Source organism: Variovorax palleresanus (assembly GCF_051144945.1).
GTDB classification, from domain to species: Bacteria; Pseudomonadota; Gammaproteobacteria; order Burkholderiales; family Burkholderiaceae_C; genus Variovorax; species Variovorax paradoxus_S.
Genome location: NZ_JBJNVP010000002.1, coordinates 613,074 through 670,230, shown reverse-complemented (window position 1 = coordinate 670,230; position 57,157 = coordinate 613,074). Strand labels below are relative to the sequence as shown.

Annotated in this window: 51 protein-coding genes (2 of these 51 only partly in view); 46 read left to right on the top strand and 5 right to left on the bottom strand. The window is 65.9% G+C overall.

The features are described from left to right. Positions 1–769 carry the 5' portion of an AAA family ATPase gene (locus ACJ7Z0_RS06885; protein WP_434789236.1) on the bottom strand. 152 nt of this gene lie to the left of the window's left edge, so only the first 769 of its 921 coding nucleotides appear in the window; its start codon is at positions 767–769; the stop codon falls past the left edge of the window. A gap of 86 nt (positions 770–855) precedes the next feature. On the opposite strand from ACJ7Z0_RS06885, the gene ACJ7Z0_RS06880 reads away from it, so the two are divergent. The 7 genes from ACJ7Z0_RS06880 (at position 856) to ACJ7Z0_RS06850 (ending at position 9,045) form a co-directional block, all read left to right on the top strand. After that, positions 856–1,809, top strand: coding sequence for a histone deacetylase family protein (locus ACJ7Z0_RS06880; RefSeq protein WP_434789235.1), 954 nt, complete (start codon positions 856–858; stop codon positions 1,807–1,809). Between the two features lie 50 nt (positions 1,810–1,859). Further along, entirely contained in the window at positions 1,860–3,140 is a 1,281-nt protein-coding gene (locus ACJ7Z0_RS06875; protein ID WP_434792624.1) for a mechanosensitive ion channel family protein, read from the top strand. Positions 3,141–3,279: 139 nt separating this feature from the next. Further along, positions 3,280–4,029 carry an electron transfer flavoprotein subunit beta/FixA family protein gene (locus tag ACJ7Z0_RS06870; protein WP_434789234.1) on the top strand — a complete coding sequence of 250 codons (750 nt, stop codon included), beginning with the start codon at positions 3,280–3,282 and terminating at the stop codon, positions 4,027–4,029. A gap of 13 nt (positions 4,030–4,042) precedes the next feature. Beyond that, positions 4,043–4,975 (top strand): electron transfer flavoprotein subunit alpha/FixB family protein, encoded by a 933-nt coding sequence (locus ACJ7Z0_RS06865; RefSeq protein ID WP_434789233.1) that lies wholly within the window; start codon positions 4,043–4,045, stop codon positions 4,973–4,975. A 74-nt stretch (positions 4,976–5,049) separates the two neighbouring features. Next, positions 5,050–6,840 carry an acyl-CoA dehydrogenase gene (locus ACJ7Z0_RS06860; RefSeq protein ID WP_434789232.1) on the top strand — a complete coding sequence of 597 codons (1,791 nt, stop codon included), beginning with the start codon at positions 5,050–5,052 and terminating at the stop codon, positions 6,838–6,840. Positions 6,841–6,922: 82 nt separating this feature from the next. Beyond that, entirely contained in the window at positions 6,923–7,885 is a 963-nt protein-coding gene (locus ACJ7Z0_RS06855; protein WP_434789231.1) for an NAD(P)H-dependent flavin oxidoreductase, read from the top strand. 53 nt (positions 7,886–7,938) lie between these two features. Beyond that, on the top strand, positions 7,939–9,045 hold the full coding sequence (locus ACJ7Z0_RS06850) for an acyltransferase family protein (protein WP_434792623.1): 1,107 nt from the start codon (positions 7,939–7,941) through the stop codon (positions 9,043–9,045). Between the two features lie 22 nt (positions 9,046–9,067). On the opposite strand, the gene ACJ7Z0_RS06845 is transcribed toward ACJ7Z0_RS06850, so the two are convergent. Continuing rightward, positions 9,068–9,490 (bottom strand): cupin domain-containing protein, encoded by a 423-nt coding sequence (locus ACJ7Z0_RS06845; RefSeq protein WP_434789230.1) that lies wholly within the window; start codon positions 9,488–9,490, stop codon positions 9,068–9,070. 92 nt (positions 9,491–9,582) lie between these two features. On the opposite strand from ACJ7Z0_RS06845, the gene ACJ7Z0_RS06840 reads away from it, so the two are divergent. The 20 genes from ACJ7Z0_RS06840 to ACJ7Z0_RS06745 all read left to right on the top strand — a co-directional run bounded on the left by ACJ7Z0_RS06840 (position 9,583) and on the right by ACJ7Z0_RS06745 (position 35,648). Beyond that, entirely contained in the window at positions 9,583–10,029 is a 447-nt protein-coding gene (locus tag ACJ7Z0_RS06840) for an ArsR/SmtB family transcription factor (protein WP_434789229.1), read from the top strand. Further along, on the top strand, positions 9,918–10,382 hold the full coding sequence (locus tag ACJ7Z0_RS06835; RefSeq protein WP_434789228.1) for an SRPBCC family protein: 465 nt from the start codon (positions 9,918–9,920) through the stop codon (positions 10,380–10,382). Before ACJ7Z0_RS06840 ends, ACJ7Z0_RS06835 begins: the two co-directional genes overlap by 112 nt. Next, a complete protein-coding gene (locus ACJ7Z0_RS06830; RefSeq protein WP_434789227.1) occupies positions 10,379–11,962 on the top strand; it encodes an MFS transporter in 1,584 nt (527 codons plus the stop codon). Before ACJ7Z0_RS06835 ends, ACJ7Z0_RS06830 begins: the two co-directional genes overlap by 4 nt. Before the next feature lie 50 nt (positions 11,963–12,012). Further along, a complete protein-coding gene (locus ACJ7Z0_RS06825) occupies positions 12,013–12,198 on the top strand; it encodes a hypothetical protein (RefSeq protein WP_126749054.1) in 186 nt (61 codons plus the stop codon). A 32-nt stretch (positions 12,199–12,230) separates the two neighbouring features. Continuing rightward, entirely contained in the window at positions 12,231–13,355 is a 1,125-nt protein-coding gene (aroC, locus tag ACJ7Z0_RS06820; RefSeq protein WP_055805472.1) for a chorismate synthase, read from the top strand. Between the two features lie 17 nt (positions 13,356–13,372). Then, positions 13,373–14,557, top strand: a complete 1,185-nt coding sequence (locus ACJ7Z0_RS06815) for an MFS transporter (RefSeq protein ID WP_434789226.1) — start codon at positions 13,373–13,375, stop codon at positions 14,555–14,557. A gap of 347 nt (positions 14,558–14,904) precedes the next feature. Then, a complete protein-coding gene (locus ACJ7Z0_RS06810; RefSeq protein WP_434789225.1) occupies positions 14,905–17,919 on the top strand; it encodes a type VI secretion system Vgr family protein in 3,015 nt (1,004 codons plus the stop codon). 123 nt (positions 17,920–18,042) lie between these two features. Further along, positions 18,043–22,707 (top strand): DUF8616 domain-containing protein, encoded by a 4,665-nt coding sequence (locus ACJ7Z0_RS06805; protein WP_434789224.1) that lies wholly within the window; start codon positions 18,043–18,045, stop codon positions 22,705–22,707. Continuing rightward, positions 22,704–23,174 (top strand): SEL1-like repeat protein, encoded by a 471-nt coding sequence (locus ACJ7Z0_RS06800; protein ID WP_434789223.1) that lies wholly within the window; start codon positions 22,704–22,706, stop codon positions 23,172–23,174. Before ACJ7Z0_RS06805 ends, ACJ7Z0_RS06800 begins: the two co-directional genes overlap by 4 nt. Before the next feature lie 36 nt (positions 23,175–23,210). Further along, positions 23,211–23,771 carry a hypothetical protein gene (locus tag ACJ7Z0_RS06795; RefSeq protein WP_434789222.1) on the top strand — a complete coding sequence of 187 codons (561 nt, stop codon included), beginning with the start codon at positions 23,211–23,213 and terminating at the stop codon, positions 23,769–23,771. Positions 23,772–23,798: 27 nt separating this feature from the next. After that, entirely contained in the window at positions 23,799–24,185 is a 387-nt protein-coding gene (locus tag ACJ7Z0_RS06790; protein WP_431130232.1) for an SEL1-like repeat protein, read from the top strand. Continuing rightward, positions 24,182–24,676, top strand: coding sequence for a pentapeptide repeat-containing protein (locus ACJ7Z0_RS06785; protein ID WP_434789221.1), 495 nt, complete (start codon positions 24,182–24,184; stop codon positions 24,674–24,676). Before ACJ7Z0_RS06790 ends, ACJ7Z0_RS06785 begins: the two co-directional genes overlap by 4 nt. 16 nt (positions 24,677–24,692) lie before the next feature. Further along, on the top strand, positions 24,693–29,396 hold the full coding sequence (locus tag ACJ7Z0_RS06780) for an RHS repeat-associated core domain-containing protein (RefSeq protein WP_434789220.1): 4,704 nt from the start codon (positions 24,693–24,695) through the stop codon (positions 29,394–29,396). Then, complete coding sequence (locus ACJ7Z0_RS06775; RefSeq protein ID WP_431130240.1) at positions 29,393–30,073, top strand: hypothetical protein; 681 nt, start codon at positions 29,393–29,395, stop codon at positions 30,071–30,073. Before ACJ7Z0_RS06780 ends, ACJ7Z0_RS06775 begins: the two co-directional genes overlap by 4 nt. A gap of 356 nt (positions 30,074–30,429) precedes the next feature. Next, on the top strand, positions 30,430–30,591 hold the full coding sequence (locus ACJ7Z0_RS06770; RefSeq protein ID WP_434789219.1) for a hypothetical protein: 162 nt from the start codon (positions 30,430–30,432) through the stop codon (positions 30,589–30,591). A 353-nt stretch (positions 30,592–30,944) separates the two neighbouring features. Beyond that, positions 30,945–31,364 (top strand): hypothetical protein, encoded by a 420-nt coding sequence (locus ACJ7Z0_RS06765; RefSeq protein WP_434789218.1) that lies wholly within the window; start codon positions 30,945–30,947, stop codon positions 31,362–31,364. A 283-nt stretch (positions 31,365–31,647) separates the two neighbouring features. After that, entirely contained in the window at positions 31,648–32,652 is a 1,005-nt protein-coding gene (locus tag ACJ7Z0_RS06760; protein WP_431130248.1) for a sugar ABC transporter substrate-binding protein, read from the top strand. A 20-nt stretch (positions 32,653–32,672) separates the two neighbouring features. Next, positions 32,673–33,632 carry an ABC transporter permease gene (locus ACJ7Z0_RS06755; RefSeq protein WP_434789217.1) on the top strand — a complete coding sequence of 320 codons (960 nt, stop codon included), beginning with the start codon at positions 32,673–32,675 and terminating at the stop codon, positions 33,630–33,632. Continuing rightward, a complete protein-coding gene (locus ACJ7Z0_RS06750) occupies positions 33,632–34,429 on the top strand; it encodes an ATP-binding cassette domain-containing protein (protein WP_431130253.1) in 798 nt (265 codons plus the stop codon). Before ACJ7Z0_RS06755 ends, ACJ7Z0_RS06750 begins: the two co-directional genes overlap by 1 nt. After that, entirely contained in the window at positions 34,422–35,648 is a 1,227-nt protein-coding gene (locus tag ACJ7Z0_RS06745; protein WP_431130256.1) for an ROK family transcriptional regulator, read from the top strand. Before ACJ7Z0_RS06750 ends, ACJ7Z0_RS06745 begins: the two co-directional genes overlap by 8 nt. A gap of 5 nt (positions 35,649–35,653) precedes the next feature. Here the strand turns inward: ACJ7Z0_RS06745 and ACJ7Z0_RS06740 are convergent, their stop codons facing one another. Next, a complete protein-coding gene (locus ACJ7Z0_RS06740) occupies positions 35,654–36,124 on the bottom strand; it encodes a hypothetical protein (protein WP_434789216.1) in 471 nt (156 codons plus the stop codon). 231 nt (positions 36,125–36,355) lie between these two features. Between ACJ7Z0_RS06740 and ACJ7Z0_RS06735 the strand changes: the two genes are divergently transcribed. Then, positions 36,356–36,949 (top strand): hypothetical protein, encoded by a 594-nt coding sequence (locus ACJ7Z0_RS06735; RefSeq protein ID WP_434789215.1) that lies wholly within the window; start codon positions 36,356–36,358, stop codon positions 36,947–36,949. Between the two features lie 16 nt (positions 36,950–36,965). Here ACJ7Z0_RS06735 and ACJ7Z0_RS06730 read toward each other — a convergent pair whose 3' ends face one another. Further along, a complete protein-coding gene (locus ACJ7Z0_RS06730; protein WP_434789214.1) occupies positions 36,966–37,973 on the bottom strand; it encodes a Bug family tripartite tricarboxylate transporter substrate binding protein in 1,008 nt (335 codons plus the stop codon). 73 nt (positions 37,974–38,046) lie between these two features. Then, entirely contained in the window at positions 38,047–38,841 is a 795-nt protein-coding gene (locus tag ACJ7Z0_RS06725) for an IclR family transcriptional regulator domain-containing protein (protein WP_434789213.1), read from the bottom strand. Positions 38,842–39,041: 200 nt separating this feature from the next. Here ACJ7Z0_RS06725 and ACJ7Z0_RS06720 point away from each other — a divergent pair, with 200 nt between their 5' ends. From ACJ7Z0_RS06720 to ACJ7Z0_RS06635, 18 genes are all read left to right on the top strand, one after another. After that, positions 39,042–39,965: a shikimate dehydrogenase family protein gene (locus tag ACJ7Z0_RS06720; protein WP_434789212.1), complete on the top strand. Its 924-nt coding sequence runs from the start codon at positions 39,042–39,044 to the stop codon at positions 39,963–39,965. A gap of 51 nt (positions 39,966–40,016) precedes the next feature. Then, complete coding sequence (locus ACJ7Z0_RS06715; protein WP_434789211.1) at positions 40,017–40,619, top strand: TRAP transporter small permease; 603 nt, start codon at positions 40,017–40,019, stop codon at positions 40,617–40,619. Position 40,620: 1 nt separating this feature from the next. Then, the gene (locus ACJ7Z0_RS06710; RefSeq protein WP_431130282.1) at positions 40,621–41,901 is read left to right on the top strand and encodes a TRAP transporter large permease subunit; all 1,281 of its coding nucleotides are present in this window, start codon (positions 40,621–40,623) and stop codon (positions 41,899–41,901) included. 47 nt (positions 41,902–41,948) lie between these two features. After that, the gene (locus ACJ7Z0_RS06705) at positions 41,949–42,953 is read left to right on the top strand and encodes a TRAP transporter substrate-binding protein (protein WP_434789210.1); all 1,005 of its coding nucleotides are present in this window, start codon (positions 41,949–41,951) and stop codon (positions 42,951–42,953) included. A 25-nt stretch (positions 42,954–42,978) separates the two neighbouring features. Continuing rightward, positions 42,979–43,812, top strand: coding sequence for a shikimate dehydrogenase family protein (locus tag ACJ7Z0_RS06700; protein ID WP_434789209.1), 834 nt, complete (start codon positions 42,979–42,981; stop codon positions 43,810–43,812). A gap of 10 nt (positions 43,813–43,822) precedes the next feature. Then, complete coding sequence (pcaB, locus tag ACJ7Z0_RS06695; protein WP_434789208.1) at positions 43,823–45,034, top strand: 3-carboxy-cis,cis-muconate cycloisomerase; 1,212 nt, start codon at positions 43,823–43,825, stop codon at positions 45,032–45,034. Further along, positions 45,031–45,459 (top strand): carboxymuconolactone decarboxylase family protein, encoded by a 429-nt coding sequence (locus ACJ7Z0_RS06690; RefSeq protein WP_055805537.1) that lies wholly within the window; start codon positions 45,031–45,033, stop codon positions 45,457–45,459. The genes pcaB and ACJ7Z0_RS06690 overlap by 4 nt, the downstream gene beginning before the upstream one ends. Beyond that, entirely contained in the window at positions 45,456–46,676 is a 1,221-nt protein-coding gene (locus tag ACJ7Z0_RS06685) for a multidrug effflux MFS transporter (RefSeq protein WP_434789207.1), read from the top strand. Before ACJ7Z0_RS06690 ends, ACJ7Z0_RS06685 begins: the two co-directional genes overlap by 4 nt. Beyond that, a complete protein-coding gene (locus tag ACJ7Z0_RS06680; RefSeq protein WP_434789206.1) occupies positions 46,673–47,437 on the top strand; it encodes an alpha/beta fold hydrolase in 765 nt (254 codons plus the stop codon). Before ACJ7Z0_RS06685 ends, ACJ7Z0_RS06680 begins: the two co-directional genes overlap by 4 nt. 141 nt (positions 47,438–47,578) lie before the next feature. After that, the gene (locus ACJ7Z0_RS06675) at positions 47,579–49,471 is read left to right on the top strand and encodes a bifunctional sugar phosphate isomerase/epimerase/4-hydroxyphenylpyruvate dioxygenase family protein (RefSeq protein WP_434789205.1); all 1,893 of its coding nucleotides are present in this window, start codon (positions 47,579–47,581) and stop codon (positions 49,469–49,471) included. Positions 49,472–49,500: 29 nt separating this feature from the next. Then, on the top strand, positions 49,501–50,910 hold the full coding sequence (locus ACJ7Z0_RS06670; protein WP_434789204.1) for an MFS transporter: 1,410 nt from the start codon (positions 49,501–49,503) through the stop codon (positions 50,908–50,910). 38 nt (positions 50,911–50,948) lie between these two features. Continuing rightward, complete coding sequence (locus tag ACJ7Z0_RS06665) at positions 50,949–51,632, top strand: DsbA family oxidoreductase (RefSeq protein WP_434789203.1); 684 nt, start codon at positions 50,949–50,951, stop codon at positions 51,630–51,632. Positions 51,633–51,753: 121 nt separating this feature from the next. Further along, the gene (locus tag ACJ7Z0_RS06660; RefSeq protein ID WP_434789202.1) at positions 51,754–52,224 is read left to right on the top strand and encodes a hypothetical protein; all 471 of its coding nucleotides are present in this window, start codon (positions 51,754–51,756) and stop codon (positions 52,222–52,224) included. A gap of 35 nt (positions 52,225–52,259) precedes the next feature. Further along, the gene (locus ACJ7Z0_RS06655) at positions 52,260–53,828 is read left to right on the top strand and encodes a DUF1800 family protein (RefSeq protein WP_434792622.1); all 1,569 of its coding nucleotides are present in this window, start codon (positions 52,260–52,262) and stop codon (positions 53,826–53,828) included. A 150-nt stretch (positions 53,829–53,978) separates the two neighbouring features. After that, complete coding sequence (locus ACJ7Z0_RS06650) at positions 53,979–55,190, top strand: DUF1501 domain-containing protein (RefSeq protein WP_434789201.1); 1,212 nt, start codon at positions 53,979–53,981, stop codon at positions 55,188–55,190. A gap of 52 nt (positions 55,191–55,242) precedes the next feature. Continuing rightward, positions 55,243–56,013: a tRNA-uridine aminocarboxypropyltransferase gene (locus ACJ7Z0_RS06645; protein ID WP_434789200.1), complete on the top strand. Its 771-nt coding sequence runs from the start codon at positions 55,243–55,245 to the stop codon at positions 56,011–56,013. A gap of 53 nt (positions 56,014–56,066) precedes the next feature. Next, positions 56,067–57,119 (top strand): NAD(P)H-dependent flavin oxidoreductase, encoded by a 1,053-nt coding sequence (locus ACJ7Z0_RS06640; protein ID WP_434789199.1) that lies wholly within the window; start codon positions 56,067–56,069, stop codon positions 57,117–57,119. A 7-nt stretch (positions 57,120–57,126) separates the two neighbouring features. Beyond that, a protein-coding gene (locus tag ACJ7Z0_RS06635) for an alpha/beta hydrolase (protein ID WP_434789198.1) crosses the window boundary here: on the top strand, positions 57,127–57,157 show its 5' portion. 641 nt of this gene lie beyond the right edge of the window; 31 of the gene's 672 nt are visible here — the first part of the coding sequence; its start codon is at positions 57,127–57,129; its stop codon lies beyond the right edge, outside the window.

Genomic DNA, 57,157 nt, shown 5'->3' with positions numbered 1-57,157 from the left:
CCTGCGCCTTGGCGGCGCGCAGCACGGCAATGCCGGCCCGCGGCGAGAGGCCCTGCAAAAACCACCGGCCGGAACGCGTGGCGGCGATCAGGTCCTGCACGTAGTTCAGCAGCGGATCGGCGGCATGCACCTGCTGCACGCGCTGCTGCAGCGCCGTCAGCTCGCCGGCGGTCAGCATGGCGGGCAGGGTGGCCAGCATTTCGCGGCGGTCGGCGCCCGCGAGCAACTCGCGCTCCGCGGCGCGGTCGGGATAGCCGAGCGAAATGCGCATGAGGAAGCGGTCGAGCTGCGACTCCGGCAGGGCAAAGGTGCCGAGCTGGTCCTGCGGGTTCTGGGTGGCAATCACGAAGAACGGCGTGGGCAGCGGCCGCGTTTCACCCTCGATGGTGACCTGCTTCTCTTCCATCGCCTCGAGCAGCGCGCTCTGCGTCTTGGGGCTGGCGCGATTGATTTCGTCCGCCAGCAGCACCTGCGCGAAGATCGGGCCGGGGTGGAACACGAAGGCCTGCTGGCCCCGGTCGTAGATGGCCACGCCCGACAGGTCGCCCGGCATCAGGTCGGCCGTGAACTGCACGCGCGAGAACTGGAGGCCGAAGGTGTGCGACAGCGCATGGGCGAGGGTGGTCTTGCCGACCCCCGGCACATCCTCGATCAAGAGGTGCCCGCCCGCCAACAGGCATGCCACGCAGTCGCGCACCTGGGGCTCCTTGCCTACGATCACCGTGTTAAGCTGACTCAGCAAAGTGGCAAGCTTCGCAGCGACGTCCATATTTGTATCCATATGCAAACGATACCGTAAGACCGCCCGGCCCCATGCTGTGTGAGGTCTAGATACGACAGAGACACGGCAAAGACATGGGCAAGACCGGGTACTTCACACATCGCGACTGCTGGAAGCACGACATGGGCCGGGGCCACCCCGAATGTCCCGAACGGCTCGATGCCATCGAAGACAGGCTGCTGCTCACCGGCGTGGGCGATGCCCTCGAACACCGGGACGTGCCGCTGGCCACACTGTCGCAGATCACGCGGGCGCACAGCGAGGCGCACCTCGAATATCTCGAAGAGCTTCACCAGCGCCTGGTGGCCGACGAGCCGGCGGGCGGCCCCACCCATGCGCAGCTCGATCCCGACACCATCCTGACTCGCTTCACACTGCTGGCCGCGCGCCGCGCCGCCGGCGCCGCCATTGCCGCGACCGACGCGGTCGTGGCGGGCGAGATCGAGAACGCGTTCTGTTCGGTGCGCCCGCCCGGGCACCACGCCTGCCGCGAGCAGGCCATGGGCTTTTGCTTTCTCAACAACGTGGCCATCGCGGCGCGGCATGCGCTCGAGGTGCACGGCCTGGAGCGCGTGGCCATTGTCGATTTCGACGTGCACCACGGCAACGGCACCGAGAACATCCTGTCGAACGATCCGCGCGTGCTGATGGTGGGTTTCTTCCAGCATCCGTTCTACCCGTACAGCGGCACCGAGCGCCCGGCTTCGAACATGCTGAACCTGCCGATCCCGGCCTATACCCGGGGCATGGACGTGCGCGAGCTGATCGAGGCCAGCTGGATGCCCCGGCTCGAGGAATTCGCGCCGGAGATGATCTTCGTGAGTGCCGGCTTCGACGCCCATCGCGAGGACGACCTGGGCCAGCTCGGCCTCACCGAGAACGACTTTGCCTGGATCACCAGCCGCATCCAGGACGTTGCGAGGCGCCATGCGCGCGGCCGCATCGTCTCGATGCTCGAGGGCGGTTACAACCTCGATGCGCTGGCCCGCAGCGTGGAAGCGCACATCCGCGTCCTTGCCGATCTGTAGAGCCGCAGGCGCAAATACGGCGCCATGACGGCGCCATGTTTTCCCAAGAGATGAACTTCAACGATTTCACACAACGCCTGGGCCAGGTCGACGCGCGCGGCCTGGGCATCGAGTTGGCCGCGCTGGTGGCTTGCGTGGCCCTGGCCTGGGTGGCAAGCCGCTGGTTCGGGCGCGACCAGCCCAAGGATTCGATCTGGTTCGGCGAGCGCACCTTCGACGGCGTGCTGTTTCCGCTGCTGGCGCTGGTTTTCACCGAGCTCGCCCGCCGCGCGGTGAACGGCTTCCAGCCGGTGCTGGTGCTGCGCATCGCGGTGTCGGTTTTCCTGTCGCTCTTGGTCATCCGCCTGTTCGCGCGCGTGATGAGGGCGGTGTTTCCCACCTCCAACCTGGTGCGGCTGCTGGAGCGCACGATCTCGTGGCTGGCCTGGATTGCCGCCATTCTCTGGATCGTCGGGCTGCTGCCGCCGGTGCTGGCCGAACTCGACAACATCACCCTGTCGTTCGGCAAGACGCGCGTCAGCCTGCAAACCATCGTCCAGGGCGCGCTGTCGGCCGGGCTGGTGCTGGTGATCGCGCTGTGGATTGCCGCCACCATCGAGAAGCGCATCCTGTTCGAGGCCGTGTCCGATCTTTCGATGCGCAAGGTCGCCTCGAATGCGGTGCGCGCCATCCTGCTGCTGGTCGGGCTGCTGTTCGCGCTGTCGGCGGTGGGGGTCGACCTCACGGCGCTCTCGGTGCTGGGCGGCGCGCTTGGCGTGGGCCTGGGTTTCGGGCTGCAGAAGCTGGCGGCCAACTACGTGAGCGGCTTCGTCATCCTGCTCGAACGCTCCATCCGCATTGGCGACAACGTCAAGGTCGACACCTTCGAAGGCCGCATCACCGACATCAAGACCCGCTACACGCTCATCCGCGCGGGCAACGGCCGCGAGGCCATCGTGCCGAACGAATCGCTTATCACCAGCCGCGTCGAGAACCTCTCGATGGCGGACCGCAAGTTCAACATCACGACCAGCGTCGTGGTGGGCTACGACAGCGACGTGGCGCAGGTCCAGTCCATTCTTTGCAGCGCCGCCAAGTCGCAAGAGCGAGTGATGACGGACCCTGAGCCGGTGACCTTTCTCGCCAACTTTGCCCCCGACGGACTCGAGTTCGTTCTGAACTTCTGGGTTGCTGACCCCGACAAGGGCAAGGACAACGTGCGCTCGGCCATCAACATCGCCATTCTCGAAGGCCTGCGCAGCGCGGGCGTGGACATTCCGTATCCCCAGCGCGTGCTGCGCGTGGAGTCTCTGCCACCGGGCGTTTCCGGACCGCGCGACGCTGCCGTATAATCTCGAAAAAGCACGACCGTTCTTTTTTTGTTGCCCCACGGTACAAACCGATACGAACGCAGAGGCGGCGAAGGTCGGACTCTAAAATGACCGGTTGCCCTCGAAGCCCCCTTTTTGCAATCCCAATGGAGTCAAGTCAATGAAGGTTCTAGTGCCTGTCAAACGGGTCGTCGATTACAACGTCAAGGTGCGCGTGAAGAGCGACGGCACCGGGGTGGACATTGCCAACGTCAAGATGAGCATGAACCCGTTCGACGAGATCGCCGTGGAAGAAGCGGTTCGCCTGAAAGAAAAGGGCGTCGTGACCGAAGTCATCGCCGTCTCCTGCGGTGATGCCAAGTGCCAGGAAACCCTGCGCACCGCCATGGCCATTGGCGCCGACCGCGGCATCCTGGTCGAGACCACCGAAGAGCTGCAACCCCTGGCCGTGGCCAAGCTGCTCAAGGCGCTGGTCGACAAGGAACAGCCCCAGCTCGTCATCCTGGGCAAGCAGGCCATCGACGACGACGCCAACCAGACTGGCCAGATGCTCGCCGCGCTGGCCGACCTGCCGCAAGCCACCTTCGCCTCCAAGGTCGAAGTGGCTGACGGCAAGGCCACCGTGACGCGCGAAGTCGACGGCGGCCTGGAGACCATCTCCCTCAGCCTGCCGGCCGTCATCACGACCGACCTGCGCCTGAACGAGCCGCGCTACGTCACCCTGCCCAACATCATGAAGGCCAAGAAGAAGACGCTCGACGTCTTCAAGCCTGAAGACCTGGGCGTGGACGTCAAGCCCCGCCTGAAGACCCTCAAGGTCAGCGAGCCGCCCAAGCGCGGCGCCGGTATCAAGGTGCCCGACGTCGCCACCCTGGTGGACAAGCTCAAGAACGAAGCCAAAGTGATCTGAGGAAGACAACGACATGACCGCACTAGTTATTGCCGAACACGACCACGCGACCGTCAAGCCCGCGACCCTCAACACCGTGACCGCAGCCCTGGCCTGCGGCGGCGACGTGCACGTGCTCGTCGCCGGTGCCAATGCCGCCGAAGCCGGCAAGGCCGCCGCCCAGATCGTGGGCGTGGCCAAGGTCATCGTGGCCGACAGCCCGAGCCTGGCCGAGAACCTGGCCGAGAACGTCGCCGCCCAGGTGCTGGCCATCGCGGCCAACTACAGCCACATCCTGTTCCCCTCGACCGCCAACGGCAAGAACGTCGCCCCGCGCGTGGCCGCCAAGCTGGACGTGGCGCAGATCTCCGACATCACTTTGGTTGTGAGCCCCGACACCTTCGAGCGCCCGATCTACGCCGGCAACGCCATCGCCACCGTGCAGAGCACCGACGCCACCAAGGTGATCACCGTGCGCACCACCGGCTTCGACGCCGCAGCCGCCACCGGTGGCAGCGCAGCTGTTGAAACCGCCGAAGGCGTGGCCGACAGCGGCAAGTCCAGCTTCGTGGGCCGCGAAGTCACCAAGAGCGACCGCCCCGAACTCACCGCCGCCAAGATCATCGTCTCGGGCGGCCGGGCTCTGGGCAGCGCCGAGAAGTTCACCGAGGTGATGACGCCGCTGGCGGACAAGCTCAACGCGGGCCTGGGCGCCAGCCGCGCCGCGGTGGATGCGGGCTACGCACCCAACGACTGGCAAGTGGGCCAGACCGGCAAGATCGTGGCGCCGCAGCTGTACATCGCCTGCGGCATCTCGGGCGCCATCCAGCATCTGGCCGGCATGAAGGACTCCAAGGTGATCGTGGCGATCAACAAGGATGAAGAAGCGCCGATCTTCTCGGTGGCCGACTACGGTCTCGTGGCCGACCTGTTCACGGCCGTGCCGGAACTCGTCAAGGCGCTCTGATCGCATCGCTGCACTGAGCCAGAGGGCATCGTTCGCGATGCCCTTTTCGTATCCGCTGTATCTGGAGACATGAGATGAGTTACACCGCCCCCCTCAAGGACATGCTGTTCGACATCGAGCACCTGGCCAACATCGGCGAGATCGCCAAGCTGCCCGGCTTTGAAGACGCGGGCCTCGAAACCGCGCAGGCCGTGCTCGAGGAATGCGCGCGCTTCAACCAGGACGTGGTCGCGCCGCTGAACGTGGCGGGCGACCGCAACCCGTCGTCCTTCAAGGACGGCGAGGTCGCAACCACGCCGGGCTTCAAGGAGGCCTTTGCGCAGTACGTGTCGGGCGGCTGGCAGGGTCTGCAGCATCCGGCGGACTTCGGCGGCCAGGGCCTGCCCAAGACCATCGGCGCGGCCTGCGGCGAGATGCTCAACTCGGCCAACATGAGCTTCGCGCTGTGCCCGCTGCTGAGCGATGGCGCCATCGAGGCGCTGCTCACGGCCGGCTCCGACGAACTCAAGGCGGTGTACCTGGAGAAGCTGGTGAGCGGCCAGTGGACCGGCACCATGAACCTCACCGAGCCGCAGGCCGGCAGCGACCTTGCCATGGTGCGCAGCCGCGCCGAGCCGCAGCCCGACGGCACCTACAAGGTGTTCGGCACCAAGATCTTCATCACCTACGGTGAGCACGACATGGCCGAGAACATCGTGCACCTGGTGCTGGCCCGCGTGACCGGCGCGCCCGAAGGCGTGAAGGGCATCAGCCTGTTCGTGGTGCCCAAGTTCCTCGTCGGCAAGGACGGATCGCTGGGGGAACGCAACGACGTGCACTGCGTGAGCATCGAACACAAGATGGGCATCAAGGCCTCGCCCACCGCCGTGCTGCAGTACGGCGACCACGGCGGTGCCGTCGGCTACATCGTGGGCCAGGAGAACCGCGGCCTGGAGTACATGTTCATCATGATGAACTCGGCCCGCTATGCCGTGGGCATGCAGGGCATCGCGATTGCCGAGCGCGCCTACCAGCACGCCGTGGCCTACGCGAAGGACCGCGTGCAGAGCCGGCCGGTCGATGGCTCCATCAACGCCAGCGCCCCCATCATTCACCACCCCGATGTCAAGCGCATGCTGATGACGATGCGCGCTTACACCGAGGGCTGCCGCGCCATGGCGGCCGTGGCCGCTGCGGCCTACGACGCCGCGCACCACCATCCCGATGCGGATGCGCGCAAGCAGAACCAGGCGTTCTACGAATTCATGGTGCCGCTGGTCAAGGGCTACAGCACCGAGATGAGCCTTGAAGTGGCCTCGCTCGGCGTGCAGGTGCACGGCGGCATGGGCTTCATCGAAGAGACCGGCGCGGCGCAGTACTACCGCGACGCGAAGATCCTGACGATCTACGAAGGCACCACCGCCATCCAGGCCAACGACCTCGTGGGCCGCAAGACCGCGCGCGACGGCGGCCAGACCGCAAAGGCCATTGCGGTGCAGATCGAGAAGACCGAGGCTGAACTCGCGAAGAGCGACAGCGCCGCAGCGGCGGCCGTGCTGAAGCGCCTGAAGGCCGCGCGCCTGGCGTTCGTCGACGTGGTCGATTTCGTCGCGGGCCAGACCAAGGCATCGCCCAATGCGGTGTTCGCGGGCAGCGTGCCCTACCTGATGCTGGCGGGCAACCTCGTGGCGGGCTGGCAGCTGGCGCGCTCGCTGCTCATTGCAGAAGACCTGGCGTCCCGCAGCGTCGATACCGCTTTCATGCAGGCCAAGGTGGCCACGGCGCGCTTCTACGCCGAGCACATCCTCAACAAGGTGCCGGGCATCCGCGACAGCATCGTCGAAGGCGCCGAGAGCGTGACGGCACTGGCGCTCGACGCGTTCTGACCCACGGCCCGCCGTGTCGCCCACCTGACGGGCGATACGGCCTTCCTCTTATATAAAACCGAAACCTTATCCCGGAGACGACATGTCCAAGCTGCCCCCCGTGCTCGCCAACCTGCCGCTGCCGATCATCGGCTCGCCGCTTTTCATCATCAGCAACCCGAAGCTTGTGATCGCCCAATGCAAGGCGGGGGTGGTCGGTTCGATGCCGGCCCTCAATGCGCGGCCCGCGGCGCAGCTCGAAGACTGGCTGGCCGAAATCACCGAGGAACTCGCGGCCTACAACAAGGCCAACCCGGACAAGCCCGCCGCGCCGTTCGCCATCAACCAGATCGTGCACAAGAGCAACGACCGCCTCGAGCACGACATGGAAATGGTCGTCAAGTACAAGGTGCCTATCGTCATCACCTCGCTGGGCGCGCGCACCGACGTGAACGACGCGGTACACAGCTACGGCGGCGTCACGCTGCACGACATCATCAACAACAAGTTCGCGCAGAAGGCGATCGAGAAGGGCGCCGACGGCATCATTGCGGTGGCGGCCGGTGCCGGCGGCCATGCGGGCACGAAGAGCCCCTTTGCGCTGGTGCAGGAAATCCGCCAGTGGTTCGACGGCCCCATCGCGCTGTCGGGGTCCATCGCCACGGGCGGCGCGGTGCTGGCTGCGCAAGCCATGGGCGCCGACTTCGCCTACATCGGCACCGCCTTCATCGCCACCGAGGAAGCACGCGCCAGCGAAGACTACAAGCAGGCCATCGTCGACGGCACCTCCGACGACATCGTCTATTCCAGCCTCTTCACCGGCGTGCACGGCAACTACCTGGCGCCCAGCATTGTCAAGGCCGGCATGGACCCGGCCAACCTGCCCGAAGGCGACGTCAAGACCATGAACTTCGGCGGCGGCGACGGCAGCAAGGCCAAGGCCTGGAAAGACATCTGGGGCTCGGGCCAGGGCATCGGCGCCGTGACCGAAGTGGCCAGCGCGGCTGCGTTCATCGAAAAGCTCAAGCGCGAATACTTCGAAGCAAGGCAGCGGCTCGCACTTTGAGCGGCGCTGGCAACATGGCGGCTGCCGCCCAGCAGCCTGCGCAACGCGGGCGGATGCCGCTGCTCGACATCGCAAAAGGAATCGCCTGCGCGGTCATCGTCGGGCATCACCTGTCGCGCTACGGCTCGATGCCGGTGGGGGCCTTTCCGCTGGCGCCGGATTTCCTGGGCTGGCTGGCCGATGACGGCCGTCTTGCCGTCCAGGTCTTCCTGGTGATCGCGGGCTTTCTGGCGGCGGCCAGCCTCGCACCCGACGGCGTGTTGCGCGTCGATCGTCCCCTGGCGCGCATCTTTCAGCGCTACGGGCGCCTGGTCATGCCTTACCTGGCCGCGCTCACCGTGTGCGTGCTGGTGGCCGCCATCGTGCGCCCCTGGATGAGTGGCGACGACGTGCCGGCCTCGCCCAGCATCGGCCAGTTGCTCGCGCATGGATTGCTGATGCAGGACCTGCTCGGATACGAGTCGCTGTCCACCGGGGTCTGGTACGTGGCCATCGACTTCCAGCTCTTTGTGCTGGCGCTGACGCTCATGGGGTTGCCGGCCTTGTGGCGGCGGACGCCGGCCGCACCGGCCTCGCGCGAACGCTGGATATCCGTGGCGCTGGTGCTGGGGGTTGTGCTGGCCTCGCTGGTGCTTTTCAACCGCAACGCCGATCTCGACGCCACGGCGCTCTACTTCTTCGGCGCCTACGGGCTCGGCATGCTGGTGTTCTGGATCGGGCGCGCGACCCGCGCCAGCACCTGGCAGGGCGCCATCGTGCTGCTGGCGCTGGCCGGCGCCGGCGCACTCGCCATCGACTGGCGCAGCCGCATTGCCACGGCGCTCGTGAGCGCGTTGCTGATTGCCATCGCGCAGCGGCAAGAATGGCTGTCGATGGCACGCTGGCCGGACGCAGCCATGCCGCTGCAGCGGCTGGGCCGCATCTCGTACTCGCTGTTCCTGATCCACTTTCCGGTGCTTCTGGCCACCAATGCCGCGGTCGGCCAGATGAGGCCGCATGCGGCCTGGATCGATGCGCTGGGCATGGCCGCCACCTTCGGTCTTTCGGTGGCGGCTGCGCTGCTGCTGTACCGCTGGGTCGAAGTGCGCCCCGCATCGTGGCGCGCGGTGACCGCCCTGTTCGCGGCGCTGCTGGTCAGCGGGATGCTGGTCTCGGCCTGACCCTGCAGGCCCTGCGCCATGGTCAGGGCCAGGGCGTGGGCGGCGGAATCTCGCACACCGGATCGACGTCGATGCTCTTGAAGTCGGCCGGTGAGACGATCTCCAGGTATTCCATGTCCGGCGAGTAGTCAAAAAGAAAATGCCGGATGCCGGGCCGCTGGTGCACCACGTCGCCGGCCTCGACCAGCGTTTCCTTGTCTTCGTACATAAAGCGGGCCCAACCCTTGAGCATCAGCACGATCTGGAAGTCGGCCTCGTGACGGTGCCAGCCCGTGCCCGTTTCCGGTGCCATGTTGGCCTTGACGAGGTGCGCAATGACCTTGCCGTTGGTGGCCTCTGCAATGCCCAGGTCGCGGTAGAGAAAGAAATCGCGCAGGCCGCCCGAGACGTACTCGGTGTCGCCGGGTTTGACGTGGGAGAACTGGGTGGCGGTTCGGTCCAGCATGGGGCGCTCCTTCGCAGGTTTTGAGGGTGGTGCTGCGCTGCAGCACGCATAAAGCGTTCCCAAACGGCGCCGGGTGCGAGATACTCAACCACATGGTTCACCCAGATGCTGCCACGCTCGACGCCGTGTTCGCCGCGCTTTCAGACCCGACGCGCCGCACCGTGCTCGAAACGCTGGGCGAGCGCAGCCTCAGCGTGACCGAGCTCGCCGAGCCGCATGGGATGTCGCTGACCGGCTTCATGAAGCATCTGCGGGTGCTGGAGGATGCCGGCCTCATCTCGCGCACGAAAGAGGGCCGGATCGTGCGCTGCGAACTCTCGCCGCGGCCCATGCAGGAGGCTGCCGTGTGGTTGTCGCGGTATGAGAAATTCTGGACCGGGCGCCTCGATGCGCTGGCGCGCTATCTCTATCATCAAGAGGAGACCGAATGGCAAAACCTGCCGCCCCCGCCAAAGAGCGCCCCTCGCTCACCCTCCGCAGGCACTACCCCGTCGCCCCCGAAAAGGTCTGGCGCGCGTGGACCGACCCGCAAGCGCTGAAAGCCTGGTTCGGCCCTGAGGAGATCGTTTCCGTCCCCGTGGCCGAAGTCGACCTGCGCGTGGGCGGGCGCTTTCGCGTGGCCATGCTTGCGGCCGACGGCGAGACGCACGACGTGAGCGGCGTCTACCAGGAGCTCGTGCCCAACCGCAAGCTGGTCTTCAGCTGGGCCTGGCGCAGCACGCCGGAGCGTGAGTCGCGCGTGACCGTGCTGATCGAGCCCGACGGCAACGGCTGCGAACTGGTCCTGCGGCACGAGCAGTTCTTCGACGAAGCCGCGCGCGACGGACACAACTACGGCTGGACCGGCGCCATGCTCAAGCTCGAGCGATGGTTGGCGAAAGCGGCTGAATGACCGGCCGGCGCGACGAGCCTGCCGGCAGACCGACGCCGGCCCGCGCAACGGCGCGCGAGTGGACGGGGCTGGCCGTCATCGCGCTGCCGTGCATGCTGTATTCGATGGATCTCACGGTGCTGAACCTTGCGATTCCCTCGATCAGCGAAGACCTCAAGCCCACCGCCTCGCAGTTGCTGTGGATTGTCGATATCTACGGCTTCTTCGTCGCCGGGCTGCTGGTCACCATGGGCACGCTGGGCGACCGCATCGGCCGGCGGCGGCTGCTGCTCATTGGCGCGGCGGCCTTCGGCATCGCCTCGGTGCTGGCCGCGTTTTCCACCAGCGCCAACATGCTCATAGCCACCCGGGCGCTGCTTGGCGTGGCGGGCGCGACGCTCGCACCGTCGACGCTCTCGCTCATCCGCAACATGTTTCTCGATCCGGGGCAGCGCACGGTGGCCATCGGCGTCTGGATTTCCAGCTACTCGGCCGGCGCGGTCATCGGCCCGGTGCTGGGTGGCGTGCTGCTGCAGTTCTTTCCGTGGGGCTCGGTGTTCCTGATCGGCGTGCCGGTGATGGTGTTGCTGCTGGTGCTCGGCCCCATCCTGCTGCCCGAATACCGCGACCCGGAAGCGGGACGGCTCGACCTGGCCAGCGTGGCGCTTTCGCTCGGCGCGGTGCTGGCAGCCATCTACGGCATCAAGCAGGTGGCGGAGCACGGGCCGGATGCCGTGTCGGCACTGGCCATCGCGGCGGGCGTGGCGCTTGGGTGGGCATTCGCGCGCAGGCAGCGGCGGCTCGTCGACCCGATGATCGACCTGCGCCTGTTCCGGTTGCCTGCCTTCAGCGTCTCGCTGGCGGCCTACATGCTGGCCTGCTTCGTGATGTTCGGCATCTTTCTCTACAACGCGCAATACCTGCAGCTGGTGCTCGGGCTCTCGCCGCTGCATGCGGGCCTTTGGAGCGTGCCGAGTGCGGCCGCCTTCATTGCCGGCTCCATGGTGGTTTCCGCGCTGGTGCGCCGCATGCGGCCCGCGTTTGTGATGGGCGGCGGGTTGGGTGTCGCGGCCTTGGGATTCGCGATGCTCGTGGTGCTTCCTGCCGAGGGCGGCCTGGCGTGGATGGTGAGCAGCACCGTCATTTCCTCCCTCGGCCTGGCACCTGTTTTTACGCTGGCCACCGACTTGGTGGTGGGCAGCGCGCCGCCCGAGCGCGCAGGCGTGGCCTCGGCCATTTCGGAAACGAGTTCGGAGTTTGGCGGTGCGCTCGGCATCGCAATTCTGGGCAGCATTGGCGCGGCCATCTACCGTAGCACGATGGCCGACGCCGTTCCGGTGGGGTTGGCGGGGGCCGCCGAGGTGGAAGCGGCGCGCAGCACGCTCGGCGGGGCGGTGGCCCTGGCAGGACAACTCGGAGGCACTGCCAGCACCGAACTGCTCGACGCGGGCCGGGCCGCCTTGCTGCATGGCCTTCGGCTGACGGCCGGGATTTGCGCGGCGGTGCTGCTTGCGGTAGGTGCGCTGGTGGCCGTGCGGCTGCGCAGCGCCGGAGAGGCCGCGCAGCCCAAGGCGCCATCGGATGCATTGCCCGAGCGCTGACGAAGACCCATACTGCAGGCTCCACGACGAGACGATGAACGGAGCCTCCCATGAGCAACGAACTTCGCAAGAAGCTGCATGACCTGGCGGAACTGTCCGAAAACACCTCGGATCCGCAGACCAAGGCCATCATCGAGGCGATACGGCTGCAGACCGCCGTTCTGAACGAGCGGCTCTTCTCCATCGAACTGCAGTTGGGCACGCTCACCAAGCGCATGGAAAACACGACAGACTGAGTGGCCGCCGCTTTGTGGGGATAATCCCCGCCATGAGCGGCAACACATTCGGAACTCTCTTCGCGGTCACCAATTTTGGCGAGTCGCACGGCCCGGCCATCGGCTGCGTGATCGACGGCTGCCCGCCGGGCATGGAACTGAGCGAAGCCGACATCCAGGGCGACCTCGACCGCCGGCGCCCTGGTACCAGCCGCCACGTTACCCAGCGCAACGAGCCCGACGCGGTGCAGATTCTTTCCGGCGTCTATGAAGGCAAGACCACCGGCACCCCGATTGCGCTGCTGATCCAGAACACCGACCAGCGCAGCAAGGACTACGGCCAGATCGCCCAGCAGTTTCGCCCCGGCCATGCCGACTTCACCTACTGGAAGAAATACGGCATTCGCGATCCGCGCGGAGGCGGGCGTTCTTCGGCACGGCTCACGGCGCCCATGGTGGCGGCCGGCGCGGTCGCCAAGAAGTGGCTGGCCGAGAAATACGGCATGGTGTTTCGCGGCTGCATGACGCAGATCGGCGAAATCGCCATTCCGTTCGAGAGCTGGGACCATGTGCCCAACAATCCGTTCTTTGCGCCCATTGCCGACGTGAGCGAACTCGAGGCGTACATGGACCGCCTGCGCAAGGCCGGCGATTCGTGCGGCGCGCGCATTCGCGTGACGGCCACCAACGTGCCCATCGGCCTGGGCGAGCCGCTGTTCGACAAGCTCGACGCCGAGATTGCCTACGCGATGATGGGCATCAACGCCGTGAAGGCGGTCGAGATCGGCGCCGGCTTCGACAGCATCACCCAGCGCGGCACCACGCATGGCGACTCGATCACGCCCACCGGCTTTGTCACCAACAACGCGGGCGGCATCCTCGGCGGCATCAGCTCGGGGCAAGACCTGGAAGTGAGCATCGCGATCAAGCCCACCAGTTCGATCATCAGCCCGCGCCAGTCGATCGACATTCACAACAACCCGGTCGAGGTGGTCACCAAGGGCCGCCACGACCCATGCGTCGGCATCCGCGCCACGCCCATCGCCGAAGCCATGCTTGCGCTGGTGGTCATGGAGCACGCGCTGCGCAACCGCGCGCAGTGCGGCGACGCGCAGCAACAGCAAAAAGCGCAAGACGAAACGACCGAAGCCGCGTCCCCGCAGGCGTCCTTCCTCTAGTGCCTCTCCCGCCACCAGTGGCCGCCGGACGCGGCCACCTGCTGGCGTTCGCTGGTCTGTCGGCCAGCTATTTCGCGCACATCGGTTTCTTCAACCCCTACCTGCCGCTGTGGCTCAAGGACCTGGGGCTGCCGATCTTCACGATCAGCCTGCTGGCCTCGGTGCAGTCGATCACGCGAGTGTTCGCCCCCTATGCCTGGGGCGCGCTCAGCGACCACACGGGCCAGCGCGTGAAGCTGCTGCGCTTCAGCGCGGCGGTGGCGCTGGCCAGCTCCTTCGGGCTCTGGTGGCACGGCGGCGCGTGGTGGCTGGCGCTGGTGCTGCTGGTGATGTTCACCCACACCAGCTCGATGATGTCGCTCACCGAGGCCGCCATGGCGCAACTGGTGGCCGGCGACTGGGGGCGCTACGGGCGCATCCGGCTGTGCGGCTCGGCCGGCTTTCTGGTGACGGTGTTCTTTGCGGGCGAGTGGTTCGAGCGCTTCGGCATGAAGCACTTTCCGGCCTGGGCGGCGGGCACGCTGGCCGTCGTGCTGATCGCGACGATGAAGCTGCCCGACATCCGCGAGCCGGTGGCGGCGCACGATGCGGTGAAAGAGCCCATCGGGCCGGTGCTGCGAATTCCGGCCGTGCGGTGGTTCTTTGCATCCCTGTTCTTCCATGTGATGTCGCACTTCTCGGTCTACGCATTCTTCTCGCTGTACCTCGATTCGCTCGGCTACGGCAAAAGCGTCATCGGCCTGCTCTGGGCGCTGTCGGTGGTGGCCGAGATCGTCTGGTTCTTTCTGCAGGGCCGGCTCATCGGCCTCTTGCCGATGCCGCGCTGGATGCTGGTGTGCGGCATTGCCGCCGTGGCACGGCTGGGCCTGACCGCCGGGCTGGGAGGCTGGATCGCGGCGCTGATCGTCGCGCAGTGGCTGCATGCGCTGAGCTTCGCGGCGCACCACACCACCTGCATTGCCGTCGTCTCGCGCCGCTTCCCCGGCCGGCTGCGCGGGCGCGGGCAGGCGCTCTTCACGGTGATCGGCTATGGATTTGGCGGCGTGCTGGGTGTGCTGCTGGGCGGTGCCGTGGCGCAGGAGGTCGGCTACCGGTCCATGTTCGCGCTGGCCGCGGTGCTGGCGGCAGTGGGCAGCCTGTGTGCGTGGCGGGTGATGAAGCTGGAACAGCCGGGACGGCCAATTGCGCCGAGCGCTGCCTGAAGAGCGCGGCAAACTGCCCGCAACGCTGAGCCTGATTTAAAAAGAATTCGGCGCTTCGAATTCTCGCGCTTCATGCGCTATTTCTTCTTACAAGAATTGTTTTCCGAATTGCAGCGGTAGGGCGCGGTGCGTGCCGATGGCCTCGGCGCTGGGAGAAAAAGGCGGAAATCTTCCACATCTCCCCTGAAAGATTAACCTTTGCATTGGCTCTTACGATAAATCAACATTTAAAATAATTGTCAAATAATGGAAGGGGAGCTGAGCATGAAGCTCGATCTGAAAACAATATTCTTATTGAATGAATTGGCATTAGCCAATTTGTCTTATTGGCTGGCTGCGGATCTGCAATGAGCCGCCGCGTCACGATCCAGACGCCGCTGGGCGAGGCGTTGCAATTTCGCCAACTGGTGGGCCGGGAGGCGCTCAGCCAGCTCTACGCCTTCGACATCGAGCTGCTGGGCAGCAGCAACGCCATCGACCCGAAAGCCCTGCTCGGCAAGGCCTCCGCCGTGGCGGTGGAAACCGAAAGCGGCGGCGTGCGATACCTGGGCGGCATTGCGACCCGCTTCGGCCTGCAGCAGGAAGATGCGCGCCATTCCTTCTACCGCCTGCAGCTGCGGCCCTGGCTGTGGCTTGCCACGCGGCGCAGCGACTTCCGCATCTTCCAGGGCAAGACCGTTCCAGAGATATTGACGGAGGTGCTCGGAAGCTACGGCTATCCCATCGAGAAGAAGCTCAGCCGGGGCGACTACCGCCGCTGGGACTACTGCGTGCAGTACCACGAGAGCGACTTCAACTTCATCTCGCGCCTGTGCGAGCTCGAAGGCATCTACTACTACTTCAGGCATGAGGCGTCGCAGCACGTTCTGGTGTTTGCGGACGACATCGCAAGCTCGCACGGTCCGCTGCCCGGCGGCGAGTCGGTGCGTTACCACCCGCTTGAAAAATCCGGCATGGGCCAGCGCGAACGCATCTATGCCTGGGAAACCGCGGAAGAGGTGCGCGCGGGCCATCACTACAACAACGACTACGACTTCGAGAAGCCCAAGGCCGACCTCTCGCACCTGCGGCAAATGCCGCCCGGCCATGACCACGATGGCTACGAGAACTACGAGTGGCCCGGTGGCTTCGTGCAGCACGCCGATGGCGAAACCTACGCGCGTCTTCGCAACGAAGAGCAGCTGACCCAGCGCAGCCGCGCCAGCGGCCGTTCCAACCTGCGCGAGCTTGCGACGGGCCACACGCTGCGCCTGACCGGCCACCCCCGCGCCGACCAGAACCAGCAGTACCTGTTGCTGAGCGTGAGCTACCACCTGCAGGAGAACCTGCAGGCGAGCGAGGGGGCGGATGCCACCGAGGGATCGGTGCAGCGCTTTGCCTTCGACGTGCAGCCCACCAGCCTGGCGTGGCGCCCGCAGCGCACCACGCCCAAGCCGCGCACCCGCGGTCCGCAAACCGCCATGGTGGTCGGGCCGGCCGGCGAAGAAATCTGGACCGACCAATACGGCCGCATCAAGGTGCAGTTCCACTGGGATCGCCTCGGCAAGGACGACGAGAACTCCAGCTGCTGGGTGCGCGTGTCCACCGCCTGGGCGGGCGCCACCTTCGGCGCGGTGTCGGTGCCGCGCATCGGCATGGAGGTGATCGTCGACTTCCTGAACGGCGACCCGGATTACCCGATCGTCACCGGCTGCGTCTACAACGCAGACACGATGGCGGCGTGGCAGCTGCCGGAGCAAAAACACTTGTCGGGCATTCGCAGCCGCGAACTCGGCGGCGGGCGCGGCAATCACCTGGTGCTCGACGATACGCACGGAAAGATCCAGGCGCAGCTGCGCAGCGACCACCAGGCCAGCCAGCTGAGCGTGGGGCACATCGGCCGCATCGAAGACACCGCGGGGCGCAAGGAGCCGCGCGGGCAGGGCTTCGAGCTGCGCACCGACGGACATGGCGTGGCGCGCGCGGCCAGGGGGCTGCTGGTGACCACCGAGCCGCGGCCCAATGCGCAGGCGCACACCACCGACATGGGCGAGACCGTCGGCCGGCTCACGCAGGCGCGCGACCTGCATGAAGGCCTGAGCGAAGCCGCCCAGGCCGCAGAGGCGCACGAGAGCGGCGACCAGGACGAAGTTGCCAAGGGCCTGAAGGAGCAGAACGACGCGATCAAGGGTCAGGGTGGCAACCGCGAGCAAGGCGACTTCCCAGAGTTTCAGGAGCCGCACCTCACGCTGGCCAGCGCCAAGGGCCTGCAGACCGTGGCGCAGGGCTCCACCCACATGGTGAGCAACGAGCACAACGCGCTCACCAGCGGCGGCCACACCAGCGTGAGCGCGGGCAAGAGCTTCCTGGTGAGCGTGCAGAGCGCCATCCGCATGTTCGCCTCCAAGGCCGGCATGCGTCTGGTGGCGGCCAGCGCCGACATCGACATCAAGGCGCTGAAGGACAGCGTCAACGTGCTGGCCAAGCTCAACATCACGCAGACCGCCAACAAGATCACCATCCACGCGAAGGAAGAGGTGGTCATCAACGGCGGCTCCAGCTACAGCCGCTGGAGCTCGGGCGGCATCGAGCACGGCACCTCGGGCACCTGGCGCGAGCACGCCGCGGTGCACAGCCTCGTGGGCCCGGCCAGCGAGGGCAAGCCTTCGCTGCCCAACCCGCCGCAACTGCCCAAGGGGCAGCTCGACCTGTACCACCAGTACATCAAGCCGACAGGCGAAAAGCACCAGGGCGTTGCGCAGGGCGACTTCACCGTGGTCGATTCGGAAGGCGGCTCGCACGCCGGCACCTTCGACCGCAACGGTTTCGCGACCGTGTCGGGCCTGCCGATCGGTACCGCGAAGGTCACCTTTGGCAAGGACCCGCGCGATCCATGGGAAGAGGGCAGCTACTTCGGCACGCCCAAGGACTGGAAGGCGAAAGAGCCGACCGCCGGCGGTGCCGATGCGGCGGGGACCTCGGGCTTTCTGGCCGGCGCGGGCGGCTTGGCCGGCATGGCCGGTTCGGCCGGCGGCGCAGCGGGCGCCCTGGCCGGCGTTGCAGGCACGAACAGCAAGGCCGCGGGCATGCTGGGCCAGGTCACGCAGGCGGCGGGCATGGCGCAGCAGGCCGTCAGCGCGGCCCAGGCCATCCAGCAGGGCGGCGCCAAGGCGCTGCTCGGCCAGGCGAGCCAGGCCGCCACGGGCATGGCGATGCAGGCAGCGGGGGCGCGGCTCGGGCCCATGGGCGTGCCGATCGCCGGCATGGCGAACGTGGCGGGCAGCGTTGCGAGCGGCGGCGTGCCAGCGGGCGTCAAGACGGGCATGGCCACCGCCGCCACGCAGCCCGCGCTCGCGGGGCGCACGCCCGGTTTCATGGGCTGACGCGGGGCTGCCGCGTGCTCTTCGAATAACAAGAAATACCAGGCAAAGAGGGAAAACAAGGCAATGGCCGAAGGATCGCAACAGCAAACGTCGCAGAGAGAACCCCAAACCGCGGTCGCGCCCTTGAACACCATCGTCGGTGACGACATCGCGGCGGCGAGCAAGGCAGTCGACGACTGGCTGCGCTCTTTCAGTGGCGGCTATGTCACGCTGGAGCGGCTCACGATGGTGCTGGGCAGCATCCCCATCGTCGGCAACATCATGGCGCTGGTGGATGTGTTCCTGGACATCATCAACATCGTCGAGAAGAAGGCCAAGGACGGCGTTGCGGCGTTCCTGACTTGGGTCAGCCTGGGCATCAACCTGATCGGGCTCATCCCGCTGCCGCCGACCATGGCGGCCGCGCGCATGAGCCTGCGGCCCACGCTGCACCTGGTGAAGCAGCAGCTCAAGACGGCGGCGTCGAACCTCGGCGAGACCATCGTCGTGGTGCTGGTGGGGCACCTGAACGCCACGATCGTGGGCGAGCTGGACAAGTTCATCGACAAGGCGATCTCGCTGCTCGACGACATGCTCAAGAGCTGCGCGAAGCTGTCGGACAGCATCATCGACAACCTGGTCGACGTGCTGCGCCGCGTGCTCGGGCAGAAGGACATGTTCAGCGTCGGTACGCCGCCTCGACCGGAAACCCGTGTGCACGACCCGAAGGCCGAGAGCACCTGGAACCGCATGTGGGGCAGCGCGGTGCGTTACACCAAGCAGTCTGCCAACTACGTGGCGAAGGTGGCGGCCAACCAGCTGCCGGCCAGCGTGGCGGGACAGGTCAACGGCGTGATCGCGCGCATGCTCGATTTCAAGGGCAACTTTCGCAGGCAACTCGTGCGGCTGGCCGACAAGGAAGCGCAGGCCAGCATCATGTGGCTGCTGCACAAGCTGCTGGAGGCCATCAAGCGCAAGAAGGGGCAGCGCGCGGCCATCGTGCCGCCGCGCGCAGGCGCGGTGGCCGACAAGGACCGCCCGGGCGCGCAACTCGGCCACATCAACAAGCAGGCGCCGGCCCGCAACGATCCGGGCTGCCGCAACCGGCCGGCGCGCGCGGCCGTCGGTGGCTCGATCAGCCTTGCGACCGGCAGCGAGAGCTTCGTGCACACCGACTTCGTTCTGAGCGCGCCGCTGTCCATCACGTGGTCGCGCGTGTACCGCAGCCAGCTCGATGCATACGACCCCGGCCTGCTGGGTGCGCGTTGGATCACGCCGTACACCACGCGCATCGACATCGCACCGCAGGGAGGGCTCGTCTACCGCGGGGTCGACGGGCGCAGCCACACTTATCCCGCGCTGGCCGTGGGACAGGTGCACCGCGATCCCATCGAGAACCTGACATTGAGCCAGCTCAGCGAGACCTTGCTGACACTGGACTTCGGCAAGCAAGGCGAGTGGCAAGAAATATACGAACGCGTGGACAGCAAGCAGCCGCACTTCCGTCTCGTGGCGCAGCAAGCGAAGGACGGCAAGTCAATCGGCCTGCGTTACGACCATGCGATCGCGTCGACGGGCGAACGCGTGCTGAGCGACATCATCAGCAAGCAGGGCGATGTCGTGATGGCGCACGTGGGAACGCAGCCTGATGCGAAGACCGGCCTGATCCGGTCGCTGTGGGAGCTGAAGGACGGCCAGGTCGTTCGCCAGCTGGCCGCCTACACGCACGATGGGGAGCGCGACCTCGTCGCGGCGCAGGACGAGGACGGTGCCAGCTGGAGCTACAGCTACTCGCACCACCTGATCACTCGCTACACAGATCGCACCGGCCGGGGCATGAACCTCGAGTACAACGGCACCGGTGCCGATGCCAAGGCCGTGCGCGAATGGTCCGACGACGGCAGCTTTGCGCTGAAGCTCGAGTGGGACGAAAACATCCGCCTGACCTACGTGACCGATGCGCTGGGCGGCGAGACCTGGTACTACTACGATATCCAGGGCTACACCTACCGGATCATCCATCCGGACAAGCTGGAGGAGTGGTTCTTCCGCGACGACGCGAAGAACGTCACGCGCCATGTGCATACGGACGGAACCACCGACGACTACACGTACGACGAACACGGCAACCTGCAGGCGCACACGCGCGCGGATGGCAGCCGCATCCATTACGAGTACGACGGCCAGCAGCGGCTCACGGGAATCCGCGATGCCGAGGGCGGCGTGTGGAAGCGCGACTACGACGCGCAAGGCCACCTCACCGAAGAGATCGACCCGCTGGGCCACAAGACCGGGTACGCCTATGACAAGGCGGGGCGGCCGGTGCGCGTGACCGATGCCAAGGGTGGCACGAAGCTGTTGAGCTACACGCCTGGCAGCCGCCTTGCGAGCTTCACCGATTGCTCGGGCAAGACCCGCCGCTGGGAATACGACAGCCGAGGCCGGATGATCAAGGCCATCGATGCTGTGGGGCTGACCACGCGCTACCGTTACAGCCCTTCAGGTGAAGGCATCGTGCAGCGCGGCGACGGCAACTCTCCGGGCCAGCTCGAAGAGATCACCTGGCCCGACGACACGCAGCAGCACTTCGTGCACGATGCAGAAGGCCGCCTGCTCGCGCATGTCGACGCGCTCGGCCGCCGCGCGCGCTACAGCTACACACGCTCGGGCCTGGTGTCTGGCCGCATCGATGCGGCCGGCCATTCGCTCAGCTACCAATGGGATCTGCTGGGCCGGCTGACAGAACTGCAGAACGAGAACGGCAGCCGCTACAACTTCCGCTACGACCCGGTGGGTCGTCTGCTCGAAGAAACTGGCTTCGATCGCAAGACCACCCACTACCGCCATGAAGAGAGCACCGGCCGTTTGGTTGCCGTAGAGGAGGGCGGGCGCGTGATGCAACTGCAATCCGATGCGATGGGGCGCCTTGTCGAGCGCACGGCCGGTGAGCAGGCCGAGCGCTTCGCGTTCGACCGCAATGGCCGCATCGTCGAAGCCGTCAACTGCGACGCGCGCCTGCAATGGTTCTATGACCCGGCGGGCAACCTCACGCGTGAGCATCACCACTACCTCGCGAATGCGCGCACCGCGGTTTGGCAGCACCGCTACGACGAGCTCAACCGCCGCATCGCGACCATCCGCCCCGATGGCCACACGACCCAGTGGCTGACCTATGGCTCGGGCCATGTGCACGGCTTGCTGCTCGACGGCGAAGACATTCTCGGATTCGAGCGCGATGATCTTCATCGGGAAGTCCTGCGTGAACAGCGCAACGGCCTCCACCAGCGGTTGCGCTACGACAGCGGTGGCCGGCTGCTCCAACAGGAAATTGCGCAGACCCGTCCGAGCGCCATCGAGGCGTTGCAAGTGCGCCGCAGCTACAGCTACGACAAGATCGGCCAGCTGATTGCCGTCGGCGACAGCCGGTACGGCAATCTCGGTTACCGCTACGACCCGGTAGGCCGTCTGGTGGAAGCCAACAGCCGTCTCGGCCGCGAAGTATTTGCCTTCGACCCGGCCGGCAATATCGTCAGCCCTGCGAACGCCGAGCCGGCAACGCAGCAGGCCACGGTGCACAAGTTGCTCGACAACCTGCTGAAGGAATACGCCGGCACCCGCTATCGCTACGACGAGCACGGCAACCTTGTCGAGCGCACGCGCAACGGCCGCAAGACCACCTTTGCATGGGATGGCTTCGGCCGCATGACCGCGGCCGCCAACCAGGACGGCACCGGCACCACCTTCAGCTACGACCCGATGGGCCGGCGCATCGCCAAGCGCTCGCACGATGCCATGACGCTGTTCGGATGGGACGGCGACACGCTGGCCTTCGAGAGCACGCAGAGCATTTCCGGCGCGCAGGAACAGCAGGGCCGGGGTTGGAGCGTGCACTACATCCACGAGCCCGACTCCTTCGTGCCGCTGGTGCAGGTGCGCCAGGCGCGGGCCATCGTGCTGAGCGAAACCACCGACGTGAAAGCGTTGATGGCCGCCAACGGCGGCGCCTACGACATCGAGCAGGATCCGCTCTGGAACGGCGAACAGCAGCCCGAGCTCGACGGCTTCACGCCGGACGAGCTCGCCTTCTACCAGTGCGATCACCTCGGCACGCCGCACGAACTCACCGACCATGAAGGCCGCGTGGCGTGGTCCGCGCAGTACAAGGCCTGGGGCGAGGCGCGCGAAGCCATCAGCGAGGCAGGGCGGCGCGCGGGCCTTGCGAACCCGATCCGCTTCCAGGGCCAGTATTTCGATGCCGAAACCGGGCTGCACTACAACCGCTACCGCTACTACGACCCGACAAGCGGCCGCTACGTGTCGCGCGATCCGCTGGGACTGGCGGGTGGACGCAACCTGCATGTGTACGTGGGCAACAACCCGGTGCGCGGCATCGATCCGCTGGGGCTGGTCGATCTCAATCTGTTTCCGCACGACGAGGGGATCCGGCAATCGGCCGACAACATCCCGAATCCGAAAGGCACCTTCACGGTGGGTGGCCACGGCAATTCGGATGTCATGGTCGGCGCGTTGCACGACCCGATCACGCCCAAGCAAATGGCGGACCGCATCAAGGCCCACCCTTCGTATACCCAAGGCCAGCACGTCGTGCTCATGTCCTGCAACACCGGCAACGGTTCCGACCCTTACGCGCAGAAGGTGGCCAACGAACTCGGCGCACCGGTCAGCGGGCCCGACAAGTTCCTCTGGATCTGGCCCAACGGCAAGGTTCAACCAGCGGGCATGAAGGAGGACAAGACGATGGATACGGGCGACATCGGACGATGGCACACCTTCAATCCCAAGCCATGACGAAGCCTCACCTCACACGCGTAGTGCCGACCCTGCTGGCACTCGCGCTTTCGATCTCACACGCCGCGGAGAACAAATTCATGGACAACGACACCCCTGCATCCCCATCTTCGCCGTCGCCCATCTCGGGCGCGCAGAGCTTTGCGCTCACCGATGAGCAGCGCACCGCATTCGCTGCAAAGGCGGAGGCCGGCGACACCGAATCAGCCTTCCGACTTTCGCAGTACTACGGCTTCCTGCGTCAGGACTACGCACAGCAGCGGCACTGGCTGTCCATCGCAGCCAAGGGCGGCCATGCCGTGGCACAACACAACCTGGCCTACCAGCTGTACATGAAGGACCAGGATCTTGAGGGCGCCACGCACTGGGCCTCGGAATCACTGAAGAACGGCAACTCGAATGCAGGCGAACTGCTCAAGGAAATCGAGGCGGCCCGATCTGCGGCGGCCCGTAAGCCTCGGCCATGAATTTGGAGCTCATCGGGTCGCAAGGAAGGTACGGAAATGAGGCCATTCGCCATTCATGTCCCCATGCTTCGAAAGAAGGGGATTCCCGAGAAGATGACTGCGTTCTACGAGAACGCGCTCGGCTACGAGCCGGACCCGGATATGGACGTGCTGAGGATTCCCGGCCATCAGAACCTTCTACATCGCGAGGATCGTGGATCCGTCCGGAAACTCGATCGAGGTGATTTGCGAGGAGTTCGAGGACGAGTCCGGTGCCGACATTTCGGGGTGGAGCATCTATCAGGACATCGATTGAACCGGGACGTGCCGATCTTGGACCCGGAACTCAACCCACCCCTCGCCATCGCGCTGAGCCGCGCCTGCGAGCGCTTTGCGCAAACTGGGCAGGACCTGAAGAACTTCGAGATCCAGATCAGCGAGCGGACGCGCGAGAACGGCGAGGACGAGAACGGCGAGAACACCATCGGGATCGCTTTTGTCGCGAAGCTGGAACCGGGCAGGAAAGGCCTGGGCAATGCAAACCGTCTCGGCCGCTCGGTTCTCTACATCGCGTCGAAGACCACTGGCGAGATCCTGCGCGAAGCGGCAAGCCGCTGAGCGCCTTACACAACGGAGAACAGTTTCATGGACAACGACGCCCCCGCTTCGATCTCGTCTCTCTCTCCCATCTCGGGCGCTCAGAGCTTCGCGCTCACCGACGAGCAGCGCCTTGCGCTGATCGCAAAGGCCGAGGCCGGCAATACCGAGTCTGCCTTCCGCCTCTCGCTGTACTACACCTTCACGTTCTCCGACGCCGAACAGTCGATGCACTGGCTGTCGATGGCGGCCAAGGGCGGCCATGGCGTTGCGCAGCACAACCTCGCCTACGACCTGTACATGGACGGCACGGACCTCGAAAAGGCCGCGTACTGGGCGGCGGAGGCCCAGAAAAACGGCAATGACGAAGCCGGCTGGCTGCTGAAGCAGATAGAGACGGAGAAGGTCGTATCCGGGTGGAGCCCGCTGACATGAGCTCGCAGTTGATCATCCTTGCCCACGACATGTGGCGCAAAGGCGCGGGCGGTGCGCCGGCCGGCCTCGTCGGGCAAGCCGACAGCTTCGTCTACGCGGGGCTCGACCTGGGCCTGGTGCAGTTCGCCGGCTCGACTTTCGCGGGTACCAGCTTCACCGCTACCAGCTTCAAGCAGGCGGGCTGGAGCGCTTGCCAGTTCACGGGCTGCAGCTTCACGCAATGCGACTTTGGCGGCATCTCGATCACCGGCTGCACCTTCGTCAATTGCAGCTTCACGCGCGCGAACTTCGACGGCGGCAGCATCGGCGCCAGCACCTTCACGCAGTGCCGCTGGGACGACATCAGCTTTGCGCGCGGGCAGTGGAACGACGTCGGCGTGCTGAACTGCAGCGGCACAGTGGTGCACGCACAGGGGCTGCAAGGGCGCAGCGTGGACTTCACGAACAGCACCTTCGAGCAGCTGGAGTTCCAGGGCGCGAACATCAATTGAGAGGGAACATAAAAAAATGTCAGGGACGGAAGGAACCAAGGCGCCGGCGCAGCGCGAACCGCAGACGGCAGTGGCGCCGCTCAACACCATCGTCAAGGAAGACATCGCGGCGGCGAGCAAGGCGGTGGACAACTGGCTGCGCTCGTTCAGCGGCGGCTACGTCACGCTGGAGCGGCTCACGATGGTGCTCGGCAGCATTCCCATCGTCGGCAACATCATGGCGCTGGTGGATGTGTTCCTGGACATCATCACCATTGTCGAAAAGAAGACCAAGGACGGCGTCGAAGCGTTCCTGACCTGGGTGAGTCTGGGCATCAACCTGATCGGGCTGATCCCGCTGCCGCCGACCATGGCGGCAGCGCGCATGAGCCTGCGGCCCACGCTGCACCTGGTGAAGCAGCAGCTCAAGAGCGCCGCCTCGAATCTGGGCGAGGCCATCGTGACCACGCTGGTGGGGCACCTGAACGCCACCATCGTGGGGGAGCTCGACAAGTTCATCGACGGCGCGATCGCCAAACTCGACGGCATCCTGAAGAGCTGCGCGGACCTGGCCGACAAGATCATCGACAACCTCGTCGACATCCTTCGGCGCGTGCTGGGGCAGAAGGACCTGTTTACCGTGGCCAGGCCCGGGGCGGCGGAAACGAAGGTGCATGACCCGAAGACCCAAAGCACCTGGAGCCGGATGTGGGGCACTGCGGTGCGCTACACCAAGCAGTCGGCGAACTACGTGGCCAAGGCGGCGGCGAACCAACTGCCCGCGGGCGTCGCGAGCCGGGTCGACGGCGTCATCACGCAGATGCTGGACTTCAAGCGGCTGCTGCGCGGGCAGTTATCGAAGCTGGCTGACCGGGAGGCCCAGGCCAGCATCATGTGGTTGCTGAACAAGCTGCGAGATGCGCTGCTGCGCAAGAAAGGCAAGGGTTCGGCCATCGTGTCGCCGCAGGCGGGGGCCAAGGCCGAGAAGGCCAAGCCGGGTGCGGCGCTCGGCCACATCAGCAGGCAGGCGGAAGTACGAGGACCTGCGGCAGGTTGCAAGAACTGCCCGGCCCCAGCGCGCAAGGGCTCTTCGATCAGCCTCGCGACCGGCAACGAGAGCTTCACGCACACCGATTTTGTGCTTGCCGCGCCGCTGCCGATCGAATGGGCGCGCACCTACGCCAGCGATCTCGATGCCTTCGACCGAGGCAGCCTGGGTGCCCGATGGATCACGCCCTACAGCATGCGGGTGGACATCGCGACGCCCTCGCGCGGCGCCCGTCAGGGACGTGCGAGCCTCGTCTATCACGCGGCTGACGGGCGCAGCCATGCGTATCCGGCTTTGGCGGTTGGGCAGGCGTATCGCGATGCGATTGAGGAAGTAACGATCTCGCGTCTCAGCGAGACCTTGCTGGCGCTGGACTTCGGCAAGCCGCTGCCTGCGGGAGAGCAAAGCGAGTGGCGCGAACTCTATGAGCTGGTGGACAGCAAGCAGCCGCACTTCCGTCTCGTGGCGCAGCAAGCGAAGGACGGCATGTCGATCGGCCTGCGTTACGACCATGTGATCGCCTCCACCGGCGAGCAGGTGCTGAGCGACATCGTCAGCAAGCAGGGCGATGTCGTCATGGCGCATGTCGGCACGCAGCCCGATGCGCGGATGGGCCTCATCCAATCGCTGTGGGAGCTGAAGGACGGCCAAGTCGTTCGCCAGCTGGCCGCCTACACGCATGATGCTGCCGAACGCGATCTGGTCGCGGCACAGGACGAGGACGGCGCCAGCTGGAGCTACAGCTACTCGCACCACCTGATCACGCGCTACACCGACCGCACCGGCCGGGGCATGAACCTGGAGTACAGCGGCACCGGTGCCGATGCCAAGGCCGTGCGCGAATGGTCCGACGACGGCAGCTTCGCGCTTTTGCTCGAGTGGGACTCGAACATCCGCCTGACCTACGTGACCGATGCGCTGGGCGGCGAGACCTGGCACTACTACGACATCCAGGGCTATACCTACCGAATCATCCATCCCGACAAGCTGGAGGAATGGTTCTTTCGCGACGACGCGAAGAACGTCACGCGCCACGTGCATACGGACGGAACCACCGACGACTACACGTACGACGAAGACGGCAACCTGCAGACGCACACCCGTGCGGACGGCAGCCAGGTGCACTTCGAGTACGACAACCAGCACCGGCTCACGGGCATCCGCGACGCCGAGGGCGGCGTGTGGAAGCGCGACTACGACGCGCAGGGCCACCTGACGGAAGAGATCGACCCGCTGGGCCACAAGACCGAGTACGCCTATGACAAAGCCGGGCGGCCCGTGCGCATTACCGACGCGAAGGGCGGCGTGAAGGCGCTCGCTTATTCCCCGTCTGGGCAATTGCTCAGCCACACCGATTGCTCCGCCAAGACCAGCCGATGGGAGTACGACGAGCGCAGCCGCGTGACCAAGGCCGTGGATGCAGCCGGCAATACCACCAGCTACCGCTACGCCGCTGGGCAGTTGGAAGAAATCGTGCTGCCCGACGAAACCAGCGAGCACTTCACGCACGATGCCGAAGGGCGCCTGCTCGCACACGCCGACGCGCTCGGCCGGCGCACGCGCTACAGCTACACGCGTGCAGGCCTCATTGCCAGCCGCACCGACGCGGCAGGCCGCTCACTCAAATACCACTGGGACTTGCTGGGCCGGCTCACGGAGCTGCAGAACGAGAACGGCAGCCATTACAACTTCCGCTACGACCCTGTGGGCCGCCTGCTGGAAGAAACCGGCTTCGACCTCAAGACCACGCAATACCGTCACGAGGCAACCACTGGTACGCTGGCCACAGTGGTCGAGGCCGGCCACGCGACCCAATTGCAGTTCGACGCGCTCGGCCGTCTTGTCGAGCGGAATGCCGGGGAAGGCCAGTTGGAGCACTTTGCATACGACCGCAACGGCCGACTGGTGGAGGCCGCCAATCGCGATGCGCGCTTGCAGTGGTTCCATGACCCGGCGGGCAACCTGACGCGCGAGCATCACCACTACCTTGCGAGTGCGCGCACCGCGGTCTGGCAGCACCGCTACGACGAACTCAACGAGCGCATTGCCACCACTCGCCCTGACGGCCACGTGACCCAATGGCTCACCTATGGTTCTGGCCACGTGCACGGCCTTCTTGTCGACGGGCAAGACATCCTCGGCTTCGAGCGCGACGACCTGCACCGAGAAGTGACCAGGGAGCAGGGCAACGGCCTGAGCCAACGCCAGAAGTACGACCCCGCCGGCCGCCTGCTGGAGCAACGCATCTCGCAAACCGGGCGCGGCCCTGTCGATGCGCTGGAGCTCAGCCGCCGCTACACCTACGACAAGGCCGGCCAACTCACCGCCATCGGCGACAGCCGCCGCGGCCGGCTGGACTACCGCTACGACCCCGTCGGCCGCCTGCTCGAAGCCAACAGTCGCCTGGGCCGCGAGACGTTCGCCTTCGACCCCGCGGGCAACATCGTCGACCCCGCTCAGACTGAAGGCCCCCTGCAGCGCACCGCGAACAAGCTGCTCGACAACCTGCTGAAGGAATACGCCGGCACCAGCTATCGCTACGACGAGCGAGGCAATCTCATCGAGCGTGTGAAGAACGGTCGCAAGACGGTCTTCGCGTGGGACGCTTTCAACCGCATGACGGCGGCCACCGATCGTGACGGCGTTACCACCACCTTCAGCTACGACCCCCTGGGCCGCCGCATCGCCAAGCGTTCAGGCGATGCGACCACCTCGTTCGGATGGGACGGCGACGTGCTTGCGTTCGAGAGCACCCAAAGCACTGCCGCGCAGAACGAGCAGCAAGGGCAGGGTTGGAGCGTGCACTACATCCACGAGCGCGGCTCCTTCGTGCCGCTGGTGCAGATCAGGCAGCCGCGCGCAATGGCGCTGAGCAAGACGACCGACGTGAAGGCGCTGATGGAGGCGAACGGCGGTGCCTATGACATCGAGCAGGATCCGCTGTGGAATGGCGAACAGCGAAGCGTGCCGAGCGCCTTCGACAGGAAGGAGATTGCGTTCTATCAATGCGACCACCTGGGCACGCCGCAGGAGTTGACGGACCATGAGGGGAGCATTGCGTGGTCAGCGCAGTACAAGGCGTGGGGCGAGGCGCGGGAGGCCATCAGCGAGGCGGGGAGAAGGGCGGGGTTCAGGAATCCGATTCGGTTCCAGGGGCAGTACTTTGACGAGGAAACGGGGCTGCACTACAACCGACATCGGTACTACGATCCAATCGCTGGACGCTTTGTGTCCAAAGATCCGATTGGGCTGTCGGGTGGGGAAAACGCTCACGTGTATGCGCCCAGCGCGGTTGAATGGGTTGACCCTTTGGGGCTGTGTCCGGTGGGCATGCAACGACGACAGCAGACCCAAGGCGATGTCACTTTGCCGACTGCGAGGGCCGCTCGACGTGCTGCGATGAGGGCCCAGAATATCCCGACTTCAAGAAGCTACTCCACTGTGTTGAGCCCCGACGGGGTAGACGGCTCAGGTGCAAAAATGCACGTGGAAGAAATTCGCGAAGGCGGCCGCAAAACAGGCGGGCCGAGAAAAACCGGCGAGGTCAAGGTGCATCCCCAAGGCCATCAGTTTCCACCGACAAAGCAGACGCCTTGCCCAACTTACGAGCTCCCTCACTACCATGGCCCCGATGGCGAGCACATCTCCTATGAACGAGGGCGCGTGCGCCCTACTAACAAGTACGGACGATGAGCAACTTTTCGATATTTGATGACGCAGGCGGAAAAATTTTTCGCGAAGTGACAGCGGTCGATTGTGAAGTCGATGCTGTTTGGCTTCGGTTTCAATCAGCAATGGAGATGTACAGGTTGACGCTCGAAGAGCTGCCGCTTGCAGGCGCAATCACCGCCTTCTTGTTGACGGAGATCCTGCCGGGTGCGGTAAATCCCAAACTTAGCGAGTTTCAAGGTGCGTTTGGCCGAGCAAAGTTACTGGAAATGAATCGACACAGAACTTTTCGAAGAAAACTGATCGGGACTTCGGAAAGCTTCTTTTTGGATGGTGCTCCTGCTGTTTCAAACGATGATTGGAAAAACTATCTGAGAGCTGTTTACAACTCAACTGCCGGGTTCCTTCTCATCGGGGGTGAGGATGTCAACTCGGTAGTGGAGGACGCAGTTCAGCTTGGGAGTTTTGCGGAATGCTTGAAGCGCTTGATCGCTCACTGCCGTTCCGTGGGGGTGTTCATGGAGGACCACCGTGGCGCGAGAAGTGTGGTTTTCATTGGACGATCTGTTGCAGGCTTGATTGATGACGCCAAGGCTGCACGCACACATGAGTCCGCCGATGCAGTACTCGAGTCCGTGCGTGCGTACGGAGATCGGCTGGCAAATAGCCGATTGATCGAACGAGCTCTGCAAGCTCATTGAGTCTGTTTGCGCCTCGATGACGAGGGCCTTTCGGCTTCGAGCGAGACGATCTGCACCGCGAAGTGGCCAGGGAGCAGGGAAACGGCTTGAGCCAGCGCTGAAGGAATGCGCAGGCACCACCTATCGCCATGACGAGCGCGGCAATCTCGTCGCGTTCGGATGGGACGGCGACGTGCTCGCGTGATTCGATCGTCCCTCCAAATGGCCTTTGGCGAGGAAAAAATGAGCGATGCAGCCATTCTTTCAAGGCTTGGATCAATAATCCGAGCCAAAAAGATCTTCTGGATCAATGGTGAATACTTTCGCGAAGCGAAGTTGTCCATTGGGAGTGTTTCGTCAAGCTGCTAGGTGAAGCAGTGAGTATCGGATTCGATGAGAATCTGGAAAAATATGAAGATGCAGTCGGCCTCTACGACGCGTATGTACGAGCGGAATTGCCAGATGTTGAGACTGCGTTGCTGTTTATTTTGAAGTCGTTTCCCCGCGGAGCCGAAAAATTAAGAGATGAGCAAAAGTGAGTTTCTTAGATCTTCACCGTTGTATCAGGCAAGGACAGCTCAAGTAAAACCTCGACCCGGCAACCGTCGGAGTGGCGCAGAAGAATATGTCCATCTGCAATTGGTGCCGCCAGGAATAAATTTCTCGGGGACCAGTTTGTGAAGGTTGGAGAAGGGAAGTGGCGCAGCATCGATGGCACTCGGCAATTTAAAGTCGGACCTGGCGACTATGCTGGAGGACATGGCATGGGATCGCCGAATGTTTCAAATACATCCCATGTCCAGTTTGAGTTCTTGTCGCCGAAAATGAATAACGGAACGCCACCGGGGAATTTTTTGGCAATGAAGAATGTGCATGTGCCACTGGGGTGTCCATGATAGTTTTTAATTTCGGACCACTCAGCAAGAATGAGTTAACAATCAGGTTTGATGCCAAGGGTGCGGCCAAATTCTTGTCGGCAATTGCGGATATTTCCAAAGGCGAAGGCGAAGGCGAGTCGATAATTATCGATTGCTTCCAATATTCCAGGCGCACAATTGTCGCCGCTCGGATTGAAATAAAAAAAGAAGATAAGGAAAGGCTCGAAATGAGCGACGGGCGTCTGGCGCTCGGCATGAGTGATGAGGCTTTCGAGTATGCAGAATTTCTGTTGGAAAAATTCATCAAAATTGGGGATTTTAGTCCTTCGGAGTTCTACGGATTTTCCCGAAAAAACCGAAAATGCGATACGCAGGTGTTTTTTGTCAAATTCTCTTCAAATGAGCTGGTGATTTCCTCCAATGGGATCAATTAAGTTTCACCAGAAGGCGTCGCAAATTAAGACAAGGCGGGCATGGCTCGCGCCAAGTGGATGAGCAGACAGGGATAGCTTCAAAGATGATGTTCGACTCGCCATCGAGGCGCGTCTTGCGAGCGTCCGGCGCTTCAGCCTCCGGGTTTCCGATAACTAAATCCACTTGATTTAGTCCCTCTCCTGTCCGATAGTCTCCCTGCGCCCGGATGCCGCGTCCTTCGTCGGACCCGCTACCGGATCCCAAGACCGCAGGCGCACGCCGTCTGCCCACGGAGACACACACATGCTCAGCTCCCGCTCCATCCTGGCCCTGGCGGCCATGTCCCTGGCTGCATCGTCGGCCGCCTTTGCCGCCGACCAGCCGGTCATCGGCCTCGTTACCAAGACTGAAACCAACCCCTTCTTCGTGAAGATGAAGGAGGGCGCGCAGGAAGAGGCCAAGAAGCTCGGCGCCAAGCTGCTTTCAGGCTCGGGCAAGGCCGACGGCGACAACGCGGGCCAGATCACGGCCATGGAAAATATGATTGCCGCGGGTGCCAAGACCATCCTCATCACGCCGAGCGACGCCAAGGCCATCGTGCCGGCGATCAAGAAGGCGCGCGACAAGGGCGTGATGGTGATCGCGCTCGACAGCCCGGCCGATCCGCCGGATGCGACCGATGCGCTCTTCGCCACCAACAACTACACGGCCGGCGTGCTGATCGGCGAATACGCCAAGGCCGCGATGGCGGGCAAGCCGGCGAAGATCGTCGCGCTCGACCTGCTGCCGGGGCACCCGGTGGGCGCGCAGCGGCACAACGGCTTCATGAAGGGCTTCGGCCTGCCAGCCAACGACGCCAAGTCGAACGAGCTGTCGAAGTCGCCTGAAATCGTCTGCATGGCCGACAGCTTCGGCGACCAGGCCAAGGCGCAGACGGCGATGGAGAACTGCCTGCAGAAGGCGCCCGACGTGAACCTGGTCTACACCATCAACGAGCCCGCCGCGGCCGGTGCCTACAACGCGCTGAAGCGCGCGGGCAAGGAGAAGGGCGTGATGATCGTTTCCGTGGACGGCGGCTGCCAGGGCATCAAGGACACCAACGCCGGCGTGATTGCAGCCACCTCGCAGCAGTACCCGCTCAAGATGGCGGCCATGGGCGTGGCGGCGGGCGTGGAATATGCCAAAACGGGCAAGAAGGCCTCGGGCTACGTCGACACGGGCGTGACGCTCATCGCCGGCAAGAGCGTGGCGGGCGTCGACAGCAAGGACACCAAGACGGGCGCCGAGCTGTGCTGGGGCAAGAAGTAATCAAGGCCCGGAGCACCTTGATGGCGAAATCTCCAACGCACCACATCCCGTGGGGCGCCCTGGGGCCGTGGCTGGCCCTGCTTGGCGCATGCATTTTCTTTGCGACCCAGTCCGACCGCTTTCTGACGGGCGGCAACCTCTCGCTGATCATGCAGCAGGTGATGGTGGTTGGCGTCATCGCCATCGGCCAGACGCTGATCATCCTCACGGCGGGCATCGACTTGTCGTGCGGCATGGTGATGGCGTTGGGCAGCATCATCATGACCAAGTTCGCCACCGAACTCGGGCTGCCGGTGCCGGTGGCCATCTTGTGCGGCATCGGCGTGACGACGTTGTTCGGCCTGCTCAACGGCTTGCTGGTCACGCGCATCAAGCTGCCGCCGTTCATCGTGACGCTGGGCACGCTGAACATCGCGTTCGCGATCACGCAGCTGTATTCGTCCTCGCAGACCATCACCGATCTGCCCGCCGGCCTCACGGGGCTGGGCACCACTTTCACCATCGGCAGCGCCGAAGTGACCTGGGGCGCGGTGCTGATGCTGGTGCTCTATGCGCTCGCATGGTTCGTGCTGCGCGAAACGGCCGCGGGCCGGCACATCTATGCGGTGGGCAACAACGCCGAGGCCACGCGCCTGGTCGGCATTCCCACCCAGCGCGTGCTGCTGGGCGCGTACGTGGCCGCGGGCGTGCTCTACGGCATTGCCTCGCTGCTGTCGGTGGCGCGCACCGGCGTGGGCGACCCGAACGCGGGACAGACCGAAAACCTCGACGCCATCACGGCCGTGGTGCTGGGCGGCACCAGCCTGTTCGGCGGCCGCGGCGTGGTGCTGGGTTCGCTCATCGGCGTGCTGATCGTCGGCGTGTTCCGCAACGGGCTCACGCTGATGGGCGTGTCGTCCATTTACCAGGTGCTGGTGACGGGCGTGCTGGTGATTCTTGCGGTGGCGGCCGATCAACTGTCGCGCCGGGGAGCCCGCTGATGAACACCGTGGCAAATCCGAAAATCATCATGCAGGCCAAGGGCCTGGTGAAGCGCTATGGCCACGTCACGGCGCTCGACGGGGTCGACTTCGAATTGCGCGAAGGAGAAATCCTCGCGGTGATCGGCGACAACGGCGCTGGCAAGTCGTCGCTCATCAAGGCGTTGTCGGGCGCGGTCGTGCCCGACGAGGGCGAGATCCTGCTCGACGGCGCACCGGTGCACTTTCGCAACCCGCTCGACGCGCGCCGCGCGGGCATCGAGACGGTCTATCAAGACCTGGCCGTGGCACCGGCCATGACCATCTACGAGAACCTCTTTCTCGGCCGCGAGCTGCGTCGCCCGGGCTTCATGGGCAACGTGCTGCGCATGCTCGACAAGAAGAAGATGCTGCAGGAGAGCAGCGCGCGCATGGCGGACCTGAAGGTCGGCATCCAGTCGATGACGCAGGCGGTCGAAACGCTCTCCGGCGGCCAGCGCCAGTGCGTGGCCGTGGCGCGCAGCGCAGCCTTCGCGCGGCACGTGGTCATCATGGACGAGCCGACCGCCGCGCTTGGCGTGAAGGAAGGCAACATGGTGCTCGAGCTGATCCGCCGCGTGCGCGATCGCGGCCTGCCGGTGGTGCTCATCAGCCACAACATGCCGCATGTGTTCGAGGTGGCCGACCGCATCCACGTGGCGCGGCTCGGCAAGCGCGCGGCCGTGCTCAACCCGAAGAAGATCAGCATGAGCGACACGGTGGCCGTGATGACCGGCGCCATGACTGCCGACCAGCTGCCCGCGGAGGCCCATGCCTGATGCAGAAGCTGTTGCTGCGCGCCCACCTGACCTGTTGCGCCCGCGCGGCTCCAACCAGGTCGGCATGCGCCAGTTCAACGAACGCGTGGTGCTGCAGGCCCTGCGCGTTCACACCAGCCTGCCCAAGGCCGACCTCGCGCGGCTCACCGGGCTGAGCGCGCAGACCATCGGGCTCATCACCGCGCGGCTGGAGGAAGACCAGCTCATCGTCAAGCAGGGCCGCGTGCGCGGCCGCATCGGGCAGCCTTCGGTGCCGCTGGCGCTCAACCCCGACGGGGCCTTTGCCATCGGCATCAAGGTCGGGCGGCGCGGTGCCGAATGGCTGCTCATCGACTTTGCCGCGCAGGTGCGCGAGCGCCATGCCATCAGCTACGAGTTTCCCGATGCGGAGCAACTGCTGCCCGCCATTGCACAGCACATCCACCGGCTGCGCGACGGGCTGGGTCCGCTCGCGGTGCGCACCGTGGGGGCGGGGCTGGCCGCGCCCTTCCAGCTGGGCGGCTGGCACCGCACGCTCGGGCTGTCGAAGGCGCAGTCCGACGTGTGGAACCAGATGGACCTGGCCGCCGAGGTGCGGGCTCGCACCGACGTGCCGGTGGGTTATGCGCGCGACACCGTGGCGGCCTGCGTGGCCGAACTGGTCACGGGCCGGGGCCACGACCTCAAGAGTTTTCTGTATGTGTTCGTCGACACCTTCGTGGGCGGCGGGCTCGTGATCGACTCGCACCTGCATACCGGCGCGCACGGCAACGCGGGCGCATTGGCCTCGCTGCCCATGCAGTCCGCAGCAGCAGGCGGTGCGCCAGCACAACAGCTGATTGCCGAAGCCTCGCTCTGGGAGCTGGAGCAACGCCTGCGCAGCGAAGGCCTCGATGCCACCGCCGCCTACGACGACCGCGCGTTGGAGGCGCCTTATGCGGCGGCCACGCAGGCATGGCTTGCGTCGGCTTCGGTTGCGCTGGCCTACGCCATTGCAAGCGGCACGGCGGTGCTCGACCTGGGCGACGTGGTGATGGACGGGTCCATGTCTCGTTCGCTGCTGGAGGCCCTGCTGGAGCAGACACGCGCGGCTCTGGGCCGGTGCAACTGGGAAGGCATCTGGCAGCCGCGCCTGCACGGGGGAAGGGCGGGTGCGCAGGCCTGCGCGCTGGGCGGCGCGATGCTGCCGCTGCACGCCAACTTCGCGCCCGACCACGACGTGTTCCTGAAGGCGGCCTGAGCCGCTTACGGCGTCGCCGCTGCGCGCAGGTTGCGTGGGAATCGCAGCGTGCTCGCGCGTGCGCCCTCGGGACAAGGCCGATCGGTATAGCCGGCATCGCCCTCAGGCATTACGCACTTGTGTACTTCGACGAAGGCGGGCGCAGCCTTGACGGGCGGCTCCGCGGCGGCAACCGCGGGGGCGATTACCGGGGCGATTACCGGGGCCTCGAGCGTCGCGTTCGCCAGCGGCGCGCGGGGTGGGGGCAAGGCCGGTTCTTCGGACGAGCGTGTCGCAGTACCCGGCACGGTGGTCTCGACGTTGGCTGGCATGACCGCGGGTGGCAAGGTTGGCGCGCGCGCCGCGCTCTCATTCACCAGGCCTTTCAATGCCACATAGAAAAGAAACACCGCAACCAATGCGATGGCCATGCAAGGGGCCCAGTACCTGCCGCTCGCAACGTCCGCTTGCTTGAGCTTGTCGATTTCCTGGTGCATGGCTGAACTGAAGCTCGTTGTTCGTGTTCAGCCATTCTTGATGGCTGGCATTGAACACAGCTGTAGGCCTGCACCATGTGCTCCGACGGAAATCGTCTCGAAAGCGCCGCGGATAAAACCGCATCGTCAGGCGCTGACCCCGGTCTCTCGATAATGCGATCCACTTGTCGAGAACCGGAAACAATGAGCTCTGCAGATTTTCTTTTCGCACCTGAGGTACAAAAGCTCCTGATGGTCGCCTACGCGGCGCCGGACCAACAGTTTTCTTGCAGCGAGCTGGCCCAGCGTTCGAAGCTCGACCCCGCCGATGCCGCGCGCACCCTGGAGCACCTTGTCGGCAGCGGCATCCTCAAGCGGCAAAAGCCGAAGGCGGAAGAGGCCGAAACCGTTTCGGTCGATCGCGCGTTCATCTTCCATGACGAGTTGCGCGGCATCGCGCTGAAGTCGTTCGCCGCCGCCGAGCCGGTTCGCTCGATGCTGCGCACCAAGTTCAGGGATTCAGTGTTGCGCGCCTTCGTCCTGGGGGAGGACAAGGACGGCACCGTGGAGCTTCTTGTCGTGCATGGCGAGCTGACACCCGACGAATCCGCCATGAAGGCCGCGTGCCAGAAGCTGTCGAAAAACATCCATCGCCATCTGAAGATGCACGTCATCTCGAACGCCAGGTTCAACGGCCTCGCGCCGCGCGATCCGCTTGCGTCGAAGTTGGCAGCGCGTTGCGCGTTCGAGATCATCGCGCCCGGCGACACCAAGGCCAAGCCGCCTGCCGAGAAGATGGGCCTCCTGGAAAGCGCGAAGAAGAAGCTGGCAACGCTGACGCGCTGACCGGCAAGTTGCCCGCTCAGTCGGGCTTGATGTTGGCTCTCGCAATCACCTTCTGCCAGCGTGCCTGCTCCGCCGCGATGAACTGCGCGAACTGCTCGGGCGTGCCGCCGATGGCCTCGGCCGCATCGGCGGTCAACCGCTGCATCGACTCCGGCGACTTCACGGCTTTCATCGTCTCGGCCGACAGCTTGGCCAGTTGCGCGGGCTCAATGCTGGCCGGCGCGAGCATGCCGTACCACTGCGTCATCTCGAAGCCGGGAAAGCCCTGCTCGGCCACGGTGCCCACGTCCGGCAACTGCGGCAGGCGTGTGGCCGAGCCTGTTGCAATGCAGCGCACCTTGCCGGCCTTGATGAAGGGAATGATGGCGGCCGCGCCGATGGCCGAGGCATCGAGCCGGCCCGAGAGCAGGTCGGTCACCATCGGCCCCGTGCCGCGGTAGGGCACGTGCAGCATGAACATGTTGGCGGTCATCTTCAGGTACTCGAAGGCCAAGTGGCCCGCGCTGCCGTTGCCCGCGGAGCCATAGCTCAGCTGGCCCGGCTTGGATTTGGCGTAGGCGATGAACTCCTTCAGATTCTTTGCCGGCACGTCGGGGTGCACCACGTAGAGGCTCGGCACCTTGGCCAGCAGGCTCACGGGCTTGAAGTCCTTGTTGGCGTCGTAGGGCAGCTTGGCAAAGATGTACGGGTTGACCGCCAGCGTGCCGATGTGGCCCAGGATCAGCGTGTGCTGGTCGGTGCTGCGCGCCACTTCGCTCATGGCAATGTTGCCCGCAGCGCCCGGCTTGTTGTCGACGAAGACGCTCTGGCCCAGCGTGCGCGAGAGCTCTGCCGCCGTCGAGCGCGCCACGATTTCCGAGCTGCCGCCCGGTGCGAAGGGCACCACGAAGCGCACCGATTTGCCGGGCCAGCCCGCCTGGGCCGCGGCCATCGAGGGCAGCAGGCCGCCCAGGGCCATTGCGCTGCCGCCCTGCAGCCACTGGCGGCGCGTGGGTTGGAGGTCGTCCAGGAAGTTGTCGGACATGGTGCTTGTCTCCATCGTTTGTGTTTAAGAAAGCCTGCATCCTGCCCGACGGAGGCTGTCGGATAGTTGTCAGTCAGATCAGGTTGCGCATGGCCTGCGCAGTTTCGCGCAACACCGGCAGCACGCGCGCCACTGCATCTTCGGAGCTTTCGTGGCCCATGGGCATGGTGATGTTGAGCGCTCCCACCAGCGTGCCGTGCCGGTCGCGCAGCGGCACCGCAATGCCGCGCGAGTTGAGGTCGAGCTGCTGTTCCGACAGCGCCCAGCCCTGCGCGCGGATGCGCGCCAGTTCGAGCTTCATGCGTTCCATGCTTCCAATGGTGTACGAGGTGAACACCTGCAGCTGCCGGGTGGCCAGCCACTCGGACAACTCGGCCTCGCCGCGCAGCGCAAGCATCAGCATGCCGGCCGCCGTGACCTGCGCCGGCACACGCGCGCCCAGCACGTAGCCCGTGCTCATGCTTCGGTTGGGGCCGTTGCGGGCGATGTAGACCACCTCGTCGCCGTCCATCACGCTCAGGTAGGCGATCTCGTGCGTGCCGGCCGCCACGCGCTGCAAGAAGGGCTGAACGATGCGCGGCAGGCGTGCCGAGTCGAGATACGACTGCCCCAGCCGCAGCACGCGCGGCGTGAGCCAGAACAGCTTGCCATCGCTCGCCACGTAGCCCATGTGCTGCAGGGTCAGCAGGTAGCGCCGTGCGGCCGTGCGCGTCATGCCGGTGCGCTCGCCGGCCTGGCTGGCGGTCAGGCGCGGATGGGCGTCGTCGAAAGCTTCGATGATGCTCACGCCGCGTTCCAGGCCGGCGATCCAGTCGCGCTTGTCGAGGCCGGCCGGCGCGGGAGAAAGATCGGTGAGATCGGTGCTCATGGCCGGAAGTGTGCAGGCGCGGCGGCCGTCACCGCAGCTGGCCTCGATCGGGATAAACCCGGCTTTTGTACGATAAACGAACGCATTGGCACGATTGTCGGCCAAATTAGGCCTAGCCCGAGGGTGACCGGCGTGGCGAGATGGATAGAGTTCGGCTTGGCAATGGCCTTGGAGCGATTGCCGCACAAACGAGGCAAGACATGACCACCTCCATCACTGGCAGCACCCTGGCGTACCTGATCCCCGGCGACCCCGTGCGCAACGTGCGCCTGCCGAGGTTGTTCAATGCCGTCTTCGACCATTTCGGCATCGATGCGGTGCTGCTGCCCGTGCAGGTGCCGCTGCGCGACTTCGCGGTGTTCTTCAAATCGGCCTTCCTTGCCCGCAACGTGCGCGGCATGGTGATCGCGCCGCCGCACAAGCCGCTGGTGGTCGACCTGCTCGACGGCTGTGGCCTGTTCGGCCGCGTGGCGGGCTCGGTCAACGTGGTGCGCCGCACCGAGAACAACGAACTGGAGGGCGACCTGTTCGACGGCGAAGGCCTCGTGGGCGCGCTGGACCACTTCAACATTCCGTTTCGCGGCAAGCGGGTGCTGATTCTTGGCGCGGGCGTGAGCGCGGCCGCCATCGGCGTGGCGCTGGCCGAAGGCGGCACGGTCGATGGCGCCGAGCACATTGCCTTCTATGACACCTCGGCCGGCAAGGCCGCCGGCGTCGCGGCCAAGCTCGACGCGTTCTTCGATGCCGACGTGACTGTCGCCGACAGCAACGCGCCCGAAGGCTACGACCTGGTGATCAACGCCACGCCGCTTGGACTGGATGAGAACGACGCGCTGCCTGTCGACGTCGCCCGCATGGACCGCCATGCCGCGCTGTTCGACATCCTGCTGCGCAACCAGCCGACGCCTCTGGTGCGCGCGGCGCGTGCGCGCGGCCTCAACGCGCAGGCCGGCTTCGAGATGCTGATCCAGCAGATGCCGCACTACCTCGGGTACTTTGGCCATGCCGATGCGGCGCAGGGCGTGCGCGACGACGCCGACTTTCTGCGCGAGATCGTCTATCCGCCGGCCATGCACGCGGAGATTGCCACCCCCCTGCGCTATCACTCGGACAACGTCGCCTGATATGCCTGCGCAACACGACCGAGCAGAAAAAATTTCAACAGGAGACAAACAATGACAAGAATCTTCTCGTGGTACTGCCGGGGGCTCGAAGGGCTCATGGCGCTGATGCTGGCCATCATGGTGGTCATGGTGTTCGGCAACGTCGTGCTGCGCTACGGCTTCAATTCGGGCATCACCGTGTCGGAGGAAGTGTCGCGCTGGCTCTTCGTCTGGATGACCTTTCTCGGTGCCATCGTCGCGGTGCGCGAGCACGCCCACCTGGGCACCGACATGCTGATCTCCAAGCTGCCCACCTGGGGCAAGAAGCTGTGCCTGTATCTGTCGCACGGGTTGATGCTGTTCGCCTCGTACCTGCTGCTCACGGGCAGCTGGCAGCAGACGCTGATCAACTGGGACGTGAGCGCACCCACCACCGGCGCCTCCGTCGGCATCTTCTATTTCGTCGGCGTGGTGTTCGGCGTCTCGGCCATCGTGTTCCTGCTGTACGACCTCTGGCTTGCACTGAGCGGGAAGCTCAGCGACGCCGAACTCGTGATGGTGCACGAGTCGGAAGAGCAGGGCGACATCGACCGCATCAACGCCGAACTCGCGCGCCGCGATGCCGAAGAGGCCATCGCACGCCAGCGCGGCAGCAACAACGCACGAGGCAACTGACATGACGATCGCCATCTTTCTCGGTGCCCTGCTGGGTGCCATGGCCATCGGCGTGCCGATCGCCTATTCGCTGCTGCTGTGCGGCGTCGCGCTGATGTGGCACCTCGACCTGTTCGATGCCCAGATCCTGGCGCAGAACGTGATCAACGGCGCCGACAGCTTTCCGCTCCTGGCCGTGCCCTTCTTCATGCTGGCCGGCGAGGCCATGAACCAGGGCGGGCTGTCGCGGCGCATCGTGAACCTCGCGCTGGCCGTGGTAGGCCATGTGCGCGGCGGGCTCGGCTACGTGGCGATCGTCGCGGCCTGCATCCTGTCGGCCCTGTCGGGCTCCGCGGTGGCCGATGCGGCCGCGCTGTCGGCGCTGCTGATCCCGATGATGGTGGCCGCCGGGCACGACAAGGCGCGCTCGGGCGGCCTGATCGCGGCGTCCGGCGTGATCGGCCCGATCATCCCGCCCTCGATCGGATTCGTGATCTTCGGTGTCGCTGCCAACGTGTCGATCTCCAAGCTGTTTCTTGCGGGCATCTTCCCGGGCATCCTGATCGGTGCCTCGCTCTGGTTCACCTGGTGGTGGCTGGTGCGCAAGGAAAAAGTGCTGCCGCCGCCGCGCAAGTCCAAGGGCGAGATGCTCACCGCGCTGCGCGAAGCGACCTGGGCGCTGCTGCTGCCGCTGATCATCCTGGTGGGCTTGCGCTTCGGCATCTTCACGCCCACCGAGGCGGCCGTGGTGGCCGCGGTCTACGCGATCTTCGTGGCCACGGTGGTCTACCGCGAGCTCAAGCCCTCGCAGTTCTACGCCATGTTCGTCTCGGCCGCCAAGACCAGCGCGATCGTGATGTTCCTGGTTGCGGCGGCCATGGTCTCGGCCTGGCTCATCACCGTGGCCGACCTGCCGGCCAAGCTGGTCGCGCTGCTCGAACCGCTGATCGCGAGCCCGACGCTGCTGTTGATCGTGATCATGGTGCTGGTGATGGCGGTCGGCACCGCGATGGACATGACGCCCACCATCCTGATCCTCACGCCGGTGCTGATGCCGGTCATCAAGGCGGCGGGCATCGATCCGATCTACTTTGGCGTGCTGTTCATCATCAACAACTCGATCGGCCTCATCACGCCGCCGGTGGGCACCGTGCTCAACGTGGTGGCCGGCGTCGCGCGCATGAAGATGGACGAGGTCACGCGCGGCGTGCTGCCCTTCGCCATCGCGGAGTTCGCAATGATGTTCCTGATGGTGATGTTTCCCCAACTCATCATCTGGCCGGCCCGGCTGCTCAGCGGCTGACTTTCACGCTATTCGCTTCCCTAATTTCAACCCAAGGAGACTTTCACATGAACAACTTTTTCCGCAAGACGCTGATCGCCGTGGTCGCGGTCGCTGCCATGGGCGGCGCCGCCGCCCAGGTGAAGGAACGCACGCTCAAGTTCGCGTTCCAGAACCAGACCGGCCACCCGCAGGCGCAAGGCGCGCAGAAGTTCGCCGACCTCGTCGCCGAGAAGTCGGGCAAGAAGATCACCGTCAAACTGTTCCCGGGCGGCACGCTCGGCGGCGACCTGCAGACAGTTTCGGCGCTGCAGGGCGGCACCGTCGAGATCACGGTGCTCAACGCCGGCATCCTGACCGCGCAGGTCAAGGAGTTTGCCGCCTACGACTTCCCCTTCCTGTTCAACAACGCGCAGGAAGCCGACGCCGTGACCGATGGCCCCTTCGGCCAGAAGCTGCTTGCCAGGCTGGACGAGAAGAACCTGCACGGCCTCGGCTACTGGGACCTGGGCTTCCGCAACCTGACCAACAGCAAGCGCGCGATTGCCAAGGCAGACGACATCGCCGGCCTCAAGATCCGCGTGATCCAGTCGCCGATCTACATCGACCTGTTCAATACGCTGGGCGCCAATGCCACGCCAATGCCCTTCCCGGAGCTGTACTCGGCGCTGGACCAGAAGGCGGTCGACGGCCAGGAGAACCCCAACACCGTGATCGCATCGTCGAAGTTCGCCGAGGTGCAAAAGCACATCACGCAGACGCGCCACATCTACAACCCGCAGGCGCTGATCATCAGCAAGAAGGCCTGGGACGGCATGAGCGCCGAGGAGAAGAAGATCATCAGCGATGCCGCTGCCGAAGCCACCAAGTTCCAGCGCGAGGCGTCCCGCGCCGCGGCCGACACCGCACTCGACACGCTCAAGAAGGCCGGCATGACCGTGACCGAACTTCCGCCCGCCGAAATGGCCAAGCTGCGTGACAAGGTCAAGCCGGTGATCGACAAGTACACGGCCACGGTGGGCGAGGCGACCGTGAAGGAACTGATGGCCGAGATCGCCAAGGTTCGAAAGTAAATTCAACAGGCAAGCGAAGGACTTCATGATCACCGGCAAGACCACCCTCGTAGCGCACCTGGGCTTTCCCACCGAAAGCTTCAAGGCGCCGATGATTTACAACCCCTGGTTCGAGAAGCAGGGCATCGATGCGGTCGTGGTGCCGATGGGCGTGAAGCCCGATGACTATCCCGCGGCTTTCGCCGCGTTGTTCCGGCTCACCAACATCCGGGGGGCGCTGGTGACCATGCCGCACAAGATCACCACCATGGGCCTGGTCGACGAGGTGACGCCAACGGCGCGGATCGCCGGCGCCTGCAACGCCGTGCTCAAGCGCGCCGACGGCACGCTGGTGGGCGACCAGTTCGACGGCGCGGGCTTTGTGCGCGGCGTTCTGCGCAAGGGCCGCGCGCTCGAGGGCGCGCGCGTGCTGGTCGCCGGAAGCGGCGGCGTCGGCTCCGCGATCGCGGCCTCGCTCGCGGCGGCCGGCGTGGCGCAGATTGCGCTCTTCGACGCCAACACCGCCTCGGCCGATGCGCTTGCCGGGCGGCTGCGCACGCACTATCCGGCGCTGGTGGTGTCCACGGGCTCGAACGATCCGGCCGGCTTCGACGTGGTCGTCAATGCCACGCCAATGGGCATGAAGGAAGGCGATCCGCTGCCATTCGACGTCGACCGCATCGCGCCGTCGACCTTCGTCGGCGAGGTGGTCATGAAGTCCGAATACACGCCGCTGCTGCGCGCCGCGCTGGACAAGGGCTGCGCCGTGCAGGTGGGTACCGATATGCTGTTCGAGATGATTCCCGCGTACCTCGAATTTTTCGGCTTCGGCACCGCCACGGCCGACGCGCTGCGCGCCACGGCGAAGATCAGCTACTGAGGCGTTCACCATGAGTATTTTCGAAGGCTTCCTTTCCACGTCCGAGACGCTCTCCGCCTTCAGCGATCACAACTTCGTCGATGCCATGCTTCGCTTCGAGGCGGCATTGACCCGCGCGCAGGCCGCGCTCGGGCTGGTGCCGGAAGCGGCTGCGCATTCGATCGTCGGCAGCTGCAAGGTCGAGTTGTTCGACGTGGCAAAGATCGTGCGCGACAGCGGCCGCGCCGGCAGCGTCGCAATTCCGCTGGTCAAGGCATTGAAGGAGGCCGTGGGCCTGTTCAATCCCGCCGCCGTGCCCTTCGTGCATTTCGGCAGCACCAGCCAGGACGTGATCGACACCGCCATGGCGCTGGTCACGCGCGAAGGCATCGCGCTGATCGAAGCCGATGTCGACCGCGCGATCGAAGCGCTGCTGCAGCACGCCACGCAGCATGCGGCCACGCCGATTCTTGCGCGCACGCTGATGCAGCCCGCCTCGGTCACGAGCTTCGGCCTCAAGTGCGCCGGCTGGGCCGCGCCCTTGGTGCGCAGCCGTGCGCGGCTGCAAACGGCCGCGCGCAACGCGCTGAACGTGCAGCTCGGCGGCGCCGTCGGCACTCTCGCGCAGATGAAGGGGCAGGGCCCGGCGGTCGTGCAGCGCGTGGCGGACGAGCTCGGCCTCGGCAATGCCGGCGCGACCTGGCATACGCAACGCGACGAATGGGTCGCGCTCGGCTGCGAGCTGGGGCTGCTCACGGGCAGCCTCGGCAAGATCGCGCGCGACATCTCGCTCATGGGCCAGTACGAAGTCGGCGAAGCGGCCGAACCCACTGAGCCGGGCCGCGGCGGCTCCTCGGCGATGCCGCACAAGCGCAATCCCGTGGCCGCGATGGTGGCGCTGGCGGCGGCCCAGCGTGCGCCGCAGCGCGTGGCCGCGCTGCTGGCCGCCATGCCGCAGGAGCACGAGCGCGCGCTCGGCGGCTGGCAGGCCGAGCTGGCCGAATGGCCGCAACTGCTCATGTCCGCGCACGGCAGCGCGCGTGCGCTGGCCGGTGCGCTGCCGGGCCTGCAGATCGACGCGGCGCGCATGCGTGCCAACATCGACACCCTGCGCGCGGAGCTGCCGCGCGAGGCGGCGGACGAATGGTTCGACCCCGCCCTGGCCGGGCCTGCCGGCGAAACGGCGCTCCGGCAAGTGGCGGCATTGCGCGCCCAACTGACTGCGAAAGACACATCCCGATGACCGACCAGGCAAGCACACCTCCCGCCAACGACTACGAAGCCGGGCTCGTCAACCGCCGCCGCGTGCTGGGCGATGCCTGGGTCGACAAGTCGCTGGCCAACCGCAACGAGTTCAACGCCGAGTTCCAGGAGCTCATCACGCGCCATGCGTGGAACGACATCTGGGGCCGCCCGGCGCTGGGCGACAAGACGCGCCGCTACATGGTGCTGTCGATGATGCTGGGCATCCATGCCTATGAAGAATTCGCGATGCACGTGCGCGCCGCGCTCGACGGGCCGCCCGAGTCGCGCCTGACGCCCGAGGACATCAAGGAAGTCATCATGATGGCGGCCATCTATTGCGGCGTGCCGGTGGCCAACCACGCCTTCGGCATCGCAACCGGCATCCTGCGCGAGAAGGGATTGCTGGCCGCGCCTGCGCAGTGACGCGGCCCGGGCTTCGCGAGCGGCGCCGGTTCGAGGTCGGCTTCGGCCTTCTGTTGCCGCTGCTGCTGGCGGCACAGCCCGTGGCCACCGACAGCTACCTGCCCGCGCTACCCGCCATCGCAAAAGAGCTGGGCTCGGCCAGCACCAGCCTCACGCTGTTCGTGCTGGCCTTCGGCTTTGCGCAATTGCTCTGCGGTCCGCTGGCCGATCGCTTCGGCCGCCGGCCGGTGTTGCTGGCGGGGCTGGGCTGCTATGTGGTCGCCGCGCTCGGCGGTGCGTTCGCCGGCAGCGTGCCGGTGCTTGCGGGCTGGCGCACGCTGCAGGGCTTTTCGATGGCGGCCATCCTCGTCTGCGCACGCGCGGCGGTGCGCGACCTCTACCCCGCGCACGAAGGCCCGCACGTCATGGCGCGCGGGCTCACGGGCCTGGGCGTGGTGGGCTTGCTGGCGCCGCTGCTGGGCGCATGGCTGGTGCAGGGCGCCGGCTGGCGCTGGGTGATGGCGTCGATGGCGCTCTACGCGCTGCTGCTGCTTGCCCTTTGCTGGCACTCGTTCGGCGAAACGCGGCGGCCGCTGGCGAGCGATCTTTCGGCGCCGCGCGGCAGCGCCCGCGCCGTGTTCGCGAGCCGCAGCTTTCGCGTTTGGGCCTCGTTGGCCGCAACAACCTACGGTGGCCTCTTCTGCTTCCTGTTGCTCTCGCCGATGGTCTACATCGGCTATCTGGGCTGGTCGCCCGCCATGTACGGCTGGATTCCAGCGGGCGGCTCGCTGGTCTACATCTTCAGCACCACCCTGTGCCGGCGCCTGCTGCGCAAGCACGGGCCGGTGCGCACCGTGCAGCTGGGCGCCACGCTGAGCATGGCCGGCGCATCGATCCAGGCGCTGGGCTGCTGGCTGGCGCCGCACAGCGCCCTGCCGCTGCTCGCGGGCCACGCGATCTATTCTCTCGGCCACGGCATCCACCAGCCCTGCGGACAGGCCGGCGCCGTGGGCGATTTGCCGCACCTGGCGGGCCGGGCCGTGTCGTGGTCGGGCTTCGGCATGATGATGGTGGCGTTCAGTGCCGGGCAACTTGCGGCACAGTTCGTCGACAACGATTTTTCGAACGGCGCCTGGCCGATGGTCGTGCCGATGCTGCTCGCGGGTTGCGTGCTGCTGGCCATCACGTTCCTGTGGCTGCCGCGTCTTCAACATCCGATGAAAAAGGAATCACCATGACCCGTTTGAATGTCGTCCGCGAAGGCAGCGGCCCCTTCGTCGTGCTGAGCCACGCGCTCGGCTGCGACCTGCACATGTGGGACGGCGTGGCCGAGCAGCTTGCGCGCGCCCACACCGTGATCCGCTACGACCATCGCAACCATGGCGGCTCGGAGGTGGTGCCCGGCGCGCTGCGCGTCGAAACGCTGGCGCAGGACGTGGCCGAGCTCATCCAGCGCGAGGCGGGCAGAGAGCCGGTGCACTTCGTCGGCCTGTCGATGGGCGGCATGACCGCGCAGGCGCTGGCGGTGCGGCATCCCGAGCTGCTGCGCAGCTTGGTGATCGCGAATTCGTCGGCCCACTATCCCGACCAGTCGCCGTGGCGTGCCCGCGTCGAAACGGTGGCCACCAAGGGCGTGGCCGCCATTGCGCCGGGCGCGGTGGCGCGCTGGCTCACGCACGGTTTCGTCACCACGGGGGAGGGCAAGGCCGCGGCCCAGGCGCTGAACGACGTGCTGGTGCGCACCGATCCGCAGGGCTATATCGAGAGCTGCAACGCCGTGGCCGCCATTGATTTTCGCGAGAGCAACCACCGCATCGCCGTACCAACGCTGGTGATTGCCGGGCTGCAGGACGAAGCGACGCCGCCGGCCATGTCCGAATCCATGGTGGCCGCCATCCCCCATGCGCGCCTGGCCACCATCGATGCGGCGCACTTGAGCGCGGTGGAGCGGCCGGTCGAGTTCGCGCAGCTGCTGATCGATTACTGGCGCAGCCTCTGAAAAAAGCCGCTTGCGGCGGGGGCGGCTTGCCTAGGTGTAACCCCTGTTTCGTGCGAACAATGGACGTAGACGTTCGATTATCGAACGCAACCTGGGGGCAAAGCGTTGTGGCGGGTGACGGGTGTTTTTACAGTCACCCCCATGCATCGCTCCATTGCCACCGTCTCTCTCAGCGGCACGCTTCGCCAGAAGCTCGAGGCCGTTTCGGCCGCGGGGTTCGACGGCATCGAACTGTTCGAGGCCGACTTCGTCAACTTCAAGGGCAGCGCCGACGAGCTGGGCCGCATCACCGCGGACCTGGGCCTCTCGATCGACCTGTACCAGCCGTTCCGCGACTTCGAGGGCATGCCCGAGGCGCAGTTCCGGCGCAGCCTGGAGCGCGCCGAGCGCAAGTTCGACCTGATGGAGGCGATGGGCGCGCCGACGATGCTGTGCTGCTCCAACACCTCGCCGCTGGCCGTCGACGACCCGGCCCTGGCCGCAGCCCAGCTGCATGAACTCGCGGAGCGCGCCGCCCGCCGCAACCTGCGCGTGGGCTTCGAGGCACTGGCCTGGGGCCGCTTCACCTCGCTCTATGGCCAGGCCTGGAACATCGTGCGCAAGGCCGATCATCCGAACCTGGGCCTGATCCTCGACAGCTTTCACACGCTGTCGCTGAAGGACGATCCCGCGGGCATCGCGGCCATTCCGGGCGACAAGATCTTCTTCCTGCAGATGGCCGACGCGCCGCTGCTCTCGATGGACGTGCTGCAGTGGGCCCGCCATCACCGCTCGTTTCCGGGGCAGGGCGACTTCGACGTGATCGGGTTCTTCGAGCAGGTGCTGCGCGCGGGCTACACCGGGCCGCTGTCGCTGGAGATCTTCAACGACGTGTTCCGCGAAACACCCAACCGGCGCACTGCGGTGGACGCGATGCGCTCGCTGCTGTACCTCGAAAGCGAGGCGCAGCGGCGGCTGGCGCCAGCCGCCGATGAGCCTGCGCGCGCGCTGAGCGTCGAGCTGTTCAGCCCGCCCGCCGCGCCGGCGCTCTCGGGCCTGTCGTTCATCGAATTCGCGGCGGATGAAGCGTCGGCTCAGACCCTCGGCACGCTGTTCGGGCAGCTCGGCTTCCGCCGTGTCGGCCGGCACCGCTCCAAAGCCGTGGTGCTGTACCGCCAGGGCGAGATCAACCTGATCGTCAATGCCCAGCCGGATTCGTTCGCGCGCAGCCGCTTCGAGGCGCATGGCACCTCGGTCTGCGCGCTGGGCGTGCGCTGCGCCGATCCGCTGGCGGCCGTCGACCGTGCCACGGCCATGCGCTCGCAGCGCCACGACAGCCCCCTAGGCCCGGACGAATTGCGCGTGCCTGCCATCGTGGCGCCGGGCGGCAACCTCATCCATTTCATTGCCGAGTCGCTGGGCACCAACGGGCTGTACGAAGCCGACTTCGTCCTCGAGGAAGATGCATCGGCCGCCGCCGCAGATGCCGGCCTGACGCAGATCGACCACGTGGCGCTGGGCCTGGCGGTCGATCAGCTCGACACCTGGGTGCTGTTCACGCGCGCGGTGCTGGGCCTGGAGCCGGGCGAAAGCCTGGAGCTGGCCGATCCCTTCGGGCTCATCCGCAGCCGGGGCGTGGCCAACGCCGATCGCAGCGTGCGGCTGGTGCTCAACGTGTCGCTGAGCCAGCGCACCCGCACCGCGCGCACGCTGAGCGTGACCGGCGGCGGCGCGGTGCACCACATCGCGATGCGCTGCGACGACATCTTCGACAGCGTGGCGCGGCTGCGCGCCGCCGGCACGCGCTTCGTGCCCATTTCGGACAACTACTACGACGACCTGGCCACGCGCATCGACCTCGACCCGGCGCTGCTCGCACGGCTGCGCGAGGCGGGGGTGCTGTTCGACCGTTCGCCAGCGGGCGACTACCTGCACATCTACACCGAGAACATCGAAGGCGGACTCTTCTTCGAACTGGCACAGCGCACCGCGGGCTATGACGCGTATGGCGCCCTCAACGCACCGGCCCGCATGGCATCGCAGGCGCAGGCATAGATTCTTTTCGTCAACCCTGGAGACAAACCATGGCAAATCCCACGGCCCACGAGCCGAAAGGCAAGCACCAATCGAAGAAGGCCACCGCAAGCGGCTGGATCGGCTCGGCGCTGGAGTACTACGACTTCTTCATCTACGCCACCGCCGCGGCGCTGATCTTTCCGCAGATCTTCTTTCCGAAGGGCGACCCGCAGATCGCGATCATCGCGTCGCTAGCGACCTATGGCGTGGGCTACGTCGCACGGCCGATCGGCGCACTGCTGCTGGGCCACTGGGGCGACACGCACGGGCGCAAGACCGTACTGATTCTCTGCATGTTCCTGATGGGCTTTTCGACCATTGCCGTTGGCCTGCTGCCGACGTATGACCAGGTCGGCCTGTGGGCACCCGCCATGCTGGTGCTGCTGCGGCTGATCCAGGGCTTTGCGGTGGCCGGCGAGATTTCCGGGGCGAGCTCGATGATCCTGGAGCACGCGCCGTTCGGGCGACGCGGCTTCTTCGCGAGCTTCACGCTGCAGGGCGTGCAGGCCGGCCAGATCATGGCGGCCGCCGTGTTCCTGCCGCTCGCGCACTACATGGACAAGGACGCCTTCAACTCCTGGGGCTGGCGCATTCCATTCCTGTTGAGCTTCATCGTCATCGTGGCCGGTTACATCATCCGCAAGGAAGTGGACGAGACACCCGCCTTCACCGAAGTCGACGCGAGTGGCAAGGTGCCGAAGGCGCCGGTGATCCAGGCCGTGACCGAGAGCTGGCGCGACATGCTGCGCGTGCTGCTGTGCTCACTGATGAACGTGATCCCGGTGGTCGCGACCATCTTCGGCGCCGCCTACGCGGTGCAGCCGGGCTACGGCATCAACTTCGAGAAAGACATCTACCTCTGGATTCCGGTGATGGGCAACATCCTGGCCGTGATCGTGATCCCGTTCGTCGGCAACCTGTCGGACAAGGTCGGCCGCCGCCTGCCGATCATGGTCGGCGCCATCGGTTCGGGCCTGCTGTCGTTCGGTTACCTGTACGCCATCAGCATCCACAACGTGCCGCTGGCCATCGTGATGTCGCTCCTGATGTGGGGCGTGGTCTACCAGGGCTACAACGCCGTGTTCCCGAGCTTCTATCCGGAGATGTTCCCCACGCGCACTCGCGTTTCGGGCATGGCGATCTCGCAGAACATCGGCACCGCAATCACGGCGCTGCTGCCGGCGCTGTTCGTGGCGGTCGCGCCCCCCGGTGCTGCCAACATCCCGCTGACCGTCGGTGCCATCACGCTGGCGATCTGCGCCATTGCCGCGATCTCGGCCATGACCGCACGCGAGACCTACCGCGTGCACATGAACGACCTGGGCAAGCCCGATGCGGTTCCGGTCGACAAGCTCGAGTACGACCTGATGCGCGAGCAGACGCTTGAAACGGCCCGCATGGCCAAGGCCGCGGCCTGAAGACCTTGCGCGCACCAAGGGCGTCGGCGCCATGAAGAATGGCGCCCATGACTTCCCATCTCAAGATCGATTTCGTTTCCGATGTCTCTTGCCCCTGGTGCGCCGTTGGCCTCGCTTCACTCGAGGCGGCGCTCCAGCGCGTGGCCCCCGGCGTCACGGCGGAACTGCATTTCCAGCCTTTCGAGCTGAATCCGCAGATGCCGCCCGAAGGGCAGGACACTTTCGAGCACCTGAACCAGAAATACGGCTCCACCCGTGAACAACAGGCGCAATCGCGCGAGATGATCCGCCAGCGCGGGGCCGAGGTCGGCTTCGAGTTCAGCCCCGAAGGCCGCCCGCGCGTCTACAACACCTTCAACGCGCACCGCTTGCTGCACTGGGCCGAACTCGAAAGCCCGGCCAAGCAGGCGGCGCTCAAGAAACTGCTGCTGAAGGCCTACTTCACCGACAGGCAGAACCCCTCGGACCCCGAGGTGCTGGTCCGCGCGGCCACCGAGGCCGGGCTGGACGCCGCACGTGCCCGCGAGATCCTGGCCGGCGACGAATTCGCCAATGAAACCCGCGAGCGCGAACGCATGTACACGGACGCGGGCATCCACTCGGTGCCCGCGATCATCATCAACGACCAGCACCTGATCTCGGGCGGGCAGCCGGTCGAGGTGTTCGAGCGGGCGCTGCGGCAGATCGCCGGCGCTGCGCCTTCCAGCCTGTCGGTAGCCTGACTTAGCCGGCGCTTAGGCGCTGCCTTGCGCGGCGCTGCGAAGGTAAAGTGCGTCAACGCGGAGCAGGGCACGGCGGTTGAGGAGGCATCCTCGAACCGTCGTCACTCACAGGAGCTCCGAAGTGAAGAAGAAAAGCCTCATCGCCGCATTGGTTCTCATGGCAGCGGCGTCGCTGCCTGCATTGGCCGACGAATACGGCAGGCACCCGTTCTACCTCCACGCCTTGTCCGACCTGCGCACGGCCGCCTGGAAGGTGGAGCACCGCCGCCCCGAAGACGGGCAGGTCTCGCGCGACGAGCAGGTGGTGGTCGACGAGATTCATGCCGCCATCGCTGACCTGCAGCATGCGGCATGGCTCGACGGCAAGCCCGTCGAATGGCGCGAGCCCACCGATGCGTGGCTGCCGCGCCAAGGCCGTCTGCATGCGGCGGTCGACCTGCTGCGCAAGGTGCGCGTCGACGTGGCGCGCGAAGAAGACGACCCGCGCTCGCGGCCGTTCCAGCAGCGCGGCCTGGCGCACGTCGACGCTGCACTCGACACCGCGCAGCACGCCATCGGTGACGTGCGCCACCACGATATGCAGAGGGAGTGAGCGCGGTGCCGGCCGCCGCTTCGCTGTTGTTCTCCATGCGGCGCGTGCCGATGGCGCTGGGTGCATGCGCAGTGGCGCTGCTCACGGCCTGCGCGAGCGCGCCGGGGGACCGTCGGCCGCTGGTTTCGGTGTCGTTGCCTTCCTCCGCATCGGTGAACGAAGCCGCGCGACTGCGCTGGCTCGACCGCGTGGGCTGGGGTGCCAATGCGAGCAGCGAAGCGCAACTGGCGCGGCGCGGCCTGTCGCCGTGGATGCGCGACCAGCTCAATCCGCGGCCCGCGCCGCTGCCGCCGGCCGCGCAGGCGCAGATCGATGCCATGGCCATTTCGCGCACGCCGCTCGACCAGCTCGTCACCGAGCTCGACGCGCAGCGCAAGGCGGCCGATGCGTTGCCGGGCGATGACGAGAAGAAGGCCGCGCGCCAGGCCTACCAGCAGCGGCTCAACGGGCTGGTGCGCGAGGCGCAACAGCGCTTCGTGCTGCGCGCGCTCTATTCGCCCAACCAGTTGCAGGAGCAGATGACATGGTTCTGGATGAACCACTTCAACGTCAGCCTGCGCAAGGACATCATCCGCGCGATGGTGGGCGACTACGAAGAGAACGCAATCCGTCCGCACGCGCTCGGCAGGTTTCGCGACCTGCTCGGAGTCACGCTGCACCACCCCGCGATGCTGCGCTACCTCGACAACGCGCAGAACGCCGCCAACCGCATCAACGAGAACTATGCGCGCGAGCTGATGGAGCTGCACACGCTCGGCGTGGACGGCGGCTATTCGCAAACCGACGTGCAGGAGCTGGCGCGCGTGCTCACCGGCGTGGGCGTGAGCTACCAGCCGCTCGACGCGCCGCCGCCGAACGTGCGGCCGGCCCTCCGCGCCGACTACGTGCGCAAGGGCCTGTTCGAGTTCAACCCCAGCCGGCACGACTACGGGGCCAAGACGCTGCTGGGCCAGCCCATCCAGAGCCGTGGATTGGCCGAGGCCGACGAGGCGCTCGACCGCCTGGCGCGCGCGCCGGCCACCGCGCGCTTCATCTCGCGCAAGCTCGCCGTGTATTTCGTCTCCGACGATCCGCCGCAGGCGTTGGTCGAACGCATGGCTGCGGCCTTCACGCGCAGCGACGGCGACATCGCCGTCACGCTCAAGGCGATGTTCGAGTCGCCCGAGTTCGCCGCTTCGCTCGGCCGCAAGTTCCGCGACCCGGTGCACTACGTGATCGCTGGCGTGCGGCTCGCGTACGACGACCGCGTGGTGTCCAACGTGAATCCGATGCTCGGCTGGATCACCCGCATGGGCGAACAGCTGTACGGCCACGAGACGCCCAACGGCTATCCGCTCAACGAAGCGGCCTGGGCCAGCGCGGGACAGATGAACACGCGCTTCGAAATCGCGCGCGCCATCGGTGCGAACGGCGCCGTGCTGTTCCGCGCGGACGACAGGGCTCCGCTCGAGAAACCCGGATTCCCGCCACTGGCCGATTCGCGCGCGGTGCGCGCAATGCAGGCGGGCCTGGGCGCGGACACGCGCGAGGCGCTGGCGCAGGCGAAGAACCCGCAGGAGTGGAACACCTTCCTGCTGGCGTCGCCGGAATTGATGCGCCGTTGAATGTATTTCTCCCTCCCCCTCTGGGGGAGGGCAGGGGTGGGGGCAAGCGGCGTTTGATGAATCACCGAGGTCGATCGAACGCCGCCGTGCCCCCATCCCAACCTTCCCCCAAAGGGGGAAGGGGCAAGACAGAAGAAAGGACACATGGTCATGCAACGTCGAGAACTGCTCAAGCTCACGGCCGCCGTTCCGTTCGCGGGCGCCGCTGGCCGATTGATGGCCGCGCCCGCAGCCGAAGGCGCCAAGCTGCTGGTCGTGTTCCTGCGCGGCGCGTACGACTGCAGCAACCTGCTCGTCCCCACGAGCAGCGACTTCTACTACGCCTCGCGCCCCAACATCGCCATCGCCCGCCCCGGCACGCCCGACGGCGCGCTGCCGCTCGACGGCAACTGGGGCCTGCACCCCGCGCTGGCACAAAGCGTGATGCCGATGTTCCAGCAGAAGCAGGCCTCCTTCATCGCCTTCGCCGGCACCGATGACCTCACCCGCAGCCACTTCGAAACGCAGGACTCCATCGAACTCGGCCAGGCGCTCGGCAAGCGCCGCGACTACCGCTCGGGTTTTCTCAATCGCCTGGCCGGCGTGCTTGGCGCGGGGCCCGTCACCGACGTGTCCCCCATCGCCTTCACCGAGCAGCTGCCCCTTGCGCTGCGCGGCGGCGCCAAGGCCGCCAACATGGCGCTCGCTGGCAATGCGCGTGCGGGCATCGATGCGCGGCAGAGCGAGGTCATTGCGGCCATGTACCGCAACACCCCGCTGGCCAAGCCGGTGGCCGAAGGCTTCCAGCTGCGCGACGAGGTGACGCGCGCGGTGCAGGCCGAGATGGACGCCGCCAGCCGCAACGCCATGACCGCCAAAGGCTTCGAACTGGTGGCGCGCCGCATGGCCTTGCTGATGCGAGACCGCTTCGACCTCGGCTTCGTCGACGTCGGCGGCTGGGACACGCACGTGGGGCAGGGCGGGGCCACCGGCTACCTCGCCAATCGCTTCGAGGAACTGGGCCGCGGCGTGGCCGGCTTCGCACAGGAGATGGGCGACGACGCGTGGCGCCAGACCGTGGTGGTCGTCATCAGCGAGTTCGGCCGCACCTTCCGCGAGAACGGCAACCGTGGCACCGACCACGGGCACGGCAGCGTGTACTGGGTGCTCGGCGGCGGACTCTCGGCAGAGGCCGGCGGGCGCATCGTGGGCGAGCAACAGGAAGTGACGCAGGCCACGCTGTTCCAGAACCGCGACTACCCGGTGCTCAACGAATACCGCGCGGTGTTTGGCGGGCTGTTCAAGCGGATGTACGGCCTCTCGCCGGCACAGCTCGCGCGGGTGTTCGACGGGGTGGCGCCGAAGGATCTGCAGCTGGTCTAGCTGCCCGGAGCATTCCAGCGCGCCGGCGTTCAGGAGCGCCGAGAATCGGCGCATGCCTCACGCCGTCTCCCTCCTTCGCACCGCGCGCCTGGCGCGAAGCGCCAAACCCTTTCTTGCACGTGGTGGCTTCAAGCGCGAGCGCTGCGCGGGCTGCCGCCTGGTGCCCAGCCACTGCATGTGCACTGTGCGCCCTTCGGTGACAACGCGCGCGGGGGTGTGTCTGCTCATGGCCGACATCGAGCCGCTCAAGCCCACCAACACGGGGTGGCTGGTCGCCGACGTGGTGGCCGATACCTTCGCCTTCGGCTGGGCCCGCACCGAAACCGATCCCGCGCTGCTGGCGCTGTTGAACGATCCGCAATGGCAGCCATACGTGGTGTTCCCGGGGCAATATGCGGCGCCCGAGCGCGTGGTCCTGACCGTTCCCGCGCCTGAACCGAACTGCAGTGGCACCGCGAAACGCCCACTCTTCATCCTGTTCGACGCGACATGGGCCGAGGCACGCAAGATGTTTCGCAGAAGCCCTTACCTCGACCGGCTGCCGGTGTTGAGCCTGCAGCCGGAGCAGATCACGCAATACAAGCTGCGCAACTCCGGCCGCGACGACCACTTCTGCACCAGCGAGGTGGCCGCGATGTGCATGAACCTGGCAGGCGAGCATGTTGCTGAACAGACGCTGCATGCTTATCTGGTGGTGTTCACGCACCACTATCTGCGCGCGAAGAACCAGCAGCCCGTGGCGTGGGGTGACGCTGCGCATCAGCGGCTGCGCGAAGTGTCCGTCCCGCGGTGCGCCTCGGCCATGACCCCGCCACAGAAGTGACCACCGGCTTGGCGAGACAATGGCCGGCATCGACACATCAAGAGACCTTTCGCATGACGACGCTAAAGCAAATTCTCGGCACCGAACTCCCCCTCATCCAGGCCCCGATGGCCGGCGTGCAAGGCAGTGCGATGGCCATCGCGGTCAGCAACGCGGGCGGGCTCGGCTCGCTGCCATGCGCCATGCTGAGCCCCGATGCCATGCGCAGCGAGTTGGCGGCCATCCGCGCTGGAACCGGCAAGCCCTACAACGTCAACTTCTTCTGCCACACGCCACCCGAGCCGAGCGCTGAGCGTGAGGCGGTATGGCGCACCGCGCTGGCACCGTACTACGCCGAATTCGGCATCGATGCGGCCGGCATTCCCACCGGCCCGGGGCGCAACCCGTTCAGCGCCGAAGTGGCCGATCTGCTGGCCGAGTTCCGTCCAGCGGTGGTGAGCTTTCATTTCGGGCTGCCTTCAGAGGCGCTGATGGCGCAGGTGCACGGCTGGGGCGCGAAGGTGCTGGCCTCGGCCACCACGGTCGAAGAGGCTTTGTGGCTCGAAGCGCATGGCGTCGACGCGGTGATTGCCCAGGGCCTGGAAGCAGGCGGCCACCGCGGCCATTTTCTTTCGCACGACCTGACGAAGCAGCTCGGCACATTCGCGCTGTTGCCGCAGGTGGTGCACGCCGTGAAGGTGCCGGTGATCGCGGCCGGCGGCATCGCGGATGCAAACGGCGTGGCCGCGGCGATGGCGCTGGGGGCCGCTGGCGTGCAGGTTGGCACCGCCTACATGCTGACGCCTGAAGCCACGACCACCGCGATTCACCGCGCGGCACTCAAGAGCGAAGCCGCGCGCCACACGGCGCTCACCAACCTGTTCACCGGCCGGCCGGCGCGCGGCATCGTCAACCGCGTGATGCGCGAGCTGGGGCCGATCGGTGCGGTGGCGCCCGAGTTTCCGCTCGCCACTTCGGGCATTGCGCCGCTGCGCGCCAAGGCCGAGGCGGCGGGCAGTGGCGACTTTTCACCGCTGTGGTCCGGCCAGAACGCGACGGGCTGCCGCGAGGTGTCTTCGGCCGAGGTGACCCAGGCGCTGGCACAAGGCTTTCGCGCATCTCTGTGAATCACCCATGACCCAACTCCATCTGCCCTTCAAGTTCC

Coding starts and splice junctions, on each gene's coding strand:
- ACJ7Z0_RS06880 (WP_434789235.1), top strand. CDS start 856: ATGGGCAAGACCGGGTACTTCACACATCGCGACTGCTGGAAGCACGAC.
- ACJ7Z0_RS06875 (WP_434792624.1), top strand. CDS start 1,860: ATGAACTTCAACGATTTCACACAACGCCTGGGCCAGGTCGACGCGCGC.
- ACJ7Z0_RS06870 (WP_434789234.1), top strand. CDS start 3,280: ATGAAGGTTCTAGTGCCTGTCAAACGGGTCGTCGATTACAACGTCAAG.
- ACJ7Z0_RS06865 (WP_434789233.1), top strand. CDS start 4,043: ATGACCGCACTAGTTATTGCCGAACACGACCACGCGACCGTCAAGCCC.
- ACJ7Z0_RS06860 (WP_434789232.1), top strand. CDS start 5,050: ATGAGTTACACCGCCCCCCTCAAGGACATGCTGTTCGACATCGAGCAC.
- ACJ7Z0_RS06855 (WP_434789231.1), top strand. CDS start 6,923: ATGTCCAAGCTGCCCCCCGTGCTCGCCAACCTGCCGCTGCCGATCATC.
- ACJ7Z0_RS06850 (WP_434792623.1), top strand. CDS start 7,939: ATGCCGCTGCTCGACATCGCAAAAGGAATCGCCTGCGCGGTCATCGTC.
- ACJ7Z0_RS06845 (WP_434789230.1), bottom strand. CDS start 9,490: ATGCTGGACCGAACCGCCACCCAGTTCTCCCACGTCAAACCCGGCGAC.
- ACJ7Z0_RS06840 (WP_434789229.1), top strand. CDS start 9,583: ATGGTTCACCCAGATGCTGCCACGCTCGACGCCGTGTTCGCCGCGCTT.
- ACJ7Z0_RS06835 (WP_434789228.1), top strand. CDS start 9,918: ATGGCAAAACCTGCCGCCCCCGCCAAAGAGCGCCCCTCGCTCACCCTC.
- ACJ7Z0_RS06830 (WP_434789227.1), top strand. CDS start 10,379: ATGACCGGCCGGCGCGACGAGCCTGCCGGCAGACCGACGCCGGCCCGC.
- ACJ7Z0_RS06825 (WP_126749054.1), top strand. CDS start 12,013: ATGAGCAACGAACTTCGCAAGAAGCTGCATGACCTGGCGGAACTGTCC.
- aroC (WP_055805472.1), top strand. CDS start 12,231: ATGAGCGGCAACACATTCGGAACTCTCTTCGCGGTCACCAATTTTGGC.
- ACJ7Z0_RS06810 (WP_434789225.1), top strand. CDS start 14,905: ATGAGCCGCCGCGTCACGATCCAGACGCCGCTGGGCGAGGCGTTGCAA.
- ACJ7Z0_RS06800 (WP_434789223.1), top strand. CDS start 22,704: ATGACGAAGCCTCACCTCACACGCGTAGTGCCGACCCTGCTGGCACTC.
- ACJ7Z0_RS06795 (WP_434789222.1), top strand. CDS start 23,211: ATGAGGCCATTCGCCATTCATGTCCCCATGCTTCGAAAGAAGGGGATT.
- ACJ7Z0_RS06790 (WP_431130232.1), top strand. CDS start 23,799: ATGGACAACGACGCCCCCGCTTCGATCTCGTCTCTCTCTCCCATCTCG.
- ACJ7Z0_RS06785 (WP_434789221.1), top strand. CDS start 24,182: ATGAGCTCGCAGTTGATCATCCTTGCCCACGACATGTGGCGCAAAGGC.
- ACJ7Z0_RS06780 (WP_434789220.1), top strand. CDS start 24,693: ATGTCAGGGACGGAAGGAACCAAGGCGCCGGCGCAGCGCGAACCGCAG.
- ACJ7Z0_RS06775 (WP_431130240.1), top strand. CDS start 29,393: ATGAGCAACTTTTCGATATTTGATGACGCAGGCGGAAAAATTTTTCGC.
- ACJ7Z0_RS06765 (WP_434789218.1), top strand. CDS start 30,945: ATGATAGTTTTTAATTTCGGACCACTCAGCAAGAATGAGTTAACAATC.
- ACJ7Z0_RS06760 (WP_431130248.1), top strand. CDS start 31,648: ATGCTCAGCTCCCGCTCCATCCTGGCCCTGGCGGCCATGTCCCTGGCT.
- ACJ7Z0_RS06755 (WP_434789217.1), top strand. CDS start 32,673: ATGGCGAAATCTCCAACGCACCACATCCCGTGGGGCGCCCTGGGGCCG.
- ACJ7Z0_RS06750 (WP_431130253.1), top strand. CDS start 33,632: ATGAACACCGTGGCAAATCCGAAAATCATCATGCAGGCCAAGGGCCTG.
- ACJ7Z0_RS06745 (WP_431130256.1), top strand. CDS start 34,422: ATGCCTGATGCAGAAGCTGTTGCTGCGCGCCCACCTGACCTGTTGCGC.
- ACJ7Z0_RS06740 (WP_434789216.1), bottom strand. CDS start 36,124: ATGCACCAGGAAATCGACAAGCTCAAGCAAGCGGACGTTGCGAGCGGC.
- ACJ7Z0_RS06735 (WP_434789215.1), top strand. CDS start 36,356: ATGGTCGCCTACGCGGCGCCGGACCAACAGTTTTCTTGCAGCGAGCTG.
- ACJ7Z0_RS06730 (WP_434789214.1), bottom strand. CDS start 37,973: ATGTCCGACAACTTCCTGGACGACCTCCAACCCACGCGCCGCCAGTGG.
- ACJ7Z0_RS06725 (WP_434789213.1), bottom strand. CDS start 38,841: ATGAGCACCGATCTCACCGATCTTTCTCCCGCGCCGGCCGGCCTCGAC.
- ACJ7Z0_RS06720 (WP_434789212.1), top strand. CDS start 39,042: ATGACCACCTCCATCACTGGCAGCACCCTGGCGTACCTGATCCCCGGC.
- ACJ7Z0_RS06715 (WP_434789211.1), top strand. CDS start 40,017: ATGACAAGAATCTTCTCGTGGTACTGCCGGGGGCTCGAAGGGCTCATG.
- ACJ7Z0_RS06710 (WP_431130282.1), top strand. CDS start 40,621: ATGACGATCGCCATCTTTCTCGGTGCCCTGCTGGGTGCCATGGCCATC.
- ACJ7Z0_RS06705 (WP_434789210.1), top strand. CDS start 41,949: ATGAACAACTTTTTCCGCAAGACGCTGATCGCCGTGGTCGCGGTCGCT.
- ACJ7Z0_RS06700 (WP_434789209.1), top strand. CDS start 42,979: ATGATCACCGGCAAGACCACCCTCGTAGCGCACCTGGGCTTTCCCACC.
- pcaB (WP_434789208.1), top strand. CDS start 43,823: ATGAGTATTTTCGAAGGCTTCCTTTCCACGTCCGAGACGCTCTCCGCC.
- ACJ7Z0_RS06690 (WP_055805537.1), top strand. CDS start 45,031: ATGACCGACCAGGCAAGCACACCTCCCGCCAACGACTACGAAGCCGGG.
- ACJ7Z0_RS06680 (WP_434789206.1), top strand. CDS start 46,673: ATGACCCGTTTGAATGTCGTCCGCGAAGGCAGCGGCCCCTTCGTCGTG.
- ACJ7Z0_RS06675 (WP_434789205.1), top strand. CDS start 47,579: ATGCATCGCTCCATTGCCACCGTCTCTCTCAGCGGCACGCTTCGCCAG.
- ACJ7Z0_RS06670 (WP_434789204.1), top strand. CDS start 49,501: ATGGCAAATCCCACGGCCCACGAGCCGAAAGGCAAGCACCAATCGAAG.
- ACJ7Z0_RS06665 (WP_434789203.1), top strand. CDS start 50,949: ATGGCGCCCATGACTTCCCATCTCAAGATCGATTTCGTTTCCGATGTC.
- ACJ7Z0_RS06655 (WP_434792622.1), top strand. CDS start 52,260: ATGCGGCGCGTGCCGATGGCGCTGGGTGCATGCGCAGTGGCGCTGCTC.
- ACJ7Z0_RS06650 (WP_434789201.1), top strand. CDS start 53,979: ATGCAACGTCGAGAACTGCTCAAGCTCACGGCCGCCGTTCCGTTCGCG.
- ACJ7Z0_RS06645 (WP_434789200.1), top strand. CDS start 55,243: ATGCCTCACGCCGTCTCCCTCCTTCGCACCGCGCGCCTGGCGCGAAGC.
- ACJ7Z0_RS06640 (WP_434789199.1), top strand. CDS start 56,067: ATGACGACGCTAAAGCAAATTCTCGGCACCGAACTCCCCCTCATCCAG.